The organism is Fibrobacter sp. UWR2 (assembly GCF_002210285.1).
In the GTDB taxonomy this organism is placed as follows: domain Bacteria; phylum Fibrobacterota; class Fibrobacteria; order Fibrobacterales; family Fibrobacteraceae; genus Fibrobacter.
Genome location: NZ_MWQE01000004.1, coordinates 1 through 55,391 on the forward strand (window position 1 = coordinate 1; position 55,391 = coordinate 55,391).

Consider the following 55,391-nt stretch of genomic DNA (forward strand, 5'->3'; position numbering starts at 1 on the left):
AATTTTTGCCAAGGAATCAAACAACGGACGATGACACAGTTTGATTTACACTACCATTCCCTTTGGCTCGGTTATGCGACTTGCAGAGCATTTCGCAGTTGGCGCGGTCGGTTGCGCCGCCCTTGCTCCATGCGGTTACGTGGTCGGCGTCCATTTCGGCGAGTTTCCAGATTTTGTTCTTGTTCGCATTTTCCGACATGGCACAGTATGGGCAGTTGGATCTTCCTGTCGTTTGAGCCTTGGCTGTTTGCACCGCATAGACGCTTTTCTTGGTAGCGTCATCGAACACGCGGATGTTCAAAAGTTTTTTATCTTGTTCGCCACCCAAGATGTATTCGAAAATTCCCTTGCGGTCTTTGACATATGGGTCCGCATATAACGCCAACACTTTCTTTTGAATTTCGCCCGGATTGTAGGCGGTTGCGTGGTAGGACTCATACAGCCGTCCCCATTCCAGCCCCTTCATCTCGGACTCTGTGCATTCAAACACGCTCGAAATCCAGTCGATGACGGTCGTGAAATACAGTTTCAGCTCGTCGATGGACTTGTCGCGGCGATGCATGGATATATATTCGCCGATGGATAGATTGTTGTGGGCGGCGACCCATTCAAGGGCCGTTTCCAAAATTTGCTGCCGCCTTGGATCGCCCGAAACGTAAGTCTGCCATTTCTGCATGTTGGCGTTTTGCGAATTGGAGAAGACGGACTTCGCGGCAGTGACAAATTCGCCAGAATAGACTGCGTTCAAGAGTTCCTGATTGTTCAGGGGAACGCCCGCGATGTTGATGGTCTTGAACCATTCCTTGATTTCAGTCTCGGCGCCTTCACATTCATAGACTAGCAATTCATAGTTTTCAAGTTGCTGTTGAGTTTCGGCATTCAAGCCTGAAAAATATTGCGGTATGCCGTTTGTATCAAAAATGGCCAGCTTGCCCGTCAAGAAACGACCGATTGATGTGATGCGCTGCTGACCGTCCAGAACTTCAAAACGGGCTTCGTTGTTTTCTGCCGTTACTTTGTTGAAATAGATGAGTCCAAGCGGATAGCCCTTGAGCATGGAGTCGATGACGGCGACATCGCGCTTGCCGTCGGCGTAGATGTAGTTACGTTGGTATTCCGGCTGGATGGTGAGTTTTCCCGAAAGCCCGAACAGGCCCTTGCCTTCGAGTTCGTTATAGACAAAGCCTTCGCAGATTTCCTTGACGGTGTAGGTCTTGAGTTGCGTTTTCATTTTCCCTCCTCTTGTCATTCCCGGCTTGACCGGGAATCTCCTTTTTGCCTGATAAGGACACGGGCATAAACTTGTTGGTACATTTTATCATTCACAATGTAATACGTGTCGCCATCGGGAATTTCGGACAATTCGATTGTAGCACCATCGTTTAATTTGGTTACACGACTTCTTTTCCCATGCTTGTCAACTTGAATTTGTTCAGGATAGACTTTATTCGCACCGCCAAACCATGTCTTGGTTATTCCCAAAATTTCAAACTGTTCGGGACAATACTTGTCCAAGAAAGAAATCGGGACACCCATCACGCCCTTGTAATCACTTGGGATTGCGTCGGTATATGGAACTTCGATGGCGTCGTAATTGTCGTATTGTTTGTAACCAACACCCTTGACTTCTTTGTGCCTGCTGAACTTGATGTTGTCCGCTTCAGTCATCAAGGACAGCGGTTCATGACGACGACCATGTTCAATGTTGGTAAACCAACGAACACCTTTCACTCTGATAAAGTGATTTCCTTTTTCATCAATTCTCCACCCAGCAGCCTCAAGTGGATATTCCTTTGGAACTCCAAATTCTCTATCTCCACTATGAATTGTCGCTCCTAACCAAGTTTCGTTTTCCTTCAACAATGGAAAAATTTCCTTATACGTAATCGCATTCATGTTTCCGATTACAGTGAAACGTTTTTTTGATTCCATAATCCACGCGACAAACTCCCGAAACAAACTAAATGGCGGATTGGTAATGATGAAGTCTGCTTCGTCTCGCAACCGCATGATTTCATCGGAGCGAAAGTCACCATCGCCTTCTAAATATTGCCATTCCAAATCATGAATGTCTATGCGACCATTCTTGTTGGTGTCGTGGTCGAGCGTGAAAATTTTGCCCCTGATTTTCGACTTGTCCACATCGAACCAGGGGGCCTGCTGTTCGAACAACGTCGGCTGCCAGTCTTTGATTTTGTATTTCTTGGACTCGATGGCGTAAGACGTCGAAATGAGTTTCTTCAAACCCAGTTTTTCAAAGTTCTGCGCAAAGTAGCGGGTGAAATTGCTCCATTCTGGGTCGTCGCAAGGAAGCAAAACGGTCTTGCCACGGAATACGTTCTCGTTATGCCAAAGCGGAAGTAATGAGAAAAGAAATAAATCAGTGAATGCGGCTGGAGCCCTTGATTTTATTGGGTTTTCTTTTCTCATTTAACCCGAAAAATGTGTGTTTTTTGATTTTGCCGTTTTTTCGCTATTTTCGCGGTTTCTTCATTTTGCAGAAAAAGATGTTTCACTTTTCGTGAGACATTTTTTTTTGAGAGTTGGCGTTTTTAGGCCGTTAAAGGCGTTTTGAATTTTTCTTGAAAAATGGGGTGCGGACATTTGGTGCGGACATGTTTTTGAGTTTTTCACTTTTCGTGAGACAAAAAAAGAGGCAGGATTTTGCATCCTGCCGTAAATATTCTGCGGGTTGGGAAATCAGCTTTCAGTTCCGTTTACCATGAGCGGTTTCAGAATCTTATTCCAGACGAAGCCCCAAAGAAAACCAAGGCACACGGCCAAGGGAGCAATAAAAAGCCATAAGCAAGCAATTATAATCAGGAGTGTCATTCTTCACCTCCGCGTTACACATTTAATATAGATTCTTTTGGGTCGGACGGAACATTATTTTCACCTTTTTTCTTCTGGAGTATGGCGGCGAACTCTTCGATGGTGGGCACCTGGAGCGTTCCCTTGCCGTAGGGGTTCGGGGAGCGCATCTGCGGGCAGCCGGTGCCGAGTTTTTTGCTGGTGGCGTATTTCTTGACCATTTCGTGGACTTCGAAAACGTTGAAGTTATAATCGAAGCGGTCGAAGCCGTAGAACTGGAGCACGGTGCCGATGAACGGATCGTGGAAGACGAGCTTTTCTTTCTGCTTAGCGAGCGATGCCGTTTTCTTGAGCAGCATGGGGAGCAGGAGTTCGAGCTGGTTGTCGGTTTCGGCTTGTTCGGGGGTCTTCTGAGATCCCTGGAAGTCCTTCCAGTTCCTGAGTGCGGCATGCCAGTCGGAGAGCGGAAGCCCGGATTTCATCTTCCAGCCGGTCATCGAATAGTAGTTGTAGAAGCGCCTTGCGCAGTCTGCGGACTTGCCGAGTTTTGCGGCATACTCGACGGCTTCGTCTTCGCTTGCAGGGCGGTTGCCTACGTTTGTGCGGGTGTTCTTCCCGGAGCGCTTGACGGACACGACGCAGTAATCGTCCTTGATGCCTACGGCGTCCTCTGCGTGCATGATAAAGGTGATACGCACGGTAAGGCTACGGCCTGTTTCATTGCCGCCTTCGGTTTCGAAGAGCACCAGGCGGTCGCCGACGCAGTAGAGCCTGTCAACCTTGTGGATGACGAAGGTCAAATCGCCGTTCATGAGCGATTCAAAGTTCCTTTTTCTGATTTTCAAGACGTATTCCATAGCGTTTACCTCACGAATTGCCAGCTTTGCGGTGCCCTTCTGATGTGCAGATCTTCGGGATAGAGCCAATCGGGACCGTATTCATCGACGCCGCAAATCTCCCAACCGTAGAGCTTACCCCTGCCTTTTGCCTTGTATTTCTCGATTTCATCGAGAGAAACGCACGAATTTTCGACAATTTTGGGCGTTATTTCGGTGATTTCGTGGTAAAAATTCACGTATATGACGCCAGTGATGCTTTTCAGGTCGGTGTCGTAGAGGTAAACCTTCAAACCGTCGCCGTCCAATGCTTTCGGGGCGGTCTTGCGGAGTTCCAGAGTCTTTTCGCCGCTGTAGATCATTTCTGCCCACTTGTGGTGGATGCTCATCAGGATTTCTTTCATCTTTCGACTCCTTTACAGTAGCGCGTTGACCTTGGCGGCGATTTCGAACATGCGTTCTTCCAGGTACTGGCCGGGGCAGGCCTTGTTCTTGAACCACTTGTGGAGCGTCATGTTCTGGACGGGTTCGCCCTTGTCGTCCAGCTTGCCGACAAGGGTCTTGTCGTGGAACCAGCGGAGCTTCTGGATGCCGTTACGCTTGCAGATGTCGGCAACCAAGTAAATGAGGCTTGAAAAGGCCTCGGCGGTCACGGCATACGGTGCGGTGTCGTCGCTCGATACCTCGATGGTGACGGCGCGGTTGTCGTTGGCTGCGTTGCTTGAACACCAGCTGCGGTCGGCTTCATCGACATAGAGCGCGATGTGGCCCAGGTCGTCGATGCCGTAGTTGCTTGACGCCATGCGGCCCTTGGCAGAGAAGAGCTTGCCGAGCGCACGCACGTTGATGTGGCCTGCGGTGCAGTGGATGGTGATGGTGTCTATCTTGTGGTTCCGGGGCGTTGTCCTGTTCGGGCTTATCTCTGTGTGCGATACTAGCGGGCTGTTCATTTCGACTCCTATAGTGAGGTTGCAACCATGTAGAGCACGGTTATTGCGAGTGCAACAAAGGCGACGCAGTAGGCCGCCTTTGCCGTGGTCTTTATGACCTTGATTATGCCGTTTGCCGTAATCATCTGAATGCGTTTTCGGTGATGGTCCTGCCGTTGAAGCGCTTGAGCGTCATGCCGTTCTGGTCGAGCCATTGCAGGCGCACCAGCGTCTTGTTCCGGTTGTAGATGTCGCCCTGGTCCTCTTCCAGGGTGTTGTAGTGTGAACCGGCGAAGAACTTGACGGCGTAATAGACGGCGTTGCGCTTGACAGCGCCCATGCCTGCGTGTTCGAGCATTTCGAGCAGGAGCCGGTCGGCAAGTTTCTTCGAGAGGAAGCCGTGGTAGTTGACATCGTGGATGAGCCACGCGAGCGCGAGCTTGATGTCGCCGATTTTCGGGATGAGCGGGTTCACGATGGAAGGGCCGCTGCGGAAGTCGGTGACGTAGCTGGGGCGTATCTGGTAGACCAGAGTGCCGGGGACGCACTTCGCCTGGATCTCGATGCGGAGCGGGTTTCGGATGCTGTACATTTCTTCGCACCTGGAATACTTGTCCCAGGTGGGGACTTCCGGCTTATACGCGAGGTTCATTTGCGTTCGACTCCTTGGGGGTGGGTGGTGTCGCAGGCCTTGCAGACCCACTTGTGGCCTTCGAGCTTGCAGTATTTCTTGTGACCGCACCAGCTGCATGTCACGTATTCGGGGTATTCTCTCTTTGGAATCATGTTTTTTCCTTTTTGGGGCGTCCTATGGGCCCTGGATTTGGGTGTTTCTTTCTCCACCAGATGCGCTTACGTTCTCGGTCATATTCCTTGTTCTTTTCGCGCCACTGTGCGTTATACTTGCTGTTTGCCGCCTTTCCCTTCTCGGTCGCGTTGTATTCGCGATGCCTTGCGTTGATTTCGTCCTTGTTTTCTTCGCGATACTTTTGGTGATACTGCTTGCGTTCGGGGGAAGCGTCGTATTCCTTTTGCCAGGCTTTTCTCTTCGGGTCGTTTCTTCGCTTCGCGTCGTGCTTCCGCTGAATTTCCCTGCGCCTTTCAGGGTTTTTCTCGGCCCATCGTTTCTTTGCATTCGCCTGGTTTCGCTTGCCTGGGTCTTCTATTCGCTGCGGACGGTAGCTGTCACGGTGCATGGCGATTTTGTCGGCGATGAGAGTTTCCCAGTTTTGCATGACAATTCCTTTTCTTGTTTAGTTAGGGGCAGTGCGGGGGCTCGAACCCCGCCGTGTCCGGATCACAACTCCCGGCACGTGGCCAACCGCAACCGCCCAAAGACTACCGCCACGACAATGGCTCAAAACGTGACGGTAATCGTGAGAACTGCCGCCGCTACCCAGTAGACGACCTTGCGCACGTTCATGTCTGTCACTCCGTAGACGACGGCTGCCAAAAGGTCGAGGATGATGAGTACCAGCGGGAAGATTTGTTGTTTGGTCACTAGCCCTTCTCCCACGTTTCGGCAAGGTCTTCCATCGCCTTGTGCGGGGTGGAGCCCACGCCCCGGAGGAGCGGCTTGCCTTGGTTCTGCCTGAGCACGACCGCGTAGCCGAACTGGGAGTCGGCTTCGAGTTCGAGCTGGTCGCGGAAAAGGTCGAGTGTCCTGTAGGTTTCGCTATTCGGCATCTTTCTTTTCCTTTTTCTTTGCGGGTGCTGCGGGGCGCGGCACGTCGTTGAAGTTGAGCACGATGACTTCCCAGGTCTCGCCAGCCTCGGTCTTCACCTTCCGCTTGAAGGTGGTGGACTGCTTGGAGGACTTGACGATGATCGACTCTTTCAGCATGCGCATGGCCTTCTTCCATTCGGAATCCTCGATTTCGAGGTTCAGGAGCTTCATGAGCATGGCGGTGTTCACGCGGCCCTGCTTGTCCACGTTGAATGCCTGGGCGATGACCTTGCCGAGGTTGTCGTCGATGCCGTCGAGGCGGCTTGCGATCCACTTGTCCACCAGGGTCTTCACCATCTGGAGGCGTTCGTCGAAGCCGATGTGGTCGTTGATGCGGCGCTCGATGACAAGCGACTTGTCGAAGTTGTAGAGCAGGATGTTTCCCTTCCAGTTCTCGCGGGTGCGGTTCTCCTTCGCGAGTTCTTCGAGGTACTTGTCGATGCTGCCTTCGATTTCGATACGGTGTTCCGCGATTTTCTCGGCGAGCTTCACGACCTTCTTGAAGGTGCGCTCGACAAGGGCGTCGCGCTTCTTGTCTGTCGCGGGAATGTACTGCTCGGGGATGGGGCGTCCCTTCTCGTCGAGCCAGTTCCCGTCTTTGTCTTTTGTTGCCATAGGTTTACCTCTGGTTGTTGTTCTTGTTTCGGTTAAATTCTTCGGGGCTCTGCGCCCCCATGGCCTGTATCGCCTTGATGAGCGTCTTCGCGTCGTCCTTGCAGATCCAGGTGATGACATCGACCCCGGTGAGGCGCTTGCAGAATGCGTTCAGCGCCTTGCGGCGTTCTTCGGAAGTCTCTGCGCGGCTGACCTGCGCCCACATCGCCTCGATGGCGCGGAGCTGTGCGGGGCTCGCCTTGTGCTTCGCCCTGCCGGAGAGGTGCGCGAACTTGGTGGCCCCCGCGTGGACCTGCGTGCGCAGGCTTGCGATGAGCGAGCTGCGCTGCTGTGTCGAGAGCTGCTTGGAACTTTCGACCTGGTAGCGGTCGCGCAGCATGTCGCGGTAGGCTTCGTCGTTCATCCCGAGCAGGCGCACAAGGCCGTGGATTTGCCTGTACTGTTCGGCCCTCTTGTCGGCTGGAGTAGTCATCTTGCCCTACCTTGCCACTACGAGCATCTGGGATGCGCTTTCGAGGATTTCGTTGTCGAGCGTGTCGCGGTCGTTGTTGCGCATAAGTTCCTTGCTCCACATTACAAGGTGCGAGAGCAGGCGGAAGTTGCGGCGGCAGATCTGGGCGGCGCGTTCGATGCAGTTGCCTTCGTACTTGGGGAAACGGCTCTCGATGAACGCCTTCACGTCGGCGTTGTCCAGGAGCTTCGCCCTGCACGGTGCGCTGATGCGGCTGTTCAGCTGGGCGTAGTGGTTCTTGTCGCCCTGGACATTCTTTTCGAGGCGCGGCATGCCGCAGAGAGCGATGCCGACGCCCGCCTTGTCGTGGACGCGGCGGATGAGTTCGAGCGCACGGTAGGGCAGGTGCTCGGCCTCGTCGATGATGACCAGACGGCCCGAGTCGTTCAGCTTGTTCACGACGCGCACGAGCTTTTCGTGCAGGCTTCCGCGTTCGTCGAGACCGAGTTCTGCGCAGAGCTCGTCGAAGAGAGCCTTGGCGGTGTAGCCGTGGTCCGCCTCGATAAGGATGACGCTCGGGTGGGCCTTGGCGAATGCCTTGAGCGCGGTGGTCTTGCCGCAGCCCGCGTCACCCGTGAGCATGCCGCAAATCTGGTGGCTGAGCACCAGCGAGCAGAACTTGTGGATGGTCTTGAAGCACTTGGTCTGCACGATGCCTTCGCTCTGCTTGATGGTGTCGCGCTGCGCCTCGATTTCGAGGAAGTCCTTCACCTTGTCGCAGATGGCGTCGATGTCGCCGGTGTAGGTGCCCTTGATGAAGTAGCTGAGCGTGGCGGGGCTTATGCCCATGGCGTTCGCCACCTTGGTCTGCGAGGCCCCGTTTCGGACCATGTAGTCCTTGAGTTGCTTGATGATTGCGTCCATATTCTATCCTTTATGGTTGCTGGGTTAAAAAGGGGTGCCTCCGGGGGCGGTTTTCAGGGAGACAAGTGTTGTGTTGCGGCAAAGTGTGCCTGCCCCCATTGGCGAAGTCTTGAGCAAATCTTTAGATGAGTCCGTGTTCGGCGATCCGTTCCTTTACCCGGAAGTAGGTGCGGATTTCGCTTTTCATCAGGCAGGGCGGCATCTTGCCGCCGTTCCTGATGATGCGGAGCGCCTTTTCCACGTTGTTCTTGGCGACGGGCCCTGCCACGGCGTGGTAGATCTTGAGCATGGTGCCCGGGTCGATGTTCTTGTCCATTACATTGCCTCGCTTGTGGTGAGTTCGTCCCATAGGTCGGTGCTGGGCTTTTCTTCCACGTCGCCGTCGAAGATGTTGTAGATGTCGGCGTTACCGACCTTCTTGTCTGCCTTGAGTTCCTGCGCGTCCTTGTCGTGGCGCGTGAGGTGCGTGGGGCCCTGCGGCACGAAGATGTCCTGCGGGCCCACGGCGCTGCGCATGGCGCTGATGTATTCCGCCGCCTGCTCCTTCTTCATGTCGGGGCAGATTTCCTTGAGGAGCTTCTCTTCGTGGCGCTTGCGGGCGACACCTTCGGCAATCTGCGCCTTGCCCACGGCATCGTCGTCCTTGACCATGGCACCCACGGCGCTCTGCAGGGTGCATTCGCCGATAAGCTTCTTGTTCAGGTCGTAGCACCAGGCGGTGCGCATGTCGTCGGGGTCGTAGCGGAAGATGACCTCGCGGCCCTTCCATACCGGCATCCATTCCGCCCAGTACCAGGTGTCGAGCTGTGCCAGGTGGAAGCCCATGTGCATGATGCGGCCCGACACGGTGCGGCTCACCAGCATGGAGAGAGTCTCGCGGCTCACCCTGCGCATGGGTTCGCGCTTCACGATTTCTTCGTTCCAGAGCTGAGAACGCGTTTTGCCGTTGTGGTGCTTGCCCTGGCAAGGGAGTCCGGGGAACACGTTCTGCATGTAGTCCTGCGCCATGTCGTAGAACTCTTCCCAGGTGGCGAAGTCGCCACGCTTGAGCACGCCCTTCAGGGGCTCCGGCTTCTCGACCACGTTGCCGCCCTTGTAGCTATTGAATAGCTTATCAAGGCTTCCTTTAATGATCAAGAAGTTGCGTTCAATGATCTTTGCGCGGGCGTTGCGGACTATGGCGAAGTGCATCTTGATGCCGAGGCGGCTTGCCATGGATTCGGCATACTGCTCGTCTTCCACAATCTGGTGACCACGGCTTTGGCCGGAGAAGTCGCGGTTACGGTATTCTCGACCGTTGTCCACGTAGATTTCTTCCGGAAGACCGTAGCGTTCGATGCCGTTGCGCATGGCACGCAGGGTGTTCTCGGTGCCCGGGGCGTCGTGGTGCAGACACCAGCCCATGGGCATGTAGGTCTTGAAGTCCATGAACAGCGTGATGTAGCAGGTGGCGGGCTTTTCTTGCCCCTGCACCTTCACGAACACGTCCCATGTGCGGGTATCGCCTACCCACACCTGCCCCGCCTTCAGGTCGGAGTAGTCGCGGTCCAGGTGGTAGCCCTTGTTATCGTAGAACTTCTTCTTGCCTTCGCGGGCAAAGTAGATGACATCGGGGGCGAACTCGCTCTTGAGCCTGCGCACGAATGCCGACTTGCTCGGGAAATCGTCTTCGCCCTTGCATTCGCCGCGTTCCTTCGCCTTGCCGAACGCAATCATCCAGCTGGAAAACGCGCTCAGCTTGTTTGCGGTAAGGTAGGCGGTCTTGAAGTCGTCGAACATCGTGTCGGTCACGGTGGAGCGCATGGTCTCGCGGTGGTTGATGAGCGAAATCTTGCCGCCGTCCTCGACCGAGGCGCGCTGGCGGTAGATGCTCTTGATGCTCGTCTTCATTTCGGGGTGGGCCTTGTTCCACTCGTCCACGAAACGCCCGAGTTCCTTTGTGCCCGTGATGCCTTCGCACTTGAGCAAAATGAGAGTCCACTTGTCGAAGTTCTTCTTTGCGCGGTCGGTGGCGCGGTCATAGCTTCTGATGACCGTCTCCACGTCCTCTGCGCGGGTGGCGACTTCGGGGGCTTCGGGCAGGGTCTCCTGGACATAGCGGTTCGAGGCCTCGGCGGGAAGGCTGCGGACATCGATTTCGAGAACCTTGCGCCCGTCCTTTTCGCTCCAGCGGTAGTTCCACATGGAGACGCTACGGCGAACCTGCCTGTCGGATATCCCGAGAAGCTCCGCTGCCTTCGTTGAACTAATCCAGATCGGTTTCATTAGCGGCTAGCCCTTCCGATGTAGAATGCACGGACGCGCTTGGTGCGCATGCATTCGCCGCAGAAGTGGTCCTGGTTCACGGTGATGCGTGCTTCCTTGCCGCAGATGTCGCAGTTTCGGTTGAGCGATACGGGAACGATGGTGTGAAGAGGGATGCTCGTAGTCATTGTGGATCTCCTTGTGAGTGGAAGTTTAAGGGCGTGCTTGGTCGGCTATTCCAGCTGGTCGAGTGCGCGGGTGATGAGGAACTTCACGAACTCCTTGTTGTTGGGGAACGTGTGGCCCTCGTTGTAGAGCTTGAGCTTCGCGGCGTTGATTTTTTCGGTCAAGGGCTTCGGGAAGGTCATCGACGGCATCATGTTGGGGAACAGTTCGCACTGCACGGACTCTTCGGCAGGGGCGACCGTCGTGGCGTCGGTGGCCGCCGCGTAGTCGATTTTGCGGCGCACGGCGTACTTGCCCGTCTTGCGGATGGTCGGGAGCACGTCTTCGACGACCCACTTCTCGAACTTGCGGGCGTCGGGCATGCGGCTACGCATGATGAGACGGTAGAGGTCGGGTTCGTTGATGGCGATCATAGCACGGCCTTGTCCGTTGGCGTCCTTGACCGTGATCTTCTTGCAGAGTTCGGTTTCGCCTTCCACCATGTCCTTCGAGTCGGTCACCTTGTCGCAGTGAGCGGCGATTGCCGCCTTGGTGTTCTTGTAGCCGAGAACCTTGCACACGTCGTTGGCGACGAACCACACTTCCTTGTTCTCGTCCTGCACCATACGGATATCGGCTCCGTTGAAGATACGGTAGCGCAGCTTGAGCGCGGTCGCGGTGGTCGGGTCGAGCTCTTCTGCCTTGGGCGGTTCTTCCTTGACGGCGGGCAGGGTCTCGCCACGGACTTCACGGTCGAAGTCGGTATCACCTTCGCCCTGGATTTCGGGTTCTTTTTCGGGGAGCTGGTCTAACGATTCGTTAGAGCAGGTCTCGGCATTTTCGGGTTCTTCGTCGAAAATTTTCTTGATCATTATGCGACTCCTTTGGTGGTGAGCCCCAGGTCCTTGAGGATGGGGGTAAGCTGGTTGTTGGTGCGGTAGCCAGTGGCTACTTCCCTTATGTATTGGGCGCTATAGGGCTTTCCGGCGATTTCGGAAACCCTTTCGGCGGCCTTGCGCCATGAGAATTTCGTCACTGTAAGATTTTTATCCATTTGGAAAAGTTCCTCGTCTTTTTTAACTTTTTGTAGTGGTGGTTAATTACTACTACATTCCAAAATTAATCAAAGATTAATCAAATGTCAAGAGAAAATTCAAAAAAGATTAATTTTTCTTCGGAAAATGTTCGAAATTTTGCCTCCGAGCGGTTTGGAACCCTGAAAAAACTTGCTGAAGCTATAGGCGTAAGTCAGCCAAACCTAACGCAAAGCCTATCTGGTAAGCGTCCTTTTGGCGCATCTTGGCGCGAAAGACTTGAAGATGTCGGCTTTTTTGAATGGCTTTCGCAAAAAAACGACAATTTAATCAAAGATGAATTAATCAAAGATTCCTCAAATGTCAAGGGGGAATCTGAAAATAGTGGAATTTTAGACATTTCAGGCGCTCTTGAGCTGTCGAACACGCCCGCAAGCCGCCTCGCCCAGCTCGTGGGGGTAAGCCCCGCCACGCTCGACTCCTGGCGGCAGGGCACCGCCACGCCCACTGTCGAGGAGCTCTCCCGCCTCTTCAACCAGGTCGTCGCCCTCGCCCTGAGCTCCCGCCACGCCACCACCACCCAAGCCCCCGCCGAACCCGAAGCACCCCCCGCCCAAGCTACCGCGTAGCGGGGAATATTATCGAGTTGAGGTTCTGAATGTCTTCCAGCAGCATGTGCCAAACAGTCTATGATACCGTTCACACCGTTGTCTACGATACGGTGCATACCGTGTCGTTCGATACGGTCCGCACCTTCGATACCGTGAAGGTGCAACTTGATTCGGTCTTCACTATTGACCTTCTGAACAAGTCGCAGGAGTTCTATGTAAATGCGTTCGATGATGTCAAGTTTTTGCTTGGCGTTTTCGTTTCCATTTTCTGCGCTGTCGTAGGAGTCGCCTACCTTATAAATACTAGATGGACTATAGGTCGGATAAAGGAAGAAACGAGGCGTGGCGTTGAAGACGAAACCAGCAAGGCTATCGCAAGATTTGAGGACGAGCAGAAAAAGAACTTGGAAAAATGCCGAAAGGAAATGGACGCCATTTCGTTGAGGTCGGCGACCGTCACGAACAAAATGCTGTTCGCTATTCTCGCGCAAGCCAAGATAACGGAAGATTCCAACAACTCCCTCAGGATGTATCACATCCTTGTCAAGTTTGTCAATGACGAATTTGATGTTGTCCATATTACCTTGGTTGAAATTGCCGTGAAAGAAATGATGGTGAGGTTCTTTGGTTCCGTAGTCCACCCAGAACTCAATGCTACCGTCTGCAAAAACCTCTATGAAGAGCTGGGCAAATTTCGGCGCCGTATATACGACATTGACGATGCCGAAATCAAGAAGTTTGTCGAAGAATTTGACCCGTTCATTACTGGCCTAAGAAAAGAACTGTCTGAAAGGTTCTAATGCTTTTGAGAACCTTATTGCACAGGCGCAAAAGGCAATAAAAAAAATGAGTCCGTACAATTCCAAGCAGCGTCTAAAGGCGTCATCTCTAAGATAGCAGGCTGTTTTTTCTTTGGCGTAACTGAAGATGTCTTTCCACGTGCGCCACGAAAAAAGAAAACGAAAATCCTGCTTAAATGTTTTCCATATTGATTTCTTTTCCTTGTCTTCAATTTGATTAGTTTCCTTTGGCGGGTAGTTGTCGTGGCCGTTAATGCGGTTGGCGACTGCTTCCAGGGCGTCCACGGTTCGCTTGTCCAGGACGATGTCCTGTCCCTTGCCGGTCATGCAGCAATGGATGCAGACGGTGCGCCCGTCAACGGTTTTAAGCGGGATGTGAAACTTGTCCTTCTTGCAGGCTTGGCACTTGAACTTTTTCATGTGCTTTCTTATGGGGTCGTTGTCGTCACCGACGGGTGCGGTGCGTTCGAATGTCGTGAAGTCGTTCATGCTTTTTCCCTTGAAGATTTTTTATGTTGTTGTTTTTTTCACGCAATTTGATTATATTTGCAATACAGAATGAGCGTCTGGGATTCCCTTACAGTTGATGACTTGCCTAACGAGGACTTGAAATGGGTCGCGAAGTCCTTGGGGCTCGATGTCGCCAAACGTATCTGGAAGAAGTTCGCGGGCAACCATGTAGCCTGCCCAGCCCGGATGACGCCCAACGCAGTGCGCCGCTATATGCGCGACAATTTCGACAAGCCCGTTCACCAGCTTGCGTTTGAAACGGGTCTCAGCGAGCGAACGATCTACAGGTATATGAACTTTGTCGAGAAGAAGCCCGAGCAGTCGGGGCAGCTTAGCCTGTTCTAGGGTCATTTGATTCCCTCCGTCAAGTGTTCCAAGAGTGTTTCCTTGAATCCTTCGATGTCTTCGGGCTGCACCACCATATATGGGCGTGCAGGGATGTTTGACCCTGGGTGGTGGACCTTTCCGTAGAATACCTTTGTTCCGTTACGCATAAAGGCGAGCGCCTTGTTATTCCGATGCCATATATCGTGCGCACTTGTCTTGCCGCCGAAGTTGAGTATGCGGGCGTAAACCTTGTTTGTGCCAACCGTGGCACTATCCTTGGTGCTGGACTTGACGAATGAACCCGACAAGTTCGACCCGCCCGTTCCCCTTGATATCAGGCGGCCCTTGCCGTACTTGCTGATTACCCACTTTTTGTTACCACCGATAAAGGAGTCCTTGGAACTGTAACGACCGCCTACCTCGAAGTTGTATTCGATGGAGCTTTGCAGGTCCTTGGCGATGATTTTCATTGCCGTGGACATGTCTTTTGCCTTGTTATCGATGCCTTTTAGCGTGATTTTGCAATTTTTGTCATCGATTTCAGCATTAATCATTTGCATTTCTCCTGAAAAAGTGGTATATTAGGGGTATAGGATATGTGAGTAAGTGTAAAAGCCGGACACTTGGGTGGTCATACTAAGCTATGCTCATCGTATAATGGGAAGACGACGGTCCATTGACATATCCTATTTTTTTATTGGTTTGTGATTTTCGTAAAAATCTCGATCATCAACGACATATCCGGTTTTGTAGGTCATCGTTTTTGTTCTTTCATCAAAGCCAATAACGATTTTGTTTCTTTTTCTCTTCTTCGTTCCGTTTTCAACAATCTCATAAGGTTTCGAGAAGAAGAAAACTTGACCATTATTTGAGTCAATCTTGTAAGCTGGAGTGTATTCGTCCAGAAGTTCAGGCACCTTTTCTAGCGTTTCCTTTGTTAATCCGGTATGTTTTTCCGCTTCGCGTAGAGTGTGCCTTATTCTCATTTGGTCAAACGTTATGATGGGCGATTTTAATTGGCTGAAATTTTTCTGGCAGAAAGTCTCTACGGCACCTTCCAAAATTCCGGCGGCAACCATCGATTTATATTGTGATTCAACCCTATCTACGGAAGCGTCGATTTTCACCATTTCCTTGAAGTTTTTCTGTATTTCCTGCTTTTGCTGTTTGGTGAGTTCGTACTTTGCATCCTTTCCATCAATCATGTCGATGGTCTGTTTCAGGTATTCCTGGTGCCTGTAACTGTAGGCTCCGGGGGCATAGTCCCAACCAGCATCGGGGTAAATTTCCTTGCCGCCGACCTTATAGCCGCGGGTGGTTATCTGCTTGCCCTGAATGGTCTCGGTCTTGCTTACAAAATTTTCGGGCTTGCTCTTCTGGACTACTTCATCGGCTGACTTCCCGTAAAGTTTCTTGATGCCCTGCTTTGTGTAGGACTTGGTAGAACAGTGACAGTTCCAGCCCTTGTGCCCGAAGAAAACTTCCCAGAACGGGTCGTCGTACCGGAGAACCATGTTGTGCAGAGCCGCGTGGCTTTCTCTTGGGTGCGGGTTCAGCGGACCCTTTGGAATGGCAACGAAACGCCAATACGGTGCGATGTCGGCCTCTTCCATCATCTCCTTGTATTTGCCTGCATCGTATGCGGTTTTCATGTTGGTGCCGTATATGGTCCTTAAACGGCGATGGTCTACTACGATTTGTTTTGTTTTTCCTGTTTCGGGGTTGACGGCGTTGACATCACCCCACCATCCCCTTTTCTTTAAAGTCGGAATGATGTCGTTCGCAAAGTCCTGATAGGAGGTTCCATTCTTTATCGCGGCTTGGATTGATTTCTTGATGTCCTTGACTAATGCAATCGATGTAGCCTTCGAAACGACGAAAACCCTGTCGTGCTGTTCACGCATGGTGTCCGTCCAGTCCCAATGACCGAAAACGCCCTTGGGTCTCTTCTGGGCTTCCTTCGCTGTCAATACCGCCTTCACCTGTTTCTTCTTGAAGAAATCGATGGCGTTCTTCGGCTCCATCTTCCAGGCGGCATTGATCATGGCTTGCAGTTCGCTTTTATCAGGCATCGGTACGGCCCTGCATTTCGGAGAGCAGTAGACACTTCGTTACCGCGTCGTCCATTTTCTTGCTGCTAAGGTTCGGGAGAATCTTGTAGAGTTCTTCTTCGAACTGTTCATAGTTGCCGCAGTGTTCCGCAAGGTCGATGATGGGCCTTGCCAGTTCTTCAATCTGTTCCTGCAAGTCTTCTGCAGAAAGGTCCTGGATCATCTTCTCGATTTTGGTCTTGATACCACCTTCGGCAAAGCAGTGGCAATCGTCATCATGTTCGGCGAACATTCCGCCCTGCGGCTGGACTTCTGTCATCTCGAAATACTTTTCGTCGATGCCGTAAATGTCGGTGATATACTGGGCGTTGAACTTGACGCCGAGCTGCGTGAGCTTGATATCGCGATTGAGTCGTGCTTCTTGAAGGTCTTCCGGGAGGATGATGTTCATCCACGGGATTTCCTTTTCGTTTGGCCAGTTGATTTCGTAAATCCAGCGGATGAGCTGGTTGATGCTGGACTCGATCATCGCGGCATCGTCGAGGGCGAGGTCTGCGCGGACATCGTTGTGGACGGTGGCCATCGCCTGGGTGCCGCCGGAACTTGTCTGCTCGGTGGTGAGCGTTTCGCCGAGCCACGCCTTTGACATCGCCTGGTCTGCCCAATCGACGATTGCCTTGTGCGGGTTCGCGTTTGCCGCGCCTGCTTCCAGGAGTTCCACGGAGCCGGTCTGCGGGATGACTGCGACTGCATCGCGGACAAGGCCCACGAGCATTTTGAGGAAGTCTTGCTGTTCCTTTTCGGTTGCCGTCGGCGGGACCTTGCCGATTGCCTTGGGCATACCGTATTTTTCGACAAAAAGCATCCAGAACTTGAGACCACCCTTCTTGAAGGCGAGTGGCCAGAAGCAGCGGGAATATACCGCGTTTCCGTATGGGTTCGCCGTGGTGGGGCGGTTGCGGGTGACAAGGAACTTGCGCTCGGGCATTTCACGGCGCGAACCGTCGTTGGTCTGCAAGAGCAGCTTGCTGTCGCTATCGAACTTGAACCATTCCTGCTTGCGGTCCTTGATTGCGGTGGGGAGTATGAGCGTGCCCAGATCGGTCTGGACTGTGTTCCACACGATTTCGTGTACGGCATATCCGAAGCCGATCGCTTCGAGCATCTGCGATATGACGTTTCGGAGGTCGATGTTCCAGAGGTATTCCTCGACAAACTTTGCCTTTTTCTGGTCGCCCTTGCTTCCGTCGATTGTCCAGGCTCGGCTGGTGATGGATGCAAAGCGCTTGTTTTTCACCGCGTCAAGGTGGGCGTCTATCATTTCGCGATAGACCTTGATGTTGCCACCGTTGTTCTTTAGGATGGTGTCGGGGTTCGGGAGGTAGTCGAGCCCGGTGACTAACTCCGCCACGTTTCGGGTGGCGACTTCCTTGGCGAGCTGCAAATCGCGCTTGTCCTTGGGTTCGTTCGGGTTATTTTTGGTCTTTTTGCTCATGCAGTCCTCGGTGTATTTCTAATCTCGTTGAATGGCCGTTCAAATTCGTTGAATTTTGATTTTCTAAACTCGGATGACCGTTTACTAGTCCAAAACAAAAAAGGGCTAGAAAGGGCCGTTCTGTGCGATTTTTTAGAAGGTGCTGAAATCCACGTTTTTCCCCTTGAACGGATTGGTCGTTTGCACGAATATCGGGCCCGTGTCGCTTGCGTTTTTGGCGTGGTACGCCAAGGCTGCCCCCCAGAAGAAGTCGCCGTGGCCCTGCTCGGTGCTCGCGGCGTCGTAGCGCACGTTTCCGGCGGTGGTGACAATCTTTCGGACGGCGTGGATGCTTTCGGCCTGTTCGTCCTCGATGCGGCCTTCGACTCCGGGGAACTTGGGGCACTTCTCGATGACAATCTTTTGGTCTTCAAACGCCTGGAGCAGGTTTATTGCGAGGTCTGCCTTGACGGCGTTCGTGAACAGCACGCCTTCGACCTTGACGGAGCCATACTTTTCCTGGGCGCGTTCGGTGAACTGGTCGCCTACGCCGGTGCGGTCGATGCAGGCACGGACAAGGTTCGGGAGCATCAGGTACTTGTAGAGTTTTTGTTCCAGGAAACTCCACTTTTTGTTCTGGTAGGCTTCGACGGCGCGGCAAACGAGCGTGCCGCCTACATCTTCGAGAACGTAGATGACGTAGAGGTGGCGGTGGCGTGCCACGTCGCAGCCGAGGTAAAGAGGGCCTTTTGCCTTTTCCATGCCGAGCACGCCCTGGCGCTCGCAGCTGTGGATGAGGTCGTAGCCTATCATGGCCTTGGATTCGTCCTGCGGGTTGCAGCAGTATTCCTCTTGCCAGATGGCTTCGGTAAGGCACCCTTTGTGCTCCTGTTCCAGCCATTCCTCGCGTTCCTTCTTGGTGAGCTTGCGCCCGCAGATACGGTCGGCGACGCCTTCTTCGACGGCGAGCTGGATGGGCACGGTGTGGACGCTGTAGTCGAGTTCTCCCTTGCGGCACTTGTCGATGAGCTTGTAGAATAGGCTGTTCACGCCGTTGTGGGTTGACAAGATGCGGATGGGATAGCCCCACATGGCGGCAGGCTTCGCGGCTGCCCACATTTTCTGGTCGTTCTCGTGGTGGGCGGCTTCGTCCCACACGATTTTTCCACCCTTGGAACGGAATGCCTTGGGGTTGCTGGATAGCACGTAAATCTTGGAGCCGTTGCAGAACTCGATGAGCTTGGATTTGACGCCCTTGTCTTCGTCGGCGAAAACGCAGTCCTCGATGTCTTCGCAGTTGACTTCGGCGAGCGCCTTGGCGATGGCGTTGAGCTTCTGAATCCAGGAGTCGCAATAGTCGATGTATTCGGCGGCAGCCGTCATGTCGGCGGAACTGAAAAAGACTTTCAGTCCGGGCTGTTCGATACAGTCCTGCACGTCTTCGAAGCTCTGGACCCACGTTCCACCGATACGGCGGGACTTCTCGAAAATCTTGACCTTGCTTTTGTCAAGTAGCCAGCGCTTCTGGTAAGGAAAGAAAAAATCGTCAAGTGCTGCCATTTAAAACGCCCAGGTGTTTCTTGATTTCTTCGAGCGCCTTCTTGGCGCGTTCTTCCGGGGAAAGGTCGGACTTGTTCTTTTTCGGTGCCACGGCCTCGTACTTGCGGGCGTGTTCTGCGGTGTCGATGATGCGCTGGAGCGCGGTGTAGCGTTCGGGGGCAATCTTCACGCCGTCGAGTTCGTCCTGCTTGATTTTTCGGGCCATCACTTCGCCCAGGCTGAAGAGTTCGGCGTGGAAGTTCTTTTCGCCGCCGCTGATTTCTGCGCGGGTTTCTTCCCAGCGGTCTTCTGCCTTCCAGTTCTGCAGGGTGCGCGTGGATATGTTGAGCCTGCGACTGATGTCTGCGAGACTCAGCTGGTGGATGGTGTAAAGTTCTTTCGCCTTTGGTTTGAGTTCCGCCTTGCTCATGGCATTCTCCCGGGTGTTGCGTGGTTCTCGGTGCAGCATGCGCGTATCGCTTCGAGTGCTCGTTTCTGGTCGTCGCTGTATTGCTTCAATACGGCTTCCCATCGCACCTGGTCATTTGCGGCGTTCTTTTCCCACTTGGCGTTTTCGTTCGTGTAGAAGATGGCGAGCATGACGGCGAAGACAATGCCCACGCCGAACTGTTTCAATGCCTCTTGCCAGAAAGTTTTATCCATGGAATATACCTCCGTGCAAATGTAGCCGTAAAACACTGACAAAGGGCATGACATTGTCATGTCCTCTTTCGCGGGCAAGCGGGTAAATTTGGAGCCATGAAAGATAAGCATCCGAAGATTCTGAAATCCACCGACCTGCGCGAGCCGTGGGTCGAGGCATTCAAGACCGGCCCCGTCGTAGATATGGCGGGCAACACTCACGACTTTAGCGAAGCTGACCTCGAAGAACTCAACCAGGGAATCCACGACCAGCTCGCCGCAGGCTACCAGCCGCCGATGGTCAAGGGCCACCCGAAGGTTGACGATCCGCGTGTCGGCTCCATTGTCGATTCCAAGGTGGAAGACAAGGTGCTGAAGGTGAAGCTAGACGATGTTGACCCGGACTTTGCCGAAGAGGTGAAGAAGGGCGGTTTCAAGTATCTTTCGGCTGCCGTTTACAGCAACTTGAAGAAGGGTTTGCGACACCTGGGCGCTCTCGGTGCGGTCGGCCCTGCCATGAAGGGTATGGCCCCGCTTTGCTTTGGCGAAGGTATGTTCGCCGATTCCGACAAGGGCGTTACAGAGCAGGACGTGAGCGTCTTTGCAGAGCCGTTCGCATGGGACCGCCTGGTGCCGCGATCCGTGTTCGAGTCGCTGGTGTACAAGATTGGCGGCATTGGACGCCTGTTCCGCAGCCAGCGCGAACAGCTCATTGAAAAGGAAGGCATCGAGGCCGCCGACAAAGTTTTCCCGGAATACACCATCAAGGACCTCGAAGAAATCGAAAGTGTCCTGAAGGATGCGAAGGATTTCCCGCAGCTGCCCAAGCCTGCCGTGGAAAAGCCCGCTGAATCTACAGCTTCTTTCGGTGAACCGAACGAAAGCGGTTCTGATTCGCTGGAGAACGGGAATCAGAATCCTCAGCCTACAACGCCCCCTCGCGACGAACCGACCGATTCTATCCCGGAAGGTAATTCTAGCGAAGCGACGCGGCTGAGCGAAGAGAATGCCGCGCTCCGGGCAGAGAACGATACTCTCAGGGCCGAAAAGCTCCAGGCGCAGCGCCTCCGTGCCGGTGCGGCATTCTCTGAGACTTTGGACAACGCCATTTCCGAAGGTCGTTGCAATCAGGAACTCAAGGACAACCTGATGAAGATTTTCGGTTTCTGCCAGGAAGTGCCCGTCGATGGCGAAGGCTGCTTCGGCGAAGGCGATGAACGCGTGAATGTTGCAAATGTGCTTGCCAAGACGGTTGCCGCGCTCCCGAAGATTGTGGAGTTCGGCGAAGCCCAGGGCATGCACGATACGCCGCAGCTTGCGGCTGGTGAAGCTCTTGCCAGGTACAAGGCGGAGCAGGAATCTAAGGGCCGCGTGCTTTCGTTTGCCGAAGCTGCGGAAGAATACGGTCGAATCAAGGTTTAAACAATCAAGGAGAATCCTATGAAGGGCAATGTCCTCAATTTTACGGCGTCTAATGCCGTCCCCGCCTTCCGATTTGTCGCTCTTGGCGCAACAGAAGGTACTGTCGCACTCGCTTCCGCTGACGGCGATGCCGTTGGCGTGAGCTACGAACTGGATGCCGCACAGGATGGTCGCCAGGATGTCCAGCTTGACGGCATTGCCGAAGTGACCGCTGGCGGTGCTTTCGCCGTTGGCGCAAAGCTCAAGGTCGGCGCGAACGGCAAGGCTGTTGCCGCTGCCGCTGGCGATGCCTACGTGGCTGTTGCTCTCGATGCCGCAACCGGCGACGGCGACCTGGTGCGTATCAAGCTCGAAAAGGGTGCCGCGACGAACGAAACCACTTTCAAGGCCGAAGAAGCCATCGGCAAGCACCTGTTCGTGAAGGCAGGAACCGACACGAATAAGGTCAAGGTTGGCACTGCTGCTTCTGCTCCGCTCGGCGTAAGCGGCGATTCCGATACCGCAAGCGGTGCGAATATCGTCATCCAGACCAGCGGCAACGTGAAGGTGCTCGCTGGCGGCAATGTGGCTGTCGGTAACCTTATCGCCGTCGATTCGAACGGCAAGGCTGTCGCGGCTGGCGCGTCTGCCGAAACTTACGGCGTGGCTCTCACTGCAGGTGCCTCTGGCGACATTATCACGGTCGCGTTTGGCTACAGCGGCAAGACTGCGGCAGGGCTTTAAACTTTAACAAGGACAAAAACATGAAGAAGATGACCAAAATCCCGCTCATTCTCCTCGCTCTCGTGTGCTCTGTAGCAGCCTTCGCAGGTGCAGACACGCTTACCGCCTGCGGCGTTCCGCAGATTTTCGCCAATATCTTTGGCTCCGACGGTGGCGCTCTTGCCGCTGGCCTGCTCTTGCCGATTGGCGTGCAGCAGACCGACCTTGTGGCCGCCTACAAGAACGGCAAGATGATTGCCGACCAGGTGATGCCGGTCAAGGTGCTCGACGGCCCGGAACTTGCGTTCAAGTATTACGAACGCACCAAGGGCGATTCGTTTGCCGCACCTGATACCCATGTGGGCCGCACTTCCGAGCCGAATATCATCCACCTTTCCGGCGAAGAAAAGGCTTCTGTTGCCGAAGCCCATGGCTTGCAGACTATTGTTCCGAAGGAAGATATCGACCAGATCAAGAACAAGGAACGCTTTGTCAATACGAACCTTGAATATCTTATGAACCAGGTGTTTCTGGGCAGGGAAATGCGTGTTGCAGGCATTGTGCAGAATACTTCGAACTATGGAACCGGTCTTTCGCATACTTACGAAGACAACCAGGGTATCGGTGCCGACGGCTTCAATATCGTGGAAGTCATTCTTGATTATCTCGAAAAGCCGCTTGCCCGTCCGAATATCCTTGGCATGAACGCCGTCGTGTGGGCAAAGCTCCGCACCGACGCGAACGTACTCCGCGCTATCTACCCGAACTCCAACGGCGCTGGCGTCGCTACCCGCGAACAAATCAAGGCCCTGTTCGAAGTCGATGACATCCTCGTCGGTGAAGCCCGCGTGAACACCACCAAGAACGCCAAGAATCCGCAGCTCGAACGTTGCTGGGGCAACAACATCTGGGCCCATTACACCGAGCCGCTTTCCACGCTCAAGGAAGGCATCGCCTGGGGTATGACCGCACAGGTGGGTGACCGTTACGCAACGATCATCGAAGACGAAAAGATTGGCCTCAAGGGTGCCGAAATCATCAAGGCCGGCTTCTACCAGAAGGAAGTCGTGGTCGCCAAGGATGCAGGCTTCCTCCTGAAGAATATCATCAAGGCCGCAGGCTAAGGCTCCCATGAACTACTGCACTTACGAGGACATCAAGGGCCATGTGCCCGAGGCACGTCTGGTAGAGGTCACTGACGACCTCTCGCCGAACGCGACTGGCACGGTCAATGTCGAAATCGTGGAAAAGGCCATCAAGGAAAGTTCCACGCTTATCGACTCTTACGTGAGGAAGCGTTTCCCGCGTCCGTTCCAGAGTGTCCCGGAAGTGCTGCGCATGGTCTGCATTGACCTGAGCATCTACAATCTGTACGAACGCGTGACGGAGCTGAATATCACTGACGGTATGAAGCTCCGCTACGATAACGCCATCAAGCTGCTTATCCGCATTGCCGATGGCGAACAGGATATCGGTGTGGATCCTGATGAACCTGTCGTCGAATCTGGCTTTTCCGTCGCTTCGAAGCTGAACGGCGGACCAGCCATGTTTTCGCTTGAATCCATGAGGTTCTGATGAGTACGCCGATTGCCGTTACTAACTGCTATGTGATAGAAAAGGCCATCAAGGAACTGATTGAGGCTGGGAATACCCCGCAGATGGTCTTCAAGGCTGTCGATATCCAGAAGGATTTACAGACCATCACTCACCCGAGCTTTACGGTCGCCATCATCAAGGGCGATTTCGAGCCGGAAGGAATGGACAAGATTACGGAGTCCGTCGAGGTGGTGGTGACACTCATCGTGAAGAACCTTGCGAACGAGGAACAGCGCAGGATGATGATTCACCCGATGGTGTCCTATGTGGTGCAGAAGCTGCACCATAACGATCTCGGGCTTCAGATGGAGCCCCTAACCGTTAGCGGCTGGAACGATGTGTCCACGACGGAACATCTTGGCCTTGCCCTGACGCTGTTTGAAATCAAGTTTAAGACGCAGTTCACGGTCGTGCCCGAAGCCGCCGAAGAAAACTACAGGGAACTGCTCTCCATCGGCTCTACGTTCCAGAGCGAAACGCCCGAACACGAGGTACTTGCCCAGGGCGAAGTCATTTTCAAAGAGGTAAACAATGAACCTGTCCCCTAATATCCCCGAAACTAAAATCCCGGGGTCCTATACGGCCTACAACTATTACGCAGGCCCGAACGGTCTCCCCGCCAACATTCAGAAGGTGCTCCTTATTGGCGACAAGTCATCTGCGGGCAGCATTGCGGCATTCAGGCCGACGGAAGTTGCTACCGAGCAGGATGCAATAGCCCTCGCGGGTGCGGGATCCGTGCTCATGCAGATGTACAAGGCTGCTAAGAAGGCTTGGAAGTATGCACAGATTTCGTTCCTGTGCTACAATGTGGCTGGCGGTTCTGCTGCCACTTGGGCGTTCACGCTTACTGGAAATGCAACTGCTGCAGGTCAGGTGGGCGTCGAATGCAACGGCGTTCAGATCGTGACCGGCGTCGCAAAGACTGATGCGGCAGCCGATATCGCCACGGCTCTCGCAGCTGAAATCAACAACACCCCAGACGCTCCGTTTACCGCTGAAGCCTCTTCTGGAACAATCACCCTTACTGCAAAGTGCAAGGGTGCGTATGTTTCCACGGCTGCGGGTGGCCTCAACGTGAGTGGGTTCAGTACGGCAACAGGCGTGACAGCCGGTTCTACAACCGCTACGGCTGGCGAAGGGACTGTGAACCTCCAAACCGCTCTTGCATTCGTATTTGCGGAACGCTATCATATCATCGTAAGTCCGGTGAATGACAGAACGAACCTCGGATATCTCAAGGTACATCTTGAAGCTGCTGCCGCACCGCTCGAACAGCGTGGTCAGCGTGCCATCTGCGGCATGGTGGCTACTCCGACTATGGATGGAACTACTCTTGTTTCTGGGGCTGCAACCAATGCCGCAAACGAAGGTAAGTACCATAACTATGAACGCATCCACATCGCGGCAGTAAAAAACAAGCTCAACGCTACCGCATGGGAAATCGCGGCTGGTCTCGGTGCGATTTTTGCCAGCAACTCCAAGCCGAACGTGCCGATGAACAGCGTAGCCATTCCTGGCCTTGCCACCCCGGCTTTGGAAGACAAGTGGAGTGGCGAAGAACAAGATCTGCTGCTCAACGGCGGCGTGATTCCTCTCGTCGAAGAAGATGGCCAGCTCTGCATCGTGCGTGCCGTGACCACGCGTACAAAGAATAGCGGTTCTGAATGGAATAAACTCAACGATACCGGGGTCATCGCTTCGCTTGACTATTTCCGCGAAGCTATTCTTTCTACGCACAAAGTGAAGTTCAAAAACAAGGTTATCCATGCACTCCTTGCGGACGCCATCAACGAAGAAAACAAGAAGGTGGCCGAAGACCTTGAAAAAGAAGAAATCTTGCGTTACATCAAAGAATACGAAGACCAGTTCGTCACGCAGGAATCGACGAACGTACCTGGCCGCATGCTTTGCCAGATTCCGGCCCCTGTCGTGCCTGGCCTGAACCAGATCTATTCCACCATCGACCTTTACCTGTAAGGAGTGAACCATGAGAATTTCTTCTTTTACTCTCGTCAAAGACGGCTCCAGAATCACCGACTTCTCGAAATTCAAGGAAGGTGAAACCGAAGTCGCCACCACCGTAGAAACCTTCTACGGCGAAGACTACATCAAGGTTCCGGCGAAGCATTCCTTCTCGCTTACCTACCTTCCGAAATCCGGTGCCGACCTGGACTGGGTCAAGGAAGAGGCTTCGAACGATAACGGCTGGACCTTCATCATCAACTATGTTGGCGGTAACAAGGTCACCTATACCGGCGTTCACCTGCTCAAGTCCACCCCGAACGAAGTGGACGGCAAGACCGCCAAGGAATCGCAGCTTGACTTCTACGCAGAGGACAAGAAGTAGCCATGACCGCTTTGTCTGACAAAATCAAGGCCGCCCGTGATGCCGCCGAAGAGGTCGATGTCGCAGAATCTGCGATTATCGACCAAATCAAGGCGTCGCACGATGTCTTCAAGGATATCGAGTGGCCCGGTGTCCCGGGCGTGAAAGTCCGAATGAGGCTTTTGACGGTCTCAGAAGCCCGCAAGGCGAAAGTCGATAACCAGCAGGAGTTCAACCGTGACGGTATCGAAATCGGCATGCAGAACCTGGCGGACTACCGTGAACAGGAAGCTGTGCACGGTATGTGGCGGGCGTTTTCTGACCCTGCCACGGGAAAGCCGGTGTTCACCAGCGCCGAGCACATGCGAACCCTGTGCACAAATGACGAACTGAAAGCCTTGTGCGATGCCTACAATGCCTTCTCCGACGAGAACGACCCGAACCTGGAAAAGCTCTCGGACGAAGAATTTGAACAGCTCAAGGACATTCTCAAAAAAAAACCGGACCAGATTCGCTCGAAAGTCTTAAGCTTGCCTGTAGCCTGGAAGCTTCTGCGTATTTTGGTTGCCCCGCAAGAGAACTAAACGACGCCCAGTGGCTCCTCATCTTTTCGATGAAGGGCTATTTGGCCAACGATAAAGGATGGCAGAGCATTGGCTGACAATAGCGTTACATTGCGTATCGGCGCGGACCCGACAAGGCTTGAAACCGGCCTTAGACAGTCTTCCGCCTCGATTAACAGCTTTGGCGTCCGTGCCCGTGCAAGCATTGCGCGTGTCGGTAGTTCCCTACGGGGGCTTGCAGACCGTATGGTCACGCCTTTCAATTCGTTGGTCCTTGGCGGTGGGCTTGGCATGGCCATCAAGAATGTGGGCGACCTTTCCGAATCGCTCATGTATTACGGCTTTGCCGCAAAGAAAAGCGACGCGGACACGAAGGTGTTCCGCGAATCGCTGCATAAGACGGCGGTCGAAACAGGGGTTGCCGCCAATGAAATCCTGAACGGTGTTTCAAAGATCGGTGAAATCACGGGTGACTTTGATTTTGCCGAAAAGATGAGCGTTAGCCTAGCCAAGGCGTCCAAGGCTTCCCAAACTTCTATTGAAGACCTGGCTGCCGTAGCGTCTTCCATGAAAGGTTCCATGGGGTATAGCGCCGACCAGGTTCTTAATGCCTTTAATGCCTTGATTATTCAAGGCGAAAAGGGTTCCTTTACATTGCAGAGCTTCGCCGCCGAAGGAAAGGCGTTGCTGGCGTCTGCATCTACGTTTGGCATTAAATCCACGGATCAATTCGCCAAATTCGGTTCTTTCCTCCAAATTGTCAATGAAAAAATCAAGAGTTCAGCGGAAACAACGACATCGGTTTCTGCGCTATTTTCTGAACTGATCGACAAGGCTGCCGATATAAAAAAGAAATTTGGCGTAAGTGTATTCGACAAGAACAATGAACTTCGCGAATTTGATGTAATTATCAAGGAAATCATGGCAAAGACGGGCGGAAGTCTTAAAAAGTTGTCGCCTGTATTTGGCGCATCCTCGATGAAAGCCATCAATCCCCTGATTGGGGAGTTCCAAAACAACTGGGAAAGGATGGAAGACATTGCCAAGGCTGGTATCGAAGGGATGAAAAATTCCGATGTCCTGGAAGATTACTACCAAAAAGCGTCCAATTCGTTCAATAGCAATGTTGACAAGATGAAGGCTGTCGCACTGCAATTTGCCGACACGAACCTTACGGGCCCCGTGGAACAGCTCACGACAGCGCTTGGCTTCCTTTCCCGCCATCAGGGGATTGTCACGGCTGGCTTCAAGGCGATGGCCGTTGCAGCTATCGCCTTGGGTGCCGTCAAGATTGGCGGCCTCGTGAAGGATGTCGCTGGGCTTGCCAGGGATATCAAGGGAATCTGGAGCAAGAAGGGCGGCGCTGGACCGTCTGCCACCAGTGCGGGCGCTTCTGCGTTGAACGCTTCTGTCCAAAAGGTATTCGTGGTCAACATGCGCGACGGTTTAGGCGGTGGCTCCGACTACATGGACGACGATGTTCCGCCTGTCAAGAATATGGCAAAGCAGACCTCCGTGGCGATGGAAACTACCACAAGAGAGGTCGGCAGGTTCCGCCAGGGACTTTCTACCGCACGTGCGGGGCTGAACAAGCTCGGCAATACCGCCCTTGGTCGCATCGGCCTTACGGCTGCCACCACCTGGGCAATGGACAAGATCTACGACTTTGGCCAGGCGTTCATGGAATGGCGCAATGTCGTTGCCGATGTCGAGGCCAACAGCCGCGCCATGGTGGAACGTAACCAGGAGAATTTTGAAAAACGGTATGGCAGCAAGGCTGCGGTGTATAGCAAGAAGCACGGCGAAACCCTGCTCGAAATCCAAAAGGAAGAAAACAGTTTTTTGCCTTCGCAGAAGAAACTCGACAAGCTCTATGCCGACCTGAACATGTATAACACTCTGATGAAGAACGCCATCAAGAACGGCGACGGGAAAAATGGCGTGTCTGCCCAGGAATACATGGCGAATTTTGTAATCAACATCGATTCTTCCGGGAAAACCGTAGTGGAAACCGACAAGGGCAAGCCGCCCAAGGTCAAGGTCCACAAGAATACACCGGGCTGGGGGGCGTAAATGGCAGAAGCGAAGACCGCAAAGCTGGGCCCGTGGGAACTTAAGCTCGTATCCATCGACGATGACATCTCTCATGCCATCTCGTCCACGACCTACCCCTACAAGAACGGGGCGGACCATGAAGACATGGGCGTCAACCCGGAAACCTTCAAGTTTTCAGGCGTTCTCTCAAATAAAGACTACGACAATAACTATCAGTCGCTGCGCAAGTGGTTTTTGTCCATTTTCAAGAAGCCTGTAGAACTCTTTCACCCGGACCACGGGACTATTTACGGCTACCCGAAGACGGCTTCTTTCAGAAATGACCGCCGTCGCCGTTTCTGCGAGTTCACCTTCGATTTCGAAGTCGATGAAATCCAGCCCGACATCCAAAGTTACACGGACCCCTACCAGAACAATTTCAAGCAGGCGCAGGCCCTCAACCTGGAAGTACAGGAAAGCGTGGCTCTATCGATGCAACAGACGGGCGTTCCCGACATCCCGGGATCTTCGGACTGGTCGCTTATTGACGCGTGGTCGTCTCTTGGCGATGCCGCCCGCAGTTTTGCCAATGCGACAAGCAAGGCGATGGGACAACTCCTTGGCGCCCTTGCTACCGTCAAGGCTCCAGTCGATGCTATAAACACTACTATCGATTACTTGGACTCGCTATCTGGAACCTTGACAAAGGCTATCCAGGAATGTTGCGATTCCTTCGTGACTCTTGCCAGAAAGACAGGTCTGAATAATGGCAAATCCAGGGCTTCTACGGCCACTTTGGTGAGTAGCGCGTCTTCTATGCTGGCATCCCTTTATGACGCCCCTGCAAGCGTCCGTTCGGCTTTTGCGACCCTTGCGGCGGCAACAGTCGCGACAGAGACTGCCAAGCAGATTTCCGATGACAAGAAAAAGATGGGCGAATCCTTCGCCGCAGAACGGATTGTCATGGACGATGCCGAAGGCCGTGAACTGGCAGAGGAAAGCAAAGTCTACCTTGTTACGCCTGCCGATTTGGAAGATACCCTAGCCCTGGCAAGGGAGTTCATTCAGCAAGTCCTTCCGCAGGCTGTAAGCCCTTACAGGCTCAAGAACATGGCCGCGATGCTATCCGATGCGGTACTTCGCATAAAGCTGGAATACATGACCACAAAGACGGTCGATGTGTCCCACGAAACTCCGCTTCACAAGATTGCCCTGGAAAACGGCTTGAACTACAAGGCCGCTGAACGTCTTTGCGCATTGAACAATGTCAAGAATCCCACTTTCATGCAAGGCAAGGTGATGGTCTATGGAGAATGATGAAGTCATCTTGTTTGTTGTGAACGCTCGCGATGCAAAACGATATAGCGTGGACAAGTTCGTAAGCTATACGATTGACGCGGACCTCTATTCCCCGGAGGGCTCATTCTCGTTTGAGTGCGATTCCAAGTATGACGTGACCAAGGGCGATCCCTGCGAAATATACGTGAACCGCAAGTGCGTGATGAAGGGCATTGTCGATTCCGTGCGTCGTTCGCTGTCTCGCAGCGGGCCAAAGCTAGAAATCGAGGGGCGTTCCGTCGCGTCCGTCCTGGCAGACTCCAGCGTGACAAACTTCGGGACTTTGCCGACGACTTTGCCCGCACTGGCTGAAAAGCTGGTACGGGACTTGCCGATTATCTCCAGGAAGGATTTTGTTTTCAAGTCCAAATCCAACAAGGTTCAGGTCAATAGAAAGTTCGTGGAACTTTCTCCGGGAGACAGCGTTTTCGATGTCCTCAAGAAGGCTGCAAATTCGCAGGGTTTCCTGTTCTGGGCGTCTCCCGAAGGCGAACTGGTCTTTGACAAGCCGGTTGCCCGCGGCCAGGCAGATTTCAAGATCCACGCCTTTGAAAACGGCGAGGAAATGGACTACATCGAAGGCTCCGTCACCGAGACACTGAACGGGCAGCATTCGCTCATCAAGGTTATCGGCGAAAGCCAGGATGATGACGACATCAAGTATGTGGCGGCAAAGGTAAAGAATGACGATTTCCCGTTCTACCGCCCGCTTGTCGTGAACTGGAACGAAAACGAGGGCCCCGCGAAGCGCACCGCAGAACTCCAGCTTGCGACGGAAAAGGCTTCAGCCATCCAGCTCGAATATACAGTTCCTGGGCATTCGCAGAACGGTAAGCCCTGGACAGTCAACGCCTTTTGCGATGTAGAAGACCATTACAACGGTGCGGTTGACTCCTACCTGATTAAGCGCCGCACGTTCACCCTTGACAGGCAGAACGGCAAACGCACCCGCCTGGAACTGCAACCGGGAGGCTCCCTATGATGAAATTTTTCACTAGCGTCGTGACAAGCTGCAAGGATATTGCTGGAAAACTCCGCAGTATCAGCGGCAAGGCCAACGGCATACAGTTTGAAGAACGGCAGATGATGCAGCACTTTGGCTTCATCAGCATTCCCAAGTCTGGCGAACGCTGCCTTTTCCTGCAATTCGGCAATGTAGTCGTTGCGGTTGCGAGCGACGGCAAGGACCGCCCCGCCGTAAAGGAGGGCGAAACTGCACTTTACAGCGACAAGGCCCACTACATCATCCTCAAGGATGACGGCACCGTCGCCATCAAGGCAGATGGCGGCGTCGATGTCGATGGCGACCTTCGCGTAAATGGCGAGGTGAGCGACAAGGTGGGCAAGCTTTCCAAGCTGCGCGACAACTACAACCAGCACACCCACATCGGCAACCTCGGCGCACCTACGGCACCGACGGACAAACAGGACACGGGGGCGTAAATGCTTGACCTGGACACTCTCGATTCCGAATTTACCCGGATTGTCAAGGCCGCCGACGGCAAGACAAGCGTGGCCCCGCAGCTTGCCAAGGCATACGACGACTACGCCAAGGGCGGCATCATTCTCGGCGCGGACCTTTCGGCGGGTGGCGACAAGTCTCTCCTGGAAAGCGCCTTCTCGGTGCTCGACCCGTCCAGCGGGACGCCTGCCAACATGGCGGCGAAGCTCTGCGCCTACTGGCAGGGCCTTCCTAAGCCTGGAATTCCGTCCCACGGTGGCGTGGCCGTAGTTTCCGTCGTTCCGACCTTCGCGGCTGCCCAGGCGGGCGTTCTGGCTGCCATAATGGCCTGCGTCACCACGAATGAAGTTCAAAAGCCCTACAAGAAGCTTTTCGGAGACATTGAAACCGTCTTGAAGACCGCCGTCTGCACCGTCACCGAGACCATGCCGACGACACCGCCGAGCCCGTCACCTTTCCCGGAGTTTTTACAATGACTACAGACCAGATTAAAGAAGAAGTCCAGCTCTCGCTTACCGTCGCCAAGGGATCCTTTTACAAGAAGCCCGAATTTGGCCACCGCTTCAAGGAACTCGCCCGGGAAGTGGCGCCCGAGAAGACCAGGAGCAGGGCCGAAACATACGCCGCCGAGGCGTTGCAGTGGATGATTGACTACAAGCACCTGAAAAGCGTCGTCTCGACGGCTACCTATATCGATAGCGACAAGCTCCAGGTGCATGTGGAATGTACCGCCTACAATGGCGACGTGATTGAATTTACCCGTTTCGTGGAGGTTAGACAATGGCCGTAACAGTTGACCAGATCTTTCAGCGCATGGTGACCGATGCGAAGAATATAGACCCGCTGATAAATATCAGCCAGGGCACGGAAACCTATATCCGCTTCGCGACAGCCGCGTCCGCCATTTGGGGCCTATACAAGCAGATGGACTGGACCCTTGACCAGATTTTCCCGACCACGATGAACCAGGAGAGCCTGGAACAGTGGGCGAACGACCGAGGGCTGGACTACAGCAACCTGACCGCAAGCGAGCTTTTGACGCTCATCCTGTCGTATCTTCGCAACCCGAAGAGCGGCGGCAAGCCAAGCGACTACGAACGCTGGGCGCTCGAAGCGTCTTCTGCCGGCAAGGCTGTCGAGCTCGAATCCTCGATGATTTCCGGCAATATGCCCGACCTGAGCGCCGCCAACGCCGTCAAGCCGCACGACCGCGAGAACATCGCCTTTACCTGCGGCTCCAGCGACACCGAAAAGTATGTCGTTATTGACTTTGGCGGTTCCAAGGAAATTATCGGCATCGGGCTTGGCTTCATTACCAACCGACCGGCTTCTTTCAATGTCTATACGTCCGACGATGGCTCGACCTGGACCAAGCAGGGCAAGGTTGAAAGCGCCTACTGGTGGGCCATGACCACTTTCGAATCTGTTTCTACCCGATATGTCAAGGTAGAACTCGACGAAATCGAGGCTCTTGAAAGCTGGCAGACTGCATCCCTGAACGCCGTCAAGTGCTTCGGACTCGAAATCTACGAACCGGCTGAATCCGACGAAGCCCCGACGACATCCCGATGCCTCAAGAACTACTACGGCGTGGGCACGGTGCTCATGCTCATTGGCCCCAGCACGCTCTCTATGCGCTGCTGCGAAGCCGTCCGCGTCAAGTGCGAAGACGAAGGGCCGGTGGCCCCGCGTGAAATCTGGGTCAATGTCCCTGTAGAAACGACCCTTTCCCTGCGCGTCACGGTAAGCGGCTTGTCCAATATGGACGAAGACGGCTTCCGGGAAGACGTGACCAAGTATTTTGCCGACCTCAGCGCAGGCGACCTGTTTATCCCCGCCCAGATTGTCGTGTTCGTGCTCAAGCACGGCGGGTCCAATGCCGTTGTCGAGGTCTCGAAGAACGGCGGGGCGTACCAGGAACAGACTTCGGCAATCTATCCCGAAAATGAAACAGACCGATTTGTCCTTGGTGAACTGGTGGTGCAGTAATGAGTGAAAATTTTTTCGATAGTCGGCATTACAGGGCGCTCTCGCGGCTGCACCCGCTCCAGATGGACCTGGAAGAGTATGCGGTGTGCAAGGAGCTTGACCGCGCCCTGGAAAGCGCAGACGGCGTTTACCGCGAAATCTTCCCCAGTTCGGCCACCGCGACGCTCGAAAAGTGGGAAAACCTTTACGAATTAGGCCATTCCGGCACCATTGAAGCCCGCAGGGCGGCGCTCCTGGAAGCCATCAACCGTGATTCTGGCATTGCCGAACGCCACTACAAGGCGCTTGCTGCGTCGATGGGCTTTGAAATCGACATCGTGAAGCCGCCGCGCATGTTGCGTGCGGGCCTTGGCCGTGCGGGTTTTGAAATCTACGACCCGGACGAACAGTACACCTGGACCGTGACCAGCGACCACCCGCAGCACGGCATTTACCGTATCGTGGACCTGCTCGAAGCCGAGAAAATCCCGTTCACGCAGATCCGCTGGCAGATCTCTAAAGAAAAATTCCTTGAACTTGAGGACGGCAAGCTCCTGAAGCTCGAAAGCGACAAATTCCTTATCCTGGAGGACGAAAATGAATAAGATAAATTTTAAAACGGGCACTATCATTCCCCCGGAACTGATGAATGCCTTGCAGAATCCGTCGTTCACGAATGATGAAGAAGAGGCCGGACACTTGCCCTTGCCGCCCAACTACGGCAAAAAGGTCCAGGTGTTCAATACGGAAAACCGTGCAGTGGACCTGTCTACTGCTTCGAGTGGCTTTGCCGTCGTTATCCATCACAGTTCTTCGCTGTCCGGCGAGCCTGAAACGGTCACGATTGACGGCGTCGGCGGCACCGGGGCCAATACGATTCTACTGGTAACCCGTGGAACGGACTATCCTGTAATTGTATCTTTGCCGCAGAATTCTGTTTCTCGCAAGGAAATCTCTATCAAGGGCGGTTCAAGCGTCCTTTTGACGTTCTTCTCCTATGGTGCTGCGTACGTTTGGAAGTATTACGAGCTCGAAACCAACCCGGTCGCCATGACCGATACGGGCTGGAAGAGCTTTACGCCCGGAGGCGTTTCTACCGATTTCGTGAAATTCGCCACGCTTAAGGTCCCCAAGGACTACAGCGCAATCGTGATGGTCAAGGGAACAGGTCATTCTGAATATCCGGTAACGTCGGGTAGTACAGGCATTGTCAAAGAATATACCTTCAAGGCAATAGACGCCAACAATAACGAAGAAAACTGCGAAATGTCCATTCTTAAAGTCAACGAATATGGGCGACAAACTCAAGATTATGACGCCAGGGATGACCGTTTCAGCGGATATCTTGTTATTCCGCCATTGAGCACACCAGCACAGCGCAGCGTCGATTTGAAACTTAAAACAAACCAAGAAGCGATTACTATTGCGGCGTCCTTCAGGGCGCTGCTCTACAAAGCGAACCTTGACACGACTTTACTTGCATAAGAGGTGACTATGGCTAACAGTAACGAAGCATTCGAAGGCGAAAAGACCGGGCAACTTTCCCCGGTGACTCTTGCCGCCGCACGCGAAAACCACTACGAAGGCGTTTTCAGCATTCAGGGGAGTTCCAAGCGTCTTGATGCGGCTGAAATCGCCGGAACGGCTGACATCGAAGATGAGTATAGCGAAAACGGGTACTATGTCGAAGGTGCCTTGAGGTATCATTCCGGTGTGCTTTACCGCGCCAAGAATGATATCGGCTCCGAGAATACCCCCGCCGGTCCGTGGGACTCTACCAAGTGGGAAGTGGCCAAAATCGGGCGAATTATGGCCAGCAAGGCCGATGTAAATGCCGCCCTTGGCAATATCGAAACCCTCTTGGCGGCTATTTAAGGAGGCTTTAAATGAGCGTTGCAAGCGAAATTACGCGCCTTAACGGCGCAAAGGCCGATATTATCCAGGCCATCACCGACAAGGGCGTCACCGTGCCGTCTTCGGCGAAGCTCGACGACATGGCCCAGCTCATCGCATCCATAACCGGCGGCGGTGGTGGCGGCAATGGTGTATATTTACAGGCGATTCTTCCGGTTTTCGGCGGAAAAGTGCTTGTCGTGGATGAAAATGGGTATATCGGTTGTAAAAGTCTCCCGACATATTATCCTTCAGCTTATACCAGTTATGCCTTTGTAGTAAGCGGTGCAGATTTTTCGAGTTCAGGTCTTGGCCAAGTAACTTTGGTTACTCCGGGAACGGCTGATATTGGAGGTCGTTCTTACCGAACTGTGTCTATTAACGGTGTCATTTGGATGGCTGAAAATCTTGATTTTAAGGCTTCTGGTATTGACATTGGGCCGTCTGGATCTCCTGGAACTCCCGCTGCATGGTACTACGATAACAGTGAAAGTACCTATGGCGAAAATGGCAATAAGTACGGGTTGCTCTATAATTGGCATGCAGTAAAGCATCTTAACGACAACCGTGAACTGTTGATGAACGGCTGGCATGTCCCTACAACAGCAGAGTGGGATGCTTTAGCCAATGCCGTTGGAGGTACTGGAGTAGCAGGTTCGAAGCTTAAATCATCTACAGGATGGTCATCTGGTAACGGAACCGACGACTTCGGCTTTGCGGCCTTTCCTGCTGGCTACCGGTACTCGGGCTCCTTCTACAGTTTAGGCAGCAACGCGTACTTCTGGACGGCCACAGAGAACTCGTCCACCTACGCCGACAGCCGTAGCTTTGATACGGGCGCATCGATGGGCTCGCACAACGTCAGTAAGACTTACTTCGCCTTTTCTGTTCGTCTCGTCAAGGATTCCTAAGTGAGCCTAGGCCCTTTGGGGCCTAGAGCGAACGGGACCGGAGCGCCGCAAGGCGCACGGTCCTGAATTTAATTAAATTTGCCCCCCGGCTAAGCATCCAGAAGCAAGGCTGCGAAGCAGCCTTGCGAATTTTTTTATGAATACAGAAGACATCATAAAGTTTGAAAATAACGCCGGAAACGAACTCCATCTGTTTCGTGACAGACTGTTCTGGCAGGCTTGGGAACGTTCTGCGTTCCTTTTTTCAAAAATCTTTAGAAAATACCAGGTTCATCACAGATTCGTCCAAAAGGTCGCGCAGGACCTGGTGTGGCTCGGCTTCCCAAAGACCGTGCTCAAAGATGTCCAGATGACGGCGAAGCAGAAGGCCTTTTCTTATGAAGTATTGGACGATTCTCATATCGTAATAAAGGGAATACCAAATATTGACGGCTTCCAGGAATGGAAATCTGGCATATTGTCTTCGCCTACGGCAGACAAGAAAAAGCCTGTCACAAAAGATGCAAAAGACTCATCAAAGAAAGATGTAAAAACCGCTGAATTTTTGCTTTATAGGCTGGTTTTTGACTTTATCATTTATTCTTCAAAACTTGTCCCTAAAATCGACAGAGACTATAAATTCACCATCGGGGAACGGATAGTCAATGAGTTGGTGAACGTGGGAGAGTACATTTTTCTTTATATTAACCATAGAACGGCCATTGATTCGACCAGTGTGATAGATTCTTTATATCGAATACGGTTTGATTTTCGTCTTTTAAATGAACTTAAACAAGTAAGCATCGACCAATGGATGTTTGTAAACACTAAAATCGAGGAAATTTTGAAAACGATAATGCCAGAATCCATGAGTTTACGGACGCATGGAGCGAGCAAAGAGGAATCCAGTATTCTGCCCTCATCACCGGGTCTTCCTGGTGACGGGTTTACACCGCTTACAAGATCCAATGAAAGCCTCTTTTAAGCCTTATTAAATGAATACTCAGTCGTAAGGGCTTTGCGGCCTTTCCTGCTGGCAACCGGAACTCGGGCTCCTTCAACAATTTAGGCAGCAACGCGAACTTCTGGACGGCCACAGAGAACTCGTCCACCAACGCCTACAACCGTAACTTTGATACGGGCGCATCGATGAACTCGAACAACAACAATAAGACTAACAACGCCTTTTCTGTTCGTCTCGTCAAGGACTCCTCGGAGGGCACCATATCGGTGCCCTCTCTTTATCGTTTACTGTATAAATCCTATCGTTTAGCCCGCAAAAACAAGCGGAATACCAGAAGCCAGCTGAAATTCGAACTAGACCTAGAATCCAACCTATTAAGGCTTGCCCAGGAGCTCTATTCAAGAACTTACGAATTATCCCCGTCTGTATGCTTTATTAACGAATTACCCGTAAAAAGAGAGGTCGTTGCGGCTGATTTCCGCGACCGTGTAGTGCATCATTTGCTCTGCTCCTGGCTGTTTCCAATTTTCGAGAGACAGTTCATTTTTGACTCATACAGTTGCCGCAAGGGTAAAGGAACCTTTTTGGCATAAATCGTGCCCGTGGATTCTTGCGGGCGGCCAGCAACGACTTTCACAGAGATTGCTGGGCCCTCAAGCTTGATGTAAAAGGCTTCTTCATGAATATCAACAAAGACCTGCTTTACGGGTTTATTATGGATGGCCTTGAACGAGCCAAATGGAGCGATGTCCCTGATATTGACCTTTGCAAGTACCTTATTAAGAAGATTGTCTATGCAAAACCGCTAGATACGGCTATATTCCGTAGTCCACCCGAAGCCTGGGACAACCTTCCGCACGATAAATCGATGAAATATGCGGGCGACGAAAGAGGTCTACCTATAGGCAATCTTACTTCGCAGCTGTTCGGCAATATCTACATGAATAAACTGGACCATTTCGTCAAAAGAGTGCTGAAAATACGCTATTATGGCCGATACGTTGACGATATGGTCCTTGTCTCAGATGACAAAGAACGGCTGGTCGATGCCATTGACCGTATTCGAAAATTCTTGAAAAAAGAGCTTCTTTTGACCCTTCACCCGCATAAAATACAACTACAGCCAGCCGCCTTCGGTTTTGACTTCCTTGGCGTCCATATATTGCCCTATAGGGTATATCCTGGCACTAGGGTGCTCAAAAACTGCAAAAAGGCCGTTGTCAATCCAGACAACGACCAAGCTAAACAGGAGTCAAGAATCAATAGTTACGAAGGAATGTTTAAGCACTTGAACGGAACCAGTAAAATTCGTAAATTTATAGCCGATTCAAGGAAACCTCAATAACCGTTCAATCGGTTTTGCAATTCAATTAAATTTTGTCTCACGAAAAGCGGTTAGCGTTCTCACGACAACCGCGCCGTTATACTCGTCATATTCCAAGTAAGCATTCATCTCTTTTTCCACATCCGCAAACTGCGTGTAGAACTCGTCGTTCTTCGCCTTTTTAGCATTTGATAACAAAGCGTTTTTCGCCATCGGGCTTGCTCCTTGGAGCTTGCCCTTATTCGTGTGCAAACATTGACGCTTTAGATTCTCGCTGGAGTTTATCCCCACCTACGAGTGGGGGCGAGAATGTCGACGCTGCTGTCACACCATATAAAAAAGGCGTGAAGTTGAATGCACTTGTCTAGTCTAAGGCTCTCGACTGCCTGCAATCAAACAAGAACAAACAACTCACGCCCCAATCGGGCGACAGCACCGTCGGCATACGCCAGCAGTGCACGGCGAAGGAGGAACCGCCGCTGTCGAAATACACCCAAACGCACCATACCGGGTATAGCGCGTCAAAGCATATCTGCGTGAGCGTCCGTCTTATTCTCTGATTGCTTGAATTGTCGAGATTCTAGACTAGAGAATAAGAGCAAAAGCTCAAATTGCGAGCGTCGCAGAAACCGAGCTTGCTCGGAGTTTCTATGACCGAGCATGCAGAGCTTCTACAAAGCTCAAAAAAATGTCTATCGATAATATAGATTATTCGAAGAGGAAAGGAGAGGCCGCATCAGGTGCGGCACAACATTTGGGCGGGTGGGCGGGGGGAAGCCCGGGCGTTGCGAGCTGGCGTTTGAAGCCCGCTAGAAAGGGTAGTGAGCAACGGAGTGCGAACCAGGGGACAACTGCATAAGGCGAGTATCGCGACAAAAGTATGCAAGGCGAGAGAGCGCAAAAACTTGTTTTTGCATTATCGAGCCGCAGCGACGGACGTCATAGACGTCAAACCGCTAGCGGGCTGGCATGATCGAGCCGAGCAGTTGGGACTTTAGTCACACGCTTTCCCCTTTTTATATAGAAAGGACTGCATCGCTGCAGTCCTTTAAATGTTTTGGACCCTATCGCTTCGCTCCAGGGTGACACGTCGCCACATTACCACAGCAATGCAAACACCATTCCGGGGCGGAAGTACTTGCCGGCGGTGTACTTTAGAGCCGTGCTGTGGAGCAGCATGAACAGAGCGCTCGCTTCAACCTTGTTGGCCTTCGCGATGCTGCCGAATGCCTTCGTAAAGGCGGGCAGGTTGCGCGGGAGCTTCGGGCTGATGCGGCTGTCGGCAAGGAGGGCGCCCTTCTTCAGGAGGCCTTTGTGCAGGGTGTCGGCGGCGGTAGCGCTAAGGCCGAAGGCCTTCACGAGTGCTTCCGGGTGCAGGCGGCAGGAGCCGTTGAATCCTTCCGGTGCGGCGAACGGGATGCGGGCTTCTTCGTAGAGGTTACGGATCATGGAATCGCCCATGTCGGCAGCCTGACTCACAAGGCCGTGGTGCATCATGGCGCACATGATGCTGTACTGAATACCGATCCACACGTCGTGGGCCTGGAAGTTGAATTCGTCGAGCGGAGAACCGTCCTTACGGACAAGGTTAGCGGCGCCGATGAGCGGGCTGTTGGCCTTGTAGTTGGTGTTGTAGACGCGGAGCAGGTTCGCCTTGGCCTTCTTGCTGTCGCAAATCGGCTTAAGGTCCAAAAGACGCAGGTAAGTGTCGGCGAGCATCGTATCGGCGAAAACATCGTCGCAGTCGTTGCTGATTTTTGCGTTCCAAGAAGCGGTAAAGGCTTCCTTGCACTGGGCGGTGAGCCATGCCTTCTTGAGGCCGCGGAGTTCATTCTTGGAAAGTTCCACGTCGCTCGGAATGTCGCCGGAGTTGAGCCATTCGTTGATGGTCTTGAGGGCTGCCTTCACGTTGGTGCCGTCGATGACGAGCGTTTCCTTGATGGCGTCGGCGAGTTGCGGGAGCTTGTCGGCCACAACGTCCTTCGCTTCCATCGGGGTCACGAAGAAGTGGTAGTAGCCTTCGGCTTCGTCCCACAATGCTTCGTCGAATTCCTTGTTGGCGGCGTCGGCCTTGGCGTTCCAAGTGTCGGCCTGCTGCTTGTCGCCGAGGATTTCGGCAATCTTGGCGGCTGCGCGGAGGCCTGCAATCCAGAGGCTACCGCAGTACACGGAAATGCCGTGGCTGGAGAGGTTGTCGAACGTGTCGTCGGTACCGTGGGTGAGCGGGAAGTTTTCGCCTTCGTTCACCATCTTTTCGAGGTACTGCATGGCGGCGTAAACGGCTTCCTTGCAATCCTGCAAGTTCTGCTTGTCCTGCGTCTTCACGTAATGACGGAGAACCATTAGCACATACTTCGGAGCGAGATCCTTCCATTCCTTCACGTTGTGCCAGTCGTAGGCATCGGGTTCAGCGTCGAAGGGGCTTCCGAGGTCGTGAATCACGGCGCCACGCACGGCGCGCGGACCTTCAAGTTTCGGATCCGGAAGGTCGGCGAACGGGTGGTTCACATATTCGTGGTGGCGGCGACGGTTGTTGTTCACGGCGAGAATCGCATCACCGAAGCGCTTCATCACCACGCCGTCGAGGCGCGGCATCAGGGCCATCAGGCTGAAACTGCCGTAGAAGTAAACGTCGAGGGAGTTGAAGAACGGATAGTCGGCGCATTCGCGGACGAGGAAGCGGTCGTCCTTGTCCCACACGGTGGCTTCGGCGAGGAAGCTGAGCGTGTTGATGGCGAGGCTCTTGAATTCGTCCTGCTTGGCAGCCGTCTTGTAAAGCTTGGCCACGGCCTTCTTCGGAACGAGAGCTTCGAATGCCTTGAGGCGAGCGTCCATGTTCTTGTCGGCGGCGAGGGCTTCTTCGAGGATAGCGCCCACGCGGCCATAAGCTTCGGGGAAGAATGCGGTGTACTTCTTGGCGGAAGTAAGCTTGTTCAGCTTGATTTCGGGGAAGTCAAGCACCAGGTTGAACTGGAAAGACACCTTCTGCTTCGGCTTGAGAACTGCGGTAACGGCAACAGCACCGGCCATCGTTTCGCGGCCGCTGTAAACGTTCTTGACCCAGGCTTCGCAAACGCGACCGCTACGGAGAGCGCCCTTCAGCACGGAGGCGGCGTCATCCTGGTAGAACATCGGCTTCACGGAAACGTTCAGGTTGTCCTTCTTGTTCCAGGCGACAGATACGCCCATGCAGCCGTTGAAGTCGCTTTCGGCGAGCGGCTTTTCGTTGTAAAATTCGAGACCGCGGACTTCGCGACCGTCCTTGGCCTGCTTGCTGAACTTTACGCCCTTCGGGAAGCGTGCGGACGGAACGAGCACGAAGCTGGAGTCCTGAACGCCCTGGCGGTCCTTCTTGGCCATGTAACCGGCGATGCAGTCCTGCACCTGCACAATCGTGACTTCGCGGGTTTCCTTGGTGGTATTTTCGAGGGTGAACACGGTCGCGTTCACCGGGAGGCTGGAGAGGCGTTCGTCACCCGGTGTCACGTAGCTGGACTGGGTCTTCACAATCTGCACGCCCTTGCCTTCGTACTTGGTTTCGCTCACGGGGTAGAGGGCGGCGTACTGCATCTTGGCGGCATCGTAACCGGCCTGTCCCAGGAATTCACTGTCGTTTGCCCAAGCGGCGGTGAGTGCGCCCTGACGCACAGCCTTTTCGCCCACGACACCGTTGAAGAAGTCGATGACGGCGCTGCGGTTGAGTTCTGCACCGGCCTTGTTCAAAAGGGCTGCGGTGCGGTCGCTCCATTCGATGTGCCAGCGTTCAAACGCGGCCTTGTTGTTCTTGAAGAAATCCTTTTCGGCGATGGCCTTGTTGAGCTTGGCCTCGGCCTTCTTCTGGTTTGCAAGTTCTGCGGCGCTGAAGAGGGCTTCGCCCTTCGCGTCCACGAGCGGGTACTTGGCGAGCATCTGCGTGAAGCCGGCGAAGTCACCGATTTCAAGCGCTGCCTTCGCGTCAATCACGGATTCGCGGAAGAAGAAGTTGTTAAAACGGAGGTCGGAGGGCTTTTCGGTGCGGACCTGCACGCCCGGCATCACGTTCATCACGGGAGTGGTGCCCGCAGGCGTTGCGGTGAATGTCGAGCCGATACCGCCGACAGCAATACCCGTGGTAGAGGGGGTCGTAGAAAGCGGGGTGTACCAGGGCTGGATAAATTCCACGGCGAGGCCCGGGGTCATCAGCTTCTGGACGGAACCGGCCTGTTTTGCGCCGGCAAGGTATTCTTTAATGCTCATAGTAGGTTCCATGAATTAAGGTTTATTTCCGGGGTAAAAAATTACAAATTGTAAGGCGGTTGCGCTTGCTGGAAAACAAAAAAGTGTTTACAAAACGGAACTCGGGCAAAAAAAGTATTATCTTTTAAATCATGAACAAGTTGATGTCTTACCTGCTCCCTGGCGTTTTCCTCATTGTGGCTTTTGCACTCGTCAAGACCTTCCTTCTTCCGCCCTCGGTGACGGTGCAGGAATGGTTCGTGTACCTGACAGCCGCGGTGACTGTGCTCTGCGTTATGGTGCCCTGCATTATATACTACTTGCGCACTCCGCCAGGCATTGACCACAAGTAACTTTTGCTATCTTTGGCGCCATGTTTAAAATTGGCGTGATGGCTTCCGGTGGCGGAAGCAACTTTAAAGCAATTATTGACCGCATTGGGGAGGGGGACCTCGAGGCTCAGTGCAAGTTTTTGATTACGAATAACGGAACGTGTGGCGCTGTTTCGCATGCTGAAGAATTCGGAATACCTGTTTATCATATTTCGGGGAAAACCCATCCGGTCGTTGCGGACTATGAAACTGCGATGATGGATGTGCTCAACAAGTACGATGTAGACCTGCTTATACTGGCTGGTTACATGAAGGCTTTGCCCGCATGTATGATTCACCGTATGCCCGACCGTATTTTGAATATTCATCCGTCGCTCTTGCCCAAATATGGGGGCAAGGGGTTCTGGGGAATCCACGTGCATGAGGCCGTGATTGCTGCTCACGAGAAGGAATCGGGCCCGACGGTGCACCTAGTGAGCGAGGAAATCGACCAGGGGCGTATTCTTGCGCAGGTGAAGGTGCCCGTGCTGGAAGGCGATACGCCGGAAGTGCTTGCCGCCCGCGTGCTCGAGCAGGAACACAATCTTTATTGGAAAACTATCCGCGACTATGCTGCGGAACTCAGGTCCTAGAACAATGAAATTCAAACTGCCTGCATTCCTAGAAAATGTATCCACGCCGGTAGAAGGCGAGGTGGCCATGCGTAAGTATGCTTGCAGTGATGCTGGTGTGGGCAATTCGCTCTCGCTAGATTTGTTTGCGGCTGAAATGGCCCCGCATGCCGATATCCTGGTGGGTGTCGACGAGGTGGGGCGAGGCCCGCTTGCCGGCCCCGTGGTGGCGTGTGCCGCCGTCTTGAAGGCCCCGGATATCATGCCTGCGCTGAACGACTCGAAGAAACTCACGCGCAAAAAACGCGAGGAAATGTTCGAAGGCGTGAAGGAGGCGTGCGCCTGCTATGCCATTGCGAGTGCCTCTGTCGAAGAAATCGACAAGATGAACATCCTGGAGGCGGATTTCCTTGCCATGCGCCGCGCCTTGCAGGCGCTTGGCTTGCCGGGAATATCGGAATCTGCACCCGAAATCCCCATAGAAGTGAAGGGCTCGTTTGCGGAATTGGCCCCTGTCGGTCGTGCGCCGCAGGTGTTCATCGCCGTGGACGGAAACTTGAAGATACGCGGCGTTCCCGAGAATATCCAGATGCCAGTCGTGAAGGGGGATGGGCACATCGCGAGCATTTCTGCGGCGTCCATTTTGGCGAAGGTTTTCCGTGACCGCTTTATGGACAAACTAGCAGAAACTTATCCGGCATATGGCTTTGAGAAAAATGCGGGCTACGGCTCCAAAACACATCTCGACGCCATTCGTAAATTCGGGTTTACACCGATGCACCGCAGGAGCTTCCACGTCAAGGAACTGGAAGGCTAAAACCGCGCTCTTGCTGGTTTTGTACAAAAAAACACCATTAACTTGGCTTAAAAGATTTTTTTTTGCTACATTGGGTTCGGGGCGGTCGTTCCCGCCTAGAGTGTTTTTTCGAGGAGGATCCTTTGAATAATTCCATACCTCTTGTACAGATGGTACTTCAGTCCGATATTGCGACGATTGTCGTGTTGTGCATTCTTGCCATCATGTCGCTGGGTTCCTGGGGAATCATCATCGTGAAGTTCTTCACTTACCGCAGGAGCAAGCATGCAAACGCTGAATTCTTCCGCAAGTTCAGCACGGTGACCCAGTTCGTGCAGCTGCAGGGCCTTTGCGAAACTGCCGAAGACAGTGCTCTGCGCCGCCTGACTGCCGAAGTGCTGAAGGAAGCCTCCAAGTTCAGTAACTTCGTGAGTTACGACTCCATCCAGCACCGCGCCTCGCTCCTGGAAGACACCATCCAGCGCTCCATCGAAGGCCTGCGCCTTACCGAAGACCGCTACCTGAGCTTCCTTGCCACGAGTTCTAACCTTGCCCCGTTCTTCGGCCTTCTGGGTACGGTCTGGGGCATCATGATTGCGTTTTTCCAGATAGGCCAGCACGGCTCTGCCGACCTCTCCGTTGTCGCTCCTGGTATCGCCATGGCGCTTATCACCACGGTGGGTGGCCTTGTGGTCGCTATCCCGGCTTCTGCGGGCTATAACTACTTTACGAGCTGCAACGGCCAGAACGAGATTTCGTACTTCAACTTCGGTTCGCAGGTGTTGAGCCTCTTCAAGCGCGGTGACCTGCTTGCTCTTGAAGAAGTTGCTGGCTAGGAGGCCTAGGTGAAGCGTAGCCGCGGAAAAGAACTTAAGCAGGAGATGAACCTCACGAACATGATCGACATCGTGTTCTCGATCCTTATCGTGTTCATCATTTCTGCGCCGCTCATGAGCCAGGGCGTCAAGGTCGATCTGCCGAAGGCCGAAGCCCCGACCATGGAACAGGAAAAACTTCTGAAGGTGTCTATCACCAAGAACGAGGAAATCTACATCGCCGACATGCAGGTGGATTTTGACGGCTTCAATACGGTGTTCAAGTCTCTCTGGAATGGTGAGATGGCCGTTGTCATCAATGCTGACGAAGCCGTGAACTACGGGCTTGTGATGAAGGTCGTGACCAAGGTGCAAAAGCTCGGGGTCACCAAACTCGGCTTCCTGACCTTGAACCCCAAGGAAAAACCGGGTAAATGAGCAAGGAAGAAGAAAGGATAAAGTACTTCAGCTCGGACGTGGATTCCACGCTCGTGAAGATAATCGTTGTTGCGGTTGTCTTCCATTTTCTGGTTGTCGCGTTCTTTATCGGACTCCATTACGTGAACCTGAAGCCCGAACCGGAACCGATTCCTGTGTTTGAAATGGTCCAGGTGTCGCAGCCGGCTCCACCAAAGCCCGTGCGCCCGAAGCCGCCTGAGCCGCCCAAGCCCAAGGAACCGCCTAAGCCCAAGGTGAACAAGGAATTGCCGCCCGAAATAAAGCCGGAACCGGAGGAAAAGCCCGAGGAAGTGCACGAGGAAGTGCCGCCCGAGCCGGAACCCGAACCCGAACCGGAACCGGAGGAAGATTTTGATGTGGATGATCTGGATTTGCCACGTGCGGTGGAAGCATCTAGCTTGAACCCGGTGGGGTCGGTCGACATGGACCCGCTGATGCAGGTCTATCTTGAACAGTTGAAAAAGATTATCATGAGCAATTTCAAGCCGCCCAAGGACTTGAAGGTGGGCCGTGATGCGAAGACGACTGTCCAGTTCCAGGTGGACCGCTTTGGCGGGATTACGGCGGTTATCTTGAAGCGCTCGTCGGGCAACAAGGCGTGGGACCACCTGTCGGTGCGTGCCGTGCAGATTTCGAAGGTTCCGGAACTTCCGCCGAATTACCGCGCGCCGAGCCTGGTACTGCATTTCAACTTTACGCCCAATTAGGATTTGATGATGAACTTTTCGAACGAGGTTTGCAAGGAAATGAAGCATAGGTATTCGCTGGTAGGCGTCTTGGCTTTCTTCTTTCTTCTTTTTGCCCCGGTTGCAAGTTTTGCGGCCATCGATACGATCGCGGTCGATGTGGGAATCTCTGTTTTCAAGACCATTCCTATTGGTATAGTGCCTTTCGAGGAGAAGGGCTCGATTGACTGGGTCGAGGAACAGCCGCACAAGATTCTTACGCGCGATGCGAACCTTTCGGGGCGCTTCGATGTCGTGGCTTCCCAGAAGTTTGACCTTGCGAAGTTCAGCCGCGAACATGCGGACTATTACATGACGGGCAAGGTGGAAAATGCCGGTGCGGGTAAACTCCGCGTGCAGTGCTTCTTGTATGTCTCAAAGACGAAGACTCTCCGCTTGGGCGAAAGCTACACTATCCCGCAGAAGGACTTGCGCCGTGCGGTTCATGAGTTTTTTGACAAGGCGACGCTTGTTGTGTGTGGTGAACGCGGCGTGGCGAGTACAAAGCTTGCCTATGTTTCCAAGATTGACGGTGTAAAGCAGGTTGTGGTGTCGGACTATGACGGATTCCACCGCAGCCAGGTGACGCGCGATTCGACCATCAGCATGATGCCTGTGTGGAAGCGCGGAAACAAGGGCCTGGTGTACGTGAATTTCAAGACGCACAGGCCGCGTCTTTACGAGAAGAATTTTGGCGGCACGGAACGCCCGCTGTTTACCCAGTTTGACCAGACCTACAGCCCTGCAGTAAATCCGGTTACGGGCGAACTGCTGTTCTCTTCGACGGTCGATGGCAAGACGGACCTTTATGTGGGGAACACCGAAACGGGGAAGGCTCGCAAGTTTGCCTACCTGAAGAGCAACCAGACGAGCCCCGCATGGAGCCCGCGTGCGGCCGAAGTTCTGTTTACGAGCGACCGTGGTGGCAGCCCGCAGATTTTCGTGATGGGCAGCGATGGGAGCGACCTGCGCCGTGTAACTTTCATGGGCCGTTACAACGAACGTGCCAGCTGGTCTCCGGAAGGTGACCGCATTGTCTATACCTCGATGGATAACGGCAAGATGAATATTTACACCTGCGCGCTTGACGGGAGCGACATCGTGCAGCTCACCAATAACGCAGGTAACAACGAGCATCCGACCTGGTCTCCCGATGGCAAACTGATTGCCTTCTCGAGTAACAGGAGCGGGACATACCAAATCTACATCATGAGAAAGGACGGGGCAAACGTGACCCGCATTACCAATTCCGGCGAGAACACTGCGCCGACTTGGTCGTTCTTTAACGAAGAAATTAACACAAAAAAGGAAGGTAACAAATGAAGTTATACGCAAAGATCGCCATGATTTCTTGTGTTGCGGGCCTCGCTCTTGTGGCTTGCTCCAAGAACAATCCGCCCGAGACGAACCCGCAGCCCGCTCCGGCTCCTGCCGCCGCAGCCCCTGCACCGGCTCCTGCCGCAGCAGCGCCTGCTCCTGCGGTGAACGAGGATTCGCTCGCTGCCGAACGTGCTCGCCTCGAGGCCGAACGCCTTGAAGCCGAACGTGCCCGCCTCGAAGCTCTTATTAACCAGATTATGAGCGAAGACGTGTACTTCGATTTCGACCGTTCGGAACTGACCGAAAAGGCTAAGGAACTCCTTGCCCAGGTGGGCGAACTCCTCCTCAAGGAACAGCGCTTCACCATCACTATCGAAGGCCATACGGATGCCCGCGGTACCGAAGACTACAACTTCACTCTCGGTGCAAAGCGCGCCATGAAGGTGAAGGAATTCCTGAATGCCTACGGTATTGAAGGCAAGCGCATGGAATCTGTCAGCTACGGTAAGGAAGCTCCGAAGGCTCAGGGTGAAACCGAAGAGGCTTACTCCCAGAACCGTCGCGCAAATTTCCGCGTGAACATCCAGCAGTAATTTTTTAGAACTTAGTCGGTAGTCATTGTTCTTGACTAATAACTAACAACTATTAACTTACGTTAATTATGAAAAAACTTGCTATAGCTATTGTTACGGTTGCATTTGCCTTGGTCGGATGCTCCCAGATGACGATTCTCCGTACCGAAGAGATGAGAAACGTCGGTACGGACGTGCAGGTTGCTGTCCTCAGCAATCTTGATTCCGCCATGCGTAAACTCAGAACGGATAACAAGAATCTCCGGAAGCGTGTCGATTCCCTCAGGGCGGAACTGGATGCGTCTGCCTTGGCACAAAAGCGTATGATGGCTGAAATCACTACGCTTTCGCGCCGTGTGAGCGATGAATCCGAAAGGAATGATTCCAGACAGGAAGAAATCATCTACCGCTTGGATATGCTGCTTGGTAAGAGTGACAAGATCCTTGCGAAGAAGGTGGTGGTGAGCGGTGCTCCTCAGGCGCCGATGTCGCTGGATAGCCTGGAACGTGAAGCTGAAAAACTGGTGGAAGCCGAAGCGACTTTCAATACGGCGCGTTCCGATTTCCATAGCGGTGAGTACAAGCTTGCCTTCAAGGGATTCAAGCAGGTTTACGAACAAATGAAGACCGGCGAACTGGCCGAAAATTCGCTCTACTGGATGGGCCTCTGCTTGATAGAGGTGAACCAACTGGACAAGGCGAAGAAAATCTTTACGAACCTGTCGGAAACCTTCCCCGACGGTGCAAAGGCCTGTCCTTCGCTGTTTAAACTGGCTAATCTCTATGGCGAGGGTTGCGATATCCAGTCGCAGAAACAGTACCTTCAGAAGATACTCTCGAAGAAGTCCTGCGAAAAGACGGGCGAGTTCGAGCAGTCTGCTGAAATCCTGCAGGAAATCCTTGAAAAGGAAGAAAAGGCGGCTGCCGGTGAGCAGGTCGAGGCGTGTGTCCCCGTTGTACGCGAGCCGGTCGAATCATCGGCTGCGAAACCTGCCGCTAAGTAGAAAAAGCGAGACAATAAAAAAAGTCCGACGGTATTCCGCCGGATTTTTTTGTTTAGTCTTTGCGGGCAATGGCCGTGCGCAGAGATTAGCGTTGCTTACGGTTCGTCGGCGTCGATGACGACGCGCTGTACTTCTGCACCGAGTTTCGCCATCTTGGCCTCGAAATCCTCGTAACCGCGGTCGAGGTGGTAGATGCGGCTGATCTTGGTTTCGCCTTCGGCGATGAGCGCAGCGAGTACGAGCGCAGCACTTGCGCGCAGATCGGAACCCATCACTTCGGCGCCTTCGAGCGGAAGCCCGCCCTTGATGGTCGCCGTGTTCCCGCTGAGCGTGATGTTGGCGCCCAGGCGCTCCATTTCGGCCACGTGCTTGAAGCGGTCGTTATAGACGGTGTCCTGGATGACACTGTTGCCCGGTACGGAAAGCAGGGTTGCCATGAGGGGAGCCTGCATGTCGGTGGGGTAGCCCGGGAAGGGAAGCGTCTGGATGGTGATGGGCTTGAGTTCTTGCCCGCGGGCATCGACTTCGGCCCAGTCCGGCCCGACAGTCACCTTGCAGTTCATGTCGCGGAAGGCATCAAGCGTAGAGGCGATGTGCTCGGGAATGATCTTGTTGACCTTCACGCGGCCACGCGTAATGGCGGCGCCACAAAGGAATGTGCCTGCCTCGATGCGATCGGGAATGGTGACGCCATTACCAGGGCGTAGGGCTTCTACGCCCTGCACCGTCAAGGTGCGCGTGCCGCGGCCCTGAATCTTGGCGCCCATCGAGACGAGAAAATCCACCAGGTTATCGATTTCGGGTTCGAGAGCCGCGTTCTGCAGCACGCTGGTCCCCTTGGCGAGCGTAGCCGCCATAAGCACGTTCACCGTGGCGCCAACGCTCGAAATCGGGAAATGGAATGTCCCGCCGGGGAGCCTTCCGTCGCAGGTGGCTTCCACGTAACCGCGGGTAAGGGTAATCTTGGCACCGAGCGCCTCGAGCCCCTTCAGGTGCAAGTCTACAGGGCGCGGGCCCCAGGCGCATCCGCCGGGGAGCGAGACGCGGCAGCGGCCGAAGCGGGCGACGAGAGGGCCTAGCACGTAAAAGCTTGCGCGCATGGTCTTCACGAGTTCGTAGGGCGCTTCCAGGTGGTCGGCACCGCGGGTGTCAATCCTTAGGCAATGAGCTTCTCCGCTGATGCGGCAACCAATGACGCGCAACACGTCGCTCATCGTCTTCATGTCCTTCAGGTGAGGGACGTTTGTTATTTCGGAGACTCCGTCGGCGAGGAGGGCTGCTGCCATCACGGCAAGCACGGCGTTCTTCGCACCGGAAATTTCTACTTCCCCGTCCAGGGGCTTCTTGACTTGCGGAACGATAAACTGGTACATAATTTATTCGGTATGGAGTGCGTTATTTGGCTTCTTTGTTCTTTTTGGATTTCTCCGGTGCTTCGTATACGACGAAGGTTCGGGCAATCCAGTCATGCAGGGCACGGCGCTTGGGGTCGACGCAGACAACTAGGTAACCGAGCCCGTAGAGAATTAGGGTGAACTGTGTAATGATGCTGCAAAGGTAGCGCGCAATCGAGGCTCCCCAGGTAAGCTTGTTTCCTTCCACTGTCTCTACGTGGATGTGGAGGAGCATCTTGCCGGGTGTTGCTGAAAATACGGCATGGAAAACAATGAAGTATATGGCCTGTATTACACTCCAGATGCTCAGCAGCGAACCCATTCCGGGGGCTTCCATTAGCTTGTTCATCGATTCTGCCGACATCGGGTCTTGAAGGTAGGTGCCTGTCGCCTGCTGGATTGCATCTAGGTCGTAAATTCCCGCCTGAGTGAGAACAAAAAGTACGATTCCGCCGATAATTCCTAGGATGAAGTTGTCTGTAATGAAGGCTAGGGCACGGATAAGGAAGCCTGCAAACATCTTTTTCTGCTTGTTGGCCTCAATCATCTCCTCGAGCGCCTTGATGGTGCTTTCGAGGATTTCTTCTTGTTCGGGTTGGATACCGAAGGAGTCCTTCTCGAGTTTCTCGCTAGCTTCTTTCCATGAAATCCAGTTCTCCATGCCGCTATGCCAGACTAGGGTTTCGTCGATGATTTTACCCTGCTTGACAAAGTCGCGGATTTCTTCGATGGAATAGGGACCTTGCCTCCGCTCTCCATCGGTAATGCTTTCGTCAATAAAGAACCACTTCATACGTGAGTCAAAGATAGAAAAAAAGGCCCTGTCTTGCTGTTTTTTACTAAATTTGGAGGCATGAAAATGTATAAGCCGGGGCAACGTTTCGTTAGCCAGTCAGAGCCGGAATTGGGTCTTGGAGTTGTTTCCGAGGTTCAGGGCCGTACAGTCAAGTTTTTATTTCCGCTTGTGGGGGAGGTGCGTCTTTACCGCACGGATAACGCTCCAGTCGACAGGTTCATTTTACAGCCGGGCGAGACCGTCAAGAACGACAAGGGCGTATCTTTCGCTGTAGAAAGCCTCCGCGAGGTAGATGACTTGGTTGTCTACGTAGGCCGTGGTGGTCGCGAAATGAAGGAAGCCGACCTTACTGCAAAACAGATGGCTAGGCCTTCCGACTTGTTCCGTGCCCTGACGAGTATCGGCAAGGCCCAGAAACCCGATAGCGCTCCGACAGCGAATGCCGCAGATGTTTCTTCGAAGGCTTTTGAACGTCGCCGCCGTGCCATGGAACTTTCGTGCATGTGGAAGTCTTCGCCTGTGCGAGGCATGATTGGCCCTCGTGTGAGCATGATTCCGCACCAGTATTACCTGTGCCACCGTGCCTGTAGCGAATCTACGCTCCCGCGCCTTATGCTGAGTGATGAAGTCGGCCTCGGAAAGACTATCGAGGCGGGCATGATCTGGCATGCGCTGAGTATGCGCGGCCGTGTTTCCCGTACGCTCATTATTGTGCCCGAGACGCTCAAGCACCAGTGGATGGTCGAAATGAAGCGCCGGTTCAACCAGCTCTTTACGCTTGTGGACGAAGGCTTTATCCGTGGTCTTTTTGTTGGCGTCGGGAAGGATGAAGAAAAGCCCAATCCGTTCTTGCAGAGCAACAATATCATTGTGGCGATAGACTTCCTCATGGGGCAGCCTGCCCTTATCGAAGACTTGCTCAAGACGAACTGGGACATGACGATTATTGACGAGGCGCACCACCTCGTTTGCGAAGACGGTTTTACGAGCCATGAGTACATGCTCGCGAATGCTGTGCTTGCACGTTCCAAGGGCGTATTGCTCCTGACGGGTACTCCGCTCCAGCTGCATCCCGAAAGCCAGTTCAATCGTTTGAAAATGCTCGATCCGGTGCGCTTTGCCGACTACAACGCCTTTATCAAGGAGCAGGAAGAATACCGCAAACTGGTGAACGACCTCTCCAAGCTCCCGACCGACCCGAATCACCGGATGAGCTGGGAAGACCTGTACGACAGCGTCCCGAAGAATTCGAAGATCCGCCCCTGGCTGGAACAGGAAAACTCGAAGTCCATGACTGCGGGTGAATGGATTCGCCGTATTGTGGACGGCATGGGTACGGGTTCCGTGGTATTCCGCAATACGCGTAAGGGTGTGGGCGGATTTCCGAAACGCAAACTCGACGAGATTTGCCTGGAACCGAACCCGAAATACCGCGAGATGGTGGAGGCTGCTGCCGAAAACGATCTGGACGCCTCTACGGACATCCAGGAGAACGGCCTGCTTTGCACGCGCTATTCCGACGGCTGGGAACTCGACGAACGCATCGTGTGGCTCAAGGATTTCTTGAAGAAGCACCAGAAAGACAAGATTCTCCTGATTTGCGAATCTATAGAAGTCGTGCTTGCGCTGGAAACAATCCTCACCGATTACTTGGGCGAGGGCGCGTTCTCGATGTTCCACGAAGAAATGACCATCATGGCCCGCGACAAGGCTGCGGCAAACTTCAGCAAGCCGAACGGGGCGAACTTGCTTATCGCCTCCGAAATCGGTTCCGAAGGCCGCAACTTCCAGTTCTCGCACCATCTGGTGCTGTTTGACCTCCCGCTTGATGCGGCGCTTGTGGAACAGCGCATTGGGCGACTGGACCGCATTGGCCAGACCGAAGATATCATCGTGCATGTGCCTTATGTGAAAGGCTCCGGGCAAGAAGTCATGTTCCGTTGGTACAACGACGGCCTGAATGCTTTTGGTGCGCCCCTGATGAGTGGAGGCGAACTTTTCCTCAAGTACACGGACAGCCTGATTGAGGCCCTTGCCGACCCGAGACATGGCCTTGAGAACTTTGTCGAAAGTATTATTCCGCAGGTGCGTAAGGATTGCGAAACGATGCGCAAAAACATCGAGAAGGGGCGCGACCGCTTGCTGGAATACAATTCTCGCAACCCCGAGAAGGCAAAAGAAATTACCGACGAAATCCTTCGCATCGATGCACAGACGGAATTGAAGGACTTGCTCCTGGAGTCCCTGCATGCGCGCGGTCTTGACGTGGATGCGAGCGCGATTGCCGGCTGTTGCGTGATTACGCAGGGCCCGCAGATCGAAGAAGGCTCTATTGCCGGCATGCCGAGCCGCGGGCTTGTCGCTGCGCAGAACGAGGAGGACGAGCAGGGTTCCGACAATATCTGCCTTACGGCGACATTCGACCGCGATGTGGCGATGGTTCACGACGAGGTAGATTTCCTGAGCCTTGAACACCCGCTGGCGCAAGGCATGATAGACTTTGAAACGGGCGTAAACCACGGAAATGTTGCCTGTTGTATTTGGCCGAATTCAGGCCTGCGCGGGCTTATGATGCAGTACGACTTCGTGGTGGAACTGCCCGTGCCCGAGGAATGGGGCGTTTCCGATATCGTGGGCCCGCGCTATGTGTGCGCGCTTGTCGATGCCACGGGCACGGACCAGTCCGAGCATCTTGAGGCATTGTCTAAGGCCGAGCTTCGCGACGTGAACGTGCCGCAGGGCAACAAGGCCGTCGATGCGACACTGCGTTACTTCGCGAAGGAAGGCCTTGCGCTTGCGAAGAAGGCGGTAAGTGGCTTTGCCAAGGAATATGCCGATAAGGCTGCAAACGCAGTCGAGGCCCGCACTGAGCAGGAATATCAGCGCATGAACCACTTGCTTACCATGCGAGGCAAGGCGGCGGGCAGCGCCGAACTCAAGCAGCTCCGCAAGAACGTCGGTGACCGCAAGAAGATTGTTGCAAACCCGCAGCTCCGTCTCGATGCGATCCGTTTGCTTGTTTGTAGATAATTTTATACTTAATTTTTTTTGCTTTAAGTAGCAAAAAAAATTATTTTAAAAATGGTGTGGAAAAGGGGGAGGGTATGAAACAGGTATTCGCTTTTGTCGTTTTTCTCGCTGTTTCGGCGTGGTCCAGCGTAAACCTTATTTGGACGGAGTTCCAGTTCGAAAAAGGGTATTTGGAAGTAGACACTGCAAAGATTTGCAATGTGGATACGTCCTATATCAACTGCTCGCAGGACAGAGGTCTTGCGTACTATTCTACGATGGATACCACTTTCGCTGTTCTTTTCAATCCGTTAATCACAAGGGCGCAGATTTTTAAATACTTGAACGCGGACGAACAAAGAGACGCCGCTGCGGGATATGATTTCAAGATAACGGCCGTTCTGCGCTATGAGTTTATGAAGTGGCAGGAGTGGGGTATTATCAAGATGACAAAGGATAGTGCCCAACGTTTGCTGGACCGTATCTTGCCTGAATCGAGAGATATTCAGGGACGTAAAATTATCCATAAAAAGGTTTGCGACGAGGAAATGCAATCGGCATGCCGAGGGGAAATCCTTTGGGGTGGGAGCGGTTCACCGGATTTTTCTGAAGATGACGTTGCCCGTCTCCCTCAAAAAAAGATTCTTGCAGACACGTCAGCATCGGTGGGGAATTCATCGGAAACTGCCGCGGATACTTCCGAGAAACCTTTGCGGATTTTTGAACCGGCGACTTTTATGACGCCGTCCGTTGTGCCGGGGATGCGGTATCGCGTATTTGACTTGAACGGAGTCTATCTCTACGATGGTACTTGGCAAGGGAACTTCAAGGCGCAGGGTAAACCGGTAATCGTCCGGTTTGAAAATGGTCTAACGGCTGTTTTCCGCTAGTTTTTCCTCGTCAACTTTTTTTGTTGCGCTGATACATTCTATTTTTTAGTTGTATGAGTGAACTTCGTAAGAATATTTTAGATGAGTCCCGCCGTATCGTGGTGAAAATCGGGTCCCGTATTTTGGTGGATTCCGAGAAGGGCGGTGTACGTACCCGCTATATCCAGAAACTTGCCGATTCCGTCGCCCGACTCATGGAAGCGGGCAAGGAAGTCGTGATTGTGACGAGCGGTGCCGTGGGCACCGGCATGAGCCAGTTGGGCTACAAGGAAAAGCCGA

At 53.5% G+C, this 55,391-nt stretch carries 65 protein-coding genes and 1 pseudogene (1 of these 66 running past the window's edge); 37 read left to right on the top strand and 29 right to left on the bottom strand.

Features of this window, described 5'->3' with window-relative positions:
- Positions 1-16: 16 nt before the first annotated feature.
- The 18 genes from B7994_RS07275 to B7994_RS07345 form a co-directional block, all read right to left on the bottom strand.
- The gene (locus tag B7994_RS07275) at positions 17-1,231 is read right to left on the bottom strand and encodes a DUF262 domain-containing protein (protein ID WP_088637814.1); all 1,215 of its coding nucleotides are present in this window, start codon (positions 1,229-1,231) and stop codon (positions 17-19) included.
- Between the two features lie 14 nt (positions 1,232-1,245).
- Entirely contained in the window at positions 1,246-2,430 is a 1,185-nt protein-coding gene (locus B7994_RS07280; RefSeq protein WP_088637815.1) for an adenine-specific methyltransferase EcoRI family protein, read from the bottom strand.
- A 416-nt stretch (positions 2,431-2,846) separates the two neighbouring features.
- Positions 2,847-3,656 (bottom strand): DUF3850 domain-containing protein, encoded by an 810-nt coding sequence (locus tag B7994_RS07285; RefSeq protein ID WP_158213101.1) that lies wholly within the window; start codon positions 3,654-3,656, stop codon positions 2,847-2,849.
- Positions 3,657-3,673: 17 nt separating this feature from the next.
- The gene (locus B7994_RS07290; protein WP_088637817.1) at positions 3,674-4,051 is read right to left on the bottom strand and encodes an ASCH domain-containing protein; all 378 of its coding nucleotides are present in this window, start codon (positions 4,049-4,051) and stop codon (positions 3,674-3,676) included.
- A 12-nt stretch (positions 4,052-4,063) separates the two neighbouring features.
- Complete coding sequence (locus B7994_RS07295; RefSeq protein WP_088637818.1) at positions 4,064-4,597, bottom strand: peptidoglycan recognition family protein; 534 nt, start codon at positions 4,595-4,597, stop codon at positions 4,064-4,066.
- 121 nt (positions 4,598-4,718) lie between these two features.
- Positions 4,719-5,228: a DUF1353 domain-containing protein gene (locus B7994_RS07300; RefSeq protein WP_158213102.1), complete on the bottom strand. Its 510-nt coding sequence runs from the start codon at positions 5,226-5,228 to the stop codon at positions 4,719-4,721.
- Positions 5,225-5,362 (bottom strand): hypothetical protein, encoded by a 138-nt coding sequence (locus B7994_RS14070; protein ID WP_158213103.1) that lies wholly within the window; start codon positions 5,360-5,362, stop codon positions 5,225-5,227. Before B7994_RS14070 ends, B7994_RS07300 begins: the two co-directional genes overlap by 4 nt.
- Positions 5,359-5,811, bottom strand: coding sequence for a hypothetical protein (locus tag B7994_RS07305; RefSeq protein WP_088637820.1), 453 nt, complete (start codon positions 5,809-5,811; stop codon positions 5,359-5,361). Before B7994_RS07305 ends, B7994_RS14070 begins: the two co-directional genes overlap by 4 nt.
- 122 nt (positions 5,812-5,933) lie before the next feature.
- A complete protein-coding gene (locus B7994_RS14075) occupies positions 5,934-6,077 on the bottom strand; it encodes a hypothetical protein (protein ID WP_158213104.1) in 144 nt (47 codons plus the stop codon).
- A complete protein-coding gene (locus tag B7994_RS07310) occupies positions 6,077-6,262 on the bottom strand; it encodes a hypothetical protein (RefSeq protein ID WP_073323805.1) in 186 nt (61 codons plus the stop codon). Before B7994_RS07310 ends, B7994_RS14075 begins: the two co-directional genes overlap by 1 nt.
- Complete coding sequence (locus tag B7994_RS07315) at positions 6,252-6,917, bottom strand: DUF3164 family protein (RefSeq protein WP_158213105.1); 666 nt, start codon at positions 6,915-6,917, stop codon at positions 6,252-6,254. Before B7994_RS07315 ends, B7994_RS07310 begins: the two co-directional genes overlap by 11 nt.
- A gap of 4 nt (positions 6,918-6,921) precedes the next feature.
- A complete protein-coding gene (locus B7994_RS07320; RefSeq protein WP_088637822.1) occupies positions 6,922-7,389 on the bottom strand; it encodes a regulatory protein GemA in 468 nt (155 codons plus the stop codon).
- Positions 7,390-7,395: 6 nt separating this feature from the next.
- Positions 7,396-8,292 carry an AAA family ATPase gene (locus B7994_RS07325; protein ID WP_088637823.1) on the bottom strand — a complete coding sequence of 299 codons (897 nt, stop codon included), beginning with the start codon at positions 8,290-8,292 and terminating at the stop codon, positions 7,396-7,398.
- A gap of 121 nt (positions 8,293-8,413) precedes the next feature.
- A complete protein-coding gene (locus tag B7994_RS07330; protein WP_088637824.1) occupies positions 8,414-8,608 on the bottom strand; it encodes a hypothetical protein in 195 nt (64 codons plus the stop codon).
- Positions 8,608-10,557, bottom strand: coding sequence for a Mu transposase C-terminal domain-containing protein (locus B7994_RS07335; RefSeq protein ID WP_088637825.1), 1,950 nt, complete (start codon positions 10,555-10,557; stop codon positions 8,608-8,610). The genes B7994_RS07330 and B7994_RS07335 overlap by 1 nt, the downstream gene beginning before the upstream one ends.
- Positions 10,557-10,724, bottom strand: a complete 168-nt coding sequence (locus B7994_RS14080) for a hypothetical protein (protein WP_158213106.1) — start codon at positions 10,722-10,724, stop codon at positions 10,557-10,559. Before B7994_RS14080 ends, B7994_RS07335 begins: the two co-directional genes overlap by 1 nt.
- A gap of 45 nt (positions 10,725-10,769) precedes the next feature.
- Positions 10,770-11,573 carry a BRO family protein gene (locus B7994_RS07340; RefSeq protein ID WP_088637826.1) on the bottom strand — a complete coding sequence of 268 codons (804 nt, stop codon included), beginning with the start codon at positions 11,571-11,573 and terminating at the stop codon, positions 10,770-10,772.
- The gene (locus tag B7994_RS07345; RefSeq protein WP_073323795.1) at positions 11,573-11,755 is read right to left on the bottom strand and encodes a hypothetical protein; all 183 of its coding nucleotides are present in this window, start codon (positions 11,753-11,755) and stop codon (positions 11,573-11,575) included. The genes B7994_RS07340 and B7994_RS07345 overlap by 1 nt, the downstream gene beginning before the upstream one ends.
- An 84-nt stretch (positions 11,756-11,839) precedes the next feature.
- Here B7994_RS07345 and B7994_RS07350 point away from each other — a divergent pair, with 84 nt between their 5' ends.
- Together B7994_RS07350 and B7994_RS07355 are read left to right on the top strand one after the other, a co-directional pair.
- The gene (locus B7994_RS07350; RefSeq protein WP_088637827.1) at positions 11,840-12,364 is read left to right on the top strand and encodes a hypothetical protein; all 525 of its coding nucleotides are present in this window, start codon (positions 11,840-11,842) and stop codon (positions 12,362-12,364) included.
- A gap of 29 nt (positions 12,365-12,393) precedes the next feature.
- Positions 12,394-13,146, top strand: coding sequence for a hypothetical protein (locus B7994_RS07355; RefSeq protein ID WP_088637828.1), 753 nt, complete (start codon positions 12,394-12,396; stop codon positions 13,144-13,146).
- On the opposite strand, the gene B7994_RS07360 is transcribed toward B7994_RS07355, so the two are convergent.
- Positions 13,117-13,635 (bottom strand): hypothetical protein, encoded by a 519-nt coding sequence (locus B7994_RS07360; protein ID WP_088637829.1) that lies wholly within the window; start codon positions 13,633-13,635, stop codon positions 13,117-13,119. The genes B7994_RS07355 and B7994_RS07360 overlap by 30 nt on opposite strands.
- A gap of 69 nt (positions 13,636-13,704) precedes the next feature.
- Between B7994_RS07360 and B7994_RS07365 the strand changes: the two genes are divergently transcribed.
- Positions 13,705-14,001: a Mor transcription activator family protein gene (locus B7994_RS07365; protein WP_144063793.1), complete on the top strand. Its 297-nt coding sequence runs from the start codon at positions 13,705-13,707 to the stop codon at positions 13,999-14,001.
- A 2-nt stretch (positions 14,002-14,003) separates the two neighbouring features.
- On the opposite strand, the gene B7994_RS07370 is transcribed toward B7994_RS07365, so the two are convergent.
- From B7994_RS07370 to B7994_RS14085, 6 genes are all read right to left on the bottom strand, one after another.
- Complete coding sequence (locus tag B7994_RS07370; protein ID WP_158213107.1) at positions 14,004-14,537, bottom strand: phage virion morphogenesis protein; 534 nt, start codon at positions 14,535-14,537, stop codon at positions 14,004-14,006.
- 132 nt (positions 14,538-14,669) lie between these two features.
- Complete coding sequence (locus B7994_RS07375) at positions 14,670-16,055, bottom strand: phage minor head protein (RefSeq protein WP_088637832.1); 1,386 nt, start codon at positions 16,053-16,055, stop codon at positions 14,670-14,672.
- Positions 16,048-17,529 carry a DUF935 domain-containing protein gene (locus B7994_RS07380; protein ID WP_088637833.1) on the bottom strand — a complete coding sequence of 494 codons (1,482 nt, stop codon included), beginning with the start codon at positions 17,527-17,529 and terminating at the stop codon, positions 16,048-16,050. Before B7994_RS07380 ends, B7994_RS07375 begins: the two co-directional genes overlap by 8 nt.
- Positions 17,530-17,661: 132 nt before the next feature.
- On the bottom strand, positions 17,662-19,068 hold the full coding sequence (locus B7994_RS07385; protein ID WP_088637834.1) for a terminase large subunit domain-containing protein: 1,407 nt from the start codon (positions 19,066-19,068) through the stop codon (positions 17,662-17,664).
- Positions 19,055-19,477, bottom strand: coding sequence for a phage terminase small subunit-related protein (locus B7994_RS07390; protein ID WP_158213108.1), 423 nt, complete (start codon positions 19,475-19,477; stop codon positions 19,055-19,057). The genes B7994_RS07385 and B7994_RS07390 overlap by 14 nt, the downstream gene beginning before the upstream one ends.
- Positions 19,474-19,710, bottom strand: coding sequence for a hypothetical protein (locus B7994_RS14085; protein ID WP_158213109.1), 237 nt, complete (start codon positions 19,708-19,710; stop codon positions 19,474-19,476). The genes B7994_RS07390 and B7994_RS14085 overlap by 4 nt, the downstream gene beginning before the upstream one ends.
- 96 nt (positions 19,711-19,806) lie before the next feature.
- Here B7994_RS14085 and B7994_RS07395 point away from each other — a divergent pair, with 96 nt between their 5' ends.
- The 22 genes from B7994_RS07395 (at position 19,807) to B7994_RS07500 (ending at position 38,195) form a co-directional block, all read left to right on the top strand.
- Positions 19,807-21,111: a hypothetical protein gene (locus B7994_RS07395; protein ID WP_088637836.1), complete on the top strand. Its 1,305-nt coding sequence runs from the start codon at positions 19,807-19,809 to the stop codon at positions 21,109-21,111.
- Between the two features lie 18 nt (positions 21,112-21,129).
- Positions 21,130-21,834, top strand: coding sequence for a capsid cement protein (locus B7994_RS07400; RefSeq protein WP_088637837.1), 705 nt, complete (start codon positions 21,130-21,132; stop codon positions 21,832-21,834).
- Positions 21,835-21,854: 20 nt separating this feature from the next.
- Positions 21,855-22,937 (top strand): hypothetical protein, encoded by a 1,083-nt coding sequence (locus B7994_RS07405; RefSeq protein WP_088637838.1) that lies wholly within the window; start codon positions 21,855-21,857, stop codon positions 22,935-22,937.
- A gap of 7 nt (positions 22,938-22,944) precedes the next feature.
- The gene (locus B7994_RS07410; RefSeq protein ID WP_088637839.1) at positions 22,945-23,388 is read left to right on the top strand and encodes a gp436 family protein; all 444 of its coding nucleotides are present in this window, start codon (positions 22,945-22,947) and stop codon (positions 23,386-23,388) included.
- Positions 23,388-23,957, top strand: coding sequence for a phage protein Gp37 (locus B7994_RS07415; protein WP_088637840.1), 570 nt, complete (start codon positions 23,388-23,390; stop codon positions 23,955-23,957). The genes B7994_RS07410 and B7994_RS07415 overlap by 1 nt, the downstream gene beginning before the upstream one ends.
- Positions 23,941-25,389, top strand: coding sequence for a phage tail sheath subtilisin-like domain-containing protein (locus tag B7994_RS07420; RefSeq protein WP_088637841.1), 1,449 nt, complete (start codon positions 23,941-23,943; stop codon positions 25,387-25,389). The genes B7994_RS07415 and B7994_RS07420 overlap by 17 nt, the downstream gene beginning before the upstream one ends.
- A 10-nt stretch (positions 25,390-25,399) precedes the next feature.
- On the top strand, positions 25,400-25,759 hold the full coding sequence (locus tag B7994_RS07425) for a hypothetical protein (protein WP_088637842.1): 360 nt from the start codon (positions 25,400-25,402) through the stop codon (positions 25,757-25,759).
- Positions 25,760-25,761: 2 nt separating this feature from the next.
- Positions 25,762-26,322 carry a hypothetical protein gene (locus B7994_RS07430; RefSeq protein ID WP_088637843.1) on the top strand — a complete coding sequence of 187 codons (561 nt, stop codon included), beginning with the start codon at positions 25,762-25,764 and terminating at the stop codon, positions 26,320-26,322.
- A 69-nt stretch (positions 26,323-26,391) separates the two neighbouring features.
- Positions 26,392-28,374, top strand: a complete 1,983-nt coding sequence (locus tag B7994_RS07435; protein ID WP_144063794.1) for a phage tail tape measure protein — start codon at positions 26,392-26,394, stop codon at positions 28,372-28,374.
- Positions 28,375-29,652 (top strand): DNA circularization N-terminal domain-containing protein, encoded by a 1,278-nt coding sequence (locus B7994_RS07440; RefSeq protein ID WP_088637845.1) that lies wholly within the window; start codon positions 28,375-28,377, stop codon positions 29,650-29,652.
- Positions 29,642-30,655: a phage baseplate assembly protein gene (locus B7994_RS07445; protein ID WP_088637846.1), complete on the top strand. Its 1,014-nt coding sequence runs from the start codon at positions 29,642-29,644 to the stop codon at positions 30,653-30,655. The genes B7994_RS07440 and B7994_RS07445 overlap by 11 nt, the downstream gene beginning before the upstream one ends.
- Positions 30,652-31,116, top strand: a complete 465-nt coding sequence (locus B7994_RS07450; protein ID WP_088637847.1) for a phage baseplate assembly protein — start codon at positions 30,652-30,654, stop codon at positions 31,114-31,116. Before B7994_RS07445 ends, B7994_RS07450 begins: the two co-directional genes overlap by 4 nt.
- Entirely contained in the window at positions 31,117-31,611 is a 495-nt protein-coding gene (locus B7994_RS07455; protein ID WP_088637848.1) for a hypothetical protein, read from the top strand.
- Complete coding sequence (locus B7994_RS07460) at positions 31,608-31,925, top strand: phage GP46 family protein (protein ID WP_088637849.1); 318 nt, start codon at positions 31,608-31,610, stop codon at positions 31,923-31,925. Before B7994_RS07455 ends, B7994_RS07460 begins: the two co-directional genes overlap by 4 nt.
- The gene (locus tag B7994_RS07465) at positions 31,916-33,124 is read left to right on the top strand and encodes a discoidin domain-containing protein (protein WP_088637850.1); all 1,209 of its coding nucleotides are present in this window, start codon (positions 31,916-31,918) and stop codon (positions 33,122-33,124) included. Before B7994_RS07460 ends, B7994_RS07465 begins: the two co-directional genes overlap by 10 nt.
- Positions 33,124-33,708 (top strand): putative phage tail protein, encoded by a 585-nt coding sequence (locus B7994_RS07470; protein ID WP_088637851.1) that lies wholly within the window; start codon positions 33,124-33,126, stop codon positions 33,706-33,708. The genes B7994_RS07465 and B7994_RS07470 overlap by 1 nt, the downstream gene beginning before the upstream one ends.
- Entirely contained in the window at positions 33,701-34,588 is an 888-nt protein-coding gene (locus tag B7994_RS07475) for a hypothetical protein (RefSeq protein WP_088637852.1), read from the top strand. Before B7994_RS07470 ends, B7994_RS07475 begins: the two co-directional genes overlap by 8 nt.
- A 9-nt stretch (positions 34,589-34,597) precedes the next feature.
- Complete coding sequence (locus B7994_RS07480; RefSeq protein WP_088637853.1) at positions 34,598-34,978, top strand: hypothetical protein; 381 nt, start codon at positions 34,598-34,600, stop codon at positions 34,976-34,978.
- Between the two features lie 11 nt (positions 34,979-34,989).
- Positions 34,990-35,907, top strand: coding sequence for an FISUMP domain-containing protein (locus B7994_RS07485; RefSeq protein ID WP_088637854.1), 918 nt, complete (start codon positions 34,990-34,992; stop codon positions 35,905-35,907).
- Positions 35,908-36,043: 136 nt separating this feature from the next.
- A complete protein-coding gene (locus B7994_RS07490; RefSeq protein ID WP_088637855.1) occupies positions 36,044-36,871 on the top strand; it encodes a hypothetical protein in 828 nt (275 codons plus the stop codon).
- Positions 36,872-36,885: 14 nt separating this feature from the next.
- Positions 36,886-37,443, top strand: coding sequence for an FISUMP domain-containing protein (locus B7994_RS14450; RefSeq protein ID WP_088637856.1), 558 nt, complete (start codon positions 36,886-36,888; stop codon positions 37,441-37,443).
- A gap of 17 nt (positions 37,444-37,460) precedes the next feature.
- A complete protein-coding gene (locus B7994_RS07500; RefSeq protein ID WP_088637857.1) occupies positions 37,461-38,195 on the top strand; it encodes an RNA-directed DNA polymerase in 735 nt (244 codons plus the stop codon).
- Positions 38,196-38,255: 60 nt separating this feature from the next.
- On the opposite strand, the pseudogene B7994_RS14180 reads toward B7994_RS07500, so the two are convergent.
- Positions 38,256-38,387: pseudogene (locus tag B7994_RS14180) on the bottom strand (adenine-specific methyltransferase EcoRI family protein); the annotation flags it as partial.
- Between the two features lie 885 nt (positions 38,388-39,272).
- Complete coding sequence (locus B7994_RS07505) at positions 39,273-42,410, bottom strand: GH116 family glycosyl hydrolase (RefSeq protein WP_088637858.1); 3,138 nt, start codon at positions 42,408-42,410, stop codon at positions 39,273-39,275.
- 131 nt (positions 42,411-42,541) lie between these two features.
- Between B7994_RS07505 and B7994_RS07510 the strand changes: the two genes are divergently transcribed.
- From B7994_RS07510 to B7994_RS07550, 9 genes are all read left to right on the top strand, one after another.
- On the top strand, positions 42,542-42,742 hold the full coding sequence (locus B7994_RS07510; protein WP_088637859.1) for a hypothetical protein: 201 nt from the start codon (positions 42,542-42,544) through the stop codon (positions 42,740-42,742).
- A gap of 20 nt (positions 42,743-42,762) precedes the next feature.
- Entirely contained in the window at positions 42,763-43,353 is a 591-nt protein-coding gene (gene purN / locus B7994_RS07515) for a phosphoribosylglycinamide formyltransferase (protein WP_088637860.1), read from the top strand.
- Positions 43,354-43,357: 4 nt separating this feature from the next.
- Entirely contained in the window at positions 43,358-44,149 is a 792-nt protein-coding gene (locus B7994_RS07520) for a ribonuclease HII (RefSeq protein ID WP_088637861.1), read from the top strand.
- Between the two features lie 122 nt (positions 44,150-44,271).
- Positions 44,272-44,964, top strand: coding sequence for a MotA/TolQ/ExbB proton channel family protein (locus tag B7994_RS07525; RefSeq protein WP_144063796.1), 693 nt, complete (start codon positions 44,272-44,274; stop codon positions 44,962-44,964).
- Positions 44,965-44,973: 9 nt separating this feature from the next.
- Positions 44,974-45,381, top strand: coding sequence for a biopolymer transporter ExbD (locus tag B7994_RS07530; protein ID WP_088637863.1), 408 nt, complete (start codon positions 44,974-44,976; stop codon positions 45,379-45,381).
- Entirely contained in the window at positions 45,378-46,109 is a 732-nt protein-coding gene (locus B7994_RS07535) for an energy transducer TonB (RefSeq protein WP_088637864.1), read from the top strand. Before B7994_RS07530 ends, B7994_RS07535 begins: the two co-directional genes overlap by 4 nt.
- A 6-nt stretch (positions 46,110-46,115) precedes the next feature.
- Positions 46,116-47,450, top strand: a complete 1,335-nt coding sequence (locus tag B7994_RS07540) for a translocation protein TolB (protein ID WP_233143105.1) — start codon at positions 46,116-46,118, stop codon at positions 47,448-47,450.
- A complete protein-coding gene (locus B7994_RS07545; protein WP_088637865.1) occupies positions 47,447-48,040 on the top strand; it encodes an OmpA family protein in 594 nt (197 codons plus the stop codon). The genes B7994_RS07540 and B7994_RS07545 overlap by 4 nt, the downstream gene beginning before the upstream one ends.
- Before the next feature lie 68 nt (positions 48,041-48,108).
- Positions 48,109-49,023 (top strand): tol-pal system YbgF family protein, encoded by a 915-nt coding sequence (locus B7994_RS07550; protein ID WP_088637866.1) that lies wholly within the window; start codon positions 48,109-48,111, stop codon positions 49,021-49,023.
- 95 nt (positions 49,024-49,118) lie between these two features.
- Here B7994_RS07550 and murA read toward each other — a convergent pair whose 3' ends face one another.
- Positions 49,119-50,396 carry a UDP-N-acetylglucosamine 1-carboxyvinyltransferase gene (murA, locus tag B7994_RS07555; RefSeq protein WP_088637867.1) on the bottom strand — a complete coding sequence of 426 codons (1,278 nt, stop codon included), beginning with the start codon at positions 50,394-50,396 and terminating at the stop codon, positions 49,119-49,121.
- A 22-nt stretch (positions 50,397-50,418) separates the two neighbouring features.
- Positions 50,419-51,210 carry an RDD family protein gene (locus B7994_RS07560; RefSeq protein ID WP_088637868.1) on the bottom strand — a complete coding sequence of 264 codons (792 nt, stop codon included), beginning with the start codon at positions 51,208-51,210 and terminating at the stop codon, positions 50,419-50,421.
- A gap of 60 nt (positions 51,211-51,270) precedes the next feature.
- On the opposite strand from B7994_RS07560, the gene rapA reads away from it, so the two are divergent.
- From rapA to proB, 3 genes are all read left to right on the top strand, one after another.
- The gene (rapA, locus tag B7994_RS07565) at positions 51,271-54,243 is read left to right on the top strand and encodes an RNA polymerase-associated protein RapA (RefSeq protein ID WP_088637869.1); all 2,973 of its coding nucleotides are present in this window, start codon (positions 51,271-51,273) and stop codon (positions 54,241-54,243) included.
- Between the two features lie 74 nt (positions 54,244-54,317).
- Complete coding sequence (locus B7994_RS07570; RefSeq protein WP_144063797.1) at positions 54,318-55,112, top strand: hypothetical protein; 795 nt, start codon at positions 54,318-54,320, stop codon at positions 55,110-55,112.
- Positions 55,113-55,165: 53 nt separating this feature from the next.
- Positions 55,166-55,391, top strand: the 5' end (the start) of a protein-coding gene (gene proB, locus B7994_RS07575; protein WP_088637871.1) for a glutamate 5-kinase. The gene runs 914 nt beyond the window's last position; 226 of the gene's 1,140 nt are visible here — the first part of the coding sequence; it begins with the start codon at positions 55,166-55,168; its stop codon lies off the right edge, out of view.

Coding starts and splice junctions, on each gene's coding strand:
- B7994_RS07350 (WP_088637827.1), top strand. CDS start 11,840: ATGTCAAGAGAAAATTCAAAAAAGATTAATTTTTCTTCGGAAAATGTT.
- B7994_RS14070 (WP_158213103.1), bottom strand. CDS start 5,362: ATGATTCCAAAGAGAGAATACCCCGAATACGTGACATGCAGCTGGTGC.
- B7994_RS14080 (WP_158213106.1), bottom strand. CDS start 10,724: ATGACTACGAGCATCCCTCTTCACACCATCGTTCCCGTATCGCTCAAC.
- B7994_RS07560 (WP_088637868.1), bottom strand. CDS start 51,210: ATGAAGTGGTTCTTTATTGACGAAAGCATTACCGATGGAGAGCGGAGG.
- B7994_RS07480 (WP_088637853.1), top strand. CDS start 34,598: ATGGCTAACAGTAACGAAGCATTCGAAGGCGAAAAGACCGGGCAACTT.
- B7994_RS07425 (WP_088637842.1), top strand. CDS start 25,400: ATGAGAATTTCTTCTTTTACTCTCGTCAAAGACGGCTCCAGAATCACC.
- B7994_RS07390 (WP_158213108.1), bottom strand. CDS start 19,477: ATGAGCAAGGCGGAACTCAAACCAAAGGCGAAAGAACTTTACACCATC.
- B7994_RS07420 (WP_088637841.1), top strand. CDS start 23,941: ATGAACCTGTCCCCTAATATCCCCGAAACTAAAATCCCGGGGTCCTAT.
- B7994_RS07455 (WP_088637848.1), top strand. CDS start 31,117: ATGCTTGACCTGGACACTCTCGATTCCGAATTTACCCGGATTGTCAAG.
- B7994_RS07485 (WP_088637854.1), top strand. CDS start 34,990: ATGAGCGTTGCAAGCGAAATTACGCGCCTTAACGGCGCAAAGGCCGAT.
- B7994_RS07450 (WP_088637847.1), top strand. CDS start 30,652: ATGATGAAATTTTTCACTAGCGTCGTGACAAGCTGCAAGGATATTGCT.
- B7994_RS07330 (WP_088637824.1), bottom strand. CDS start 8,608: ATGGACAAGAACATCGACCCGGGCACCATGCTCAAGATCTACCACGCC.
- B7994_RS07320 (WP_088637822.1), bottom strand. CDS start 7,389: ATGACTACTCCAGCCGACAAGAGGGCCGAACAGTACAGGCAAATCCAC.
- B7994_RS07545 (WP_088637865.1), top strand. CDS start 47,447: ATGAAGTTATACGCAAAGATCGCCATGATTTCTTGTGTTGCGGGCCTC.
- B7994_RS07340 (WP_088637826.1), bottom strand. CDS start 11,573: ATGATCAAGAAAATTTTCGACGAAGAACCCGAAAATGCCGAGACCTGC.
- B7994_RS07535 (WP_088637864.1), top strand. CDS start 45,378: ATGAGCAAGGAAGAAGAAAGGATAAAGTACTTCAGCTCGGACGTGGAT.
- B7994_RS07310 (WP_073323805.1), bottom strand. CDS start 6,262: ATGCCGAATAGCGAAACCTACAGGACACTCGACCTTTTCCGCGACCAG.
- B7994_RS07370 (WP_158213107.1), bottom strand. CDS start 14,537: ATGATTAATGCTGAAATCGATGACAAAAATTGCAAAATCACGCTAAAA.
- B7994_RS07440 (WP_088637845.1), top strand. CDS start 28,375: ATGGCAGAAGCGAAGACCGCAAAGCTGGGCCCGTGGGAACTTAAGCTC.
- B7994_RS07510 (WP_088637859.1), top strand. CDS start 42,542: ATGAACAAGTTGATGTCTTACCTGCTCCCTGGCGTTTTCCTCATTGTG.
- B7994_RS07395 (WP_088637836.1), top strand. CDS start 19,807: ATGAAAGATAAGCATCCGAAGATTCTGAAATCCACCGACCTGCGCGAG.
- B7994_RS07520 (WP_088637861.1), top strand. CDS start 43,358: ATGAAATTCAAACTGCCTGCATTCCTAGAAAATGTATCCACGCCGGTA.
- B7994_RS07300 (WP_158213102.1), bottom strand. CDS start 5,228: ATGAACCTCGCGTATAAGCCGGAAGTCCCCACCTGGGACAAGTATTCC.
- B7994_RS07375 (WP_088637832.1), bottom strand. CDS start 16,055: ATGCCTGATAAAAGCGAACTGCAAGCCATGATCAATGCCGCCTGGAAG.
- B7994_RS07295 (WP_088637818.1), bottom strand. CDS start 4,597: ATGAACAGCCCGCTAGTATCGCACACAGAGATAAGCCCGAACAGGACA.
- B7994_RS07430 (WP_088637843.1), top strand. CDS start 25,762: ATGACCGCTTTGTCTGACAAAATCAAGGCCGCCCGTGATGCCGCCGAA.
- B7994_RS07325 (WP_088637823.1), bottom strand. CDS start 8,292: ATGGACGCAATCATCAAGCAACTCAAGGACTACATGGTCCGAAACGGG.
- B7994_RS07385 (WP_088637834.1), bottom strand. CDS start 19,068: ATGGCAGCACTTGACGATTTTTTCTTTCCTTACCAGAAGCGCTGGCTA.
- B7994_RS07570 (WP_144063797.1), top strand. CDS start 54,318: ATGAAACAGGTATTCGCTTTTGTCGTTTTTCTCGCTGTTTCGGCGTGG.
- B7994_RS07400 (WP_088637837.1), top strand. CDS start 21,130: ATGAAGGGCAATGTCCTCAATTTTACGGCGTCTAATGCCGTCCCCGCC.
- B7994_RS07465 (WP_088637850.1), top strand. CDS start 31,916: ATGGCCGTAACAGTTGACCAGATCTTTCAGCGCATGGTGACCGATGCG.
- B7994_RS07475 (WP_088637852.1), top strand. CDS start 33,701: ATGAATAAGATAAATTTTAAAACGGGCACTATCATTCCCCCGGAACTG.
- B7994_RS07470 (WP_088637851.1), top strand. CDS start 33,124: ATGAGTGAAAATTTTTTCGATAGTCGGCATTACAGGGCGCTCTCGCGG.
- B7994_RS07405 (WP_088637838.1), top strand. CDS start 21,855: ATGAAGAAGATGACCAAAATCCCGCTCATTCTCCTCGCTCTCGTGTGC.
- B7994_RS07280 (WP_088637815.1), bottom strand. CDS start 2,430: ATGAGAAAAGAAAACCCAATAAAATCAAGGGCTCCAGCCGCATTCACT.
- B7994_RS07365 (WP_144063793.1), top strand. CDS start 13,705: ATGAGCGTCTGGGATTCCCTTACAGTTGATGACTTGCCTAACGAGGAC.
- B7994_RS07335 (WP_088637825.1), bottom strand. CDS start 10,557: ATGAAACCGATCTGGATTAGTTCAACGAAGGCAGCGGAGCTTCTCGGG.
- B7994_RS07540 (WP_233143105.1), top strand. CDS start 46,116: ATGATGAACTTTTCGAACGAGGTTTGCAAGGAAATGAAGCATAGGTAT.
- B7994_RS07415 (WP_088637840.1), top strand. CDS start 23,388: ATGAGTACGCCGATTGCCGTTACTAACTGCTATGTGATAGAAAAGGCC.
- murA (WP_088637867.1), bottom strand. CDS start 50,396: ATGTACCAGTTTATCGTTCCGCAAGTCAAGAAGCCCCTGGACGGGGAA.
- rapA (WP_088637869.1), top strand. CDS start 51,271: ATGAAAATGTATAAGCCGGGGCAACGTTTCGTTAGCCAGTCAGAGCCG.
- B7994_RS14085 (WP_158213109.1), bottom strand. CDS start 19,710: ATGGATAAAACTTTCTGGCAAGAGGCATTGAAACAGTTCGGCGTGGGC.
- B7994_RS07410 (WP_088637839.1), top strand. CDS start 22,945: ATGAACTACTGCACTTACGAGGACATCAAGGGCCATGTGCCCGAGGCA.
- B7994_RS07355 (WP_088637828.1), top strand. CDS start 12,394: ATGTCTTCCAGCAGCATGTGCCAAACAGTCTATGATACCGTTCACACC.
- B7994_RS07290 (WP_088637817.1), bottom strand. CDS start 4,051: ATGAAAGAAATCCTGATGAGCATCCACCACAAGTGGGCAGAAATGATC.
- B7994_RS07490 (WP_088637855.1), top strand. CDS start 36,044: ATGAATACAGAAGACATCATAAAGTTTGAAAATAACGCCGGAAACGAA.
- B7994_RS07315 (WP_158213105.1), bottom strand. CDS start 6,917: ATGGCAACAAAAGACAAAGACGGGAACTGGCTCGACGAGAAGGGACGC.
- B7994_RS07380 (WP_088637833.1), bottom strand. CDS start 17,529: ATGAGCAAAAAGACCAAAAATAACCCGAACGAACCCAAGGACAAGCGC.
- B7994_RS07305 (WP_088637820.1), bottom strand. CDS start 5,811: ATGCAAAACTGGGAAACTCTCATCGCCGACAAAATCGCCATGCACCGT.
- B7994_RS07360 (WP_088637829.1), bottom strand. CDS start 13,635: ATGAACGACTTCACGACATTCGAACGCACCGCACCCGTCGGTGACGAC.
- B7994_RS07445 (WP_088637846.1), top strand. CDS start 29,642: ATGGAGAATGATGAAGTCATCTTGTTTGTTGTGAACGCTCGCGATGCA.
- B7994_RS07460 (WP_088637849.1), top strand. CDS start 31,608: ATGACTACAGACCAGATTAAAGAAGAAGTCCAGCTCTCGCTTACCGTC.
- purN (WP_088637860.1), top strand. CDS start 42,763: ATGTTTAAAATTGGCGTGATGGCTTCCGGTGGCGGAAGCAACTTTAAA.
- B7994_RS07505 (WP_088637858.1), bottom strand. CDS start 42,410: ATGAGCATTAAAGAATACCTTGCCGGCGCAAAACAGGCCGGTTCCGTC.
- B7994_RS07550 (WP_088637866.1), top strand. CDS start 48,109: ATGAAAAAACTTGCTATAGCTATTGTTACGGTTGCATTTGCCTTGGTC.
- B7994_RS07345 (WP_073323795.1), bottom strand. CDS start 11,755: ATGGATAAAAATCTTACAGTGACGAAATTCTCATGGCGCAAGGCCGCC.
- B7994_RS07275 (WP_088637814.1), bottom strand. CDS start 1,231: ATGAAAACGCAACTCAAGACCTACACCGTCAAGGAAATCTGCGAAGGC.